This is a genomic window from Anoxybacillus sp. LAT27 (genome assembly GCF_022030075.1).
GTDB classification, from domain to species: Bacteria; Bacillota; Bacilli; order Bacillales; family Anoxybacillaceae; genus Anoxybacillus; species Anoxybacillus kestanbolensis.
On sequence record NZ_JAIWYK010000445.1, the window covers coordinates 113,502 to 171,172 of the forward strand.

Sequence of the window (57,671 nt, forward strand, 5' to 3'; positions counted from 1 at the left end):
GGAATATGCTGCTTTTGGATCATCAGATTGGCCGGTAATTGGTTTGCCATCATATGAACTAGGTCCTTTTGTATATGTTGCAGTATCCCCGTCTGGATCTTTTACTGTCTCTAAATAGCCCTCGTTTTCTAAATAAGCAAGTGGAAGAACTGTATATTTACCATCAGCTGGAATTAAATCTTTATCCGCCGTTACAGCAATTTTTGCTGCGTTAATCATTTGTTGTGCGTTTGCTACATGAGCATCTTTTTTCGAGTTGTCAATTAATCCCCCAATACTCGGAATCGCGATGGCAGCGATAATTCCTAAAATAACGATAACTGCCAGCAATTCAATTAACGTTAAACCTTTTTCGTTACGAATAAATCGTTTTAACATAATTCCTCTCCTTTGCATTTTTTTGTTTTCTTTTATCATTTTACACGATAAACTATCTAGTTGAAAAGTACTAGTTTTATTGTTGAATATGATTAAATATATCAAACATTGGGACTAAAATGGATGTGACGATTGTCCCGACGACGCTAGCGAGCAATACGATCATGAGCGGTTCAATTAACGATTTTAGTCGATCGGTCGCCGCTTCAACTTCTGCTTCGTAAAAATCGGCAACTTTTGCAAGCATCGCATCAAGTGAACCCGTTTGCTCTCCGATCGCAATCATTTGCGTCACGAGCGGTGGAAACGCCCAATGTCGTTTCATCGGTTCCGTCAATGATTCCCCCCGCTCAAGTGCATCACGCGATGTGCGAATGACGCGAGCGACGACTTCATTTTCAACGACTGCTTCAACGATCGCAAGCGCCTGTAAAATCGGGACAGCGCTTGAAAAAAGGGAACTTAATGTGCGCGTCATACGAGCAAGCACCGCTTTTTGCATCATGCTGCCAAAAATCGGCATACGTAATACGATCACATCTAAATAATATTTCGTCTTTTTTTGCTTTTTTAACAATAGAAGTAAGCCGTACATGATCAACATAAGTAAAATGACGCCCCACCAATACGTTTGCATCACTTCACTTGCACGTAGCACAAACTTCGTAATCGCTGGCAAATCAGCACCGAAATCAGCAAACATCGAAACGAATGTCGGAACGACTTGAACGAGCAAAAAGATGACGACGATGACCGCAATGATGCCAACAACAACAGGATAAGCCAAAGCGGAAACAATTTTTTGTCGCGTTCGATGCACTTTTTCAAAATGATCAGCAAGCCTCTCAAGCGTTTCATCCATACTTCCGCTCGCTTCCCCTGCGCGAATCATATTGATGACGAGCGGTGGAAAAATGTTCGGATGATCAGTCATTGCTGTAGATAGCGGTTGACCGCTTCTTAATTGTTCCTCAATGTGAACAAGCGCTTTTTTTAACGCTTTACTTTCCGTTTGTTCCGCTAAAATGCGCGTAGCATCTACAATCGTCACTCCCGCTTTTAAAAGCGTCGCAAATTGACGTAAATAAATAACGAAATGTTGCAGTTTGACGGGGTTACCGAATGTAATTTCTTTCGTTAATAACGTTTGTGGCACTTCGCGTACGTCGATCACTTTCAACCGTTGTTCACGAAGTTTCATCATCACATCGCGACGTGACGAAGCAACAATCGTCCCTTTTTTTACTCGTCCGCGCATATCACGCGCTTCATAGCGAAATTGCGCCATTTGTCATCATCCTTCCTGCAAGTACGGCTCAACCGTTTCTCTTGCAATCAGTCCTTGTTGAACAAGCTCTTTAATGTTTGCCTCAAGTGTATGCATGCCAAGCGCGCGATTCGTTTGCATAACGCTCGGAATTTGATGAATTTTCCCGTTGCGAATTAAATTCGCAACGGCTGCATTGTTAATTAAAATCTCGGTCGCTGCAATTCTTCCATTTTTTTGCGCGCGCGGAAATAGTCGTTGTGAAATAATCGCAACTAAAACTGTCGCCAACTGAATGCGAATTTGTGCCTGTTGTTCTGGTTGAAATACATCAATAATTCGGTCAATCGTCGCAGGGGCACTTGACGTATGAAGCGTCCCGAAAACAAGATGTCCTGTTTCTGCGGCGGTAATTGCCGTTTGAATCGTTTCTAAATCGCGCATTTCACCAACTAAAATGACGTCCGGATCTTGACGAAGCGCCGCCCGCAAACCGTTTGCGAAATTGTTTGTATCTGTTCCAACTTCGCGCTGATCAATGACACATCCCCCGTGTTTATGCACGTATTCAATCGGATCTTCAAGCGTAATAATATGTTTGCGCATCGTTTTATTCATATAATCAATCATCGCAGCTAACGTTGTCGATTTTCCGCTCCCCGTCGGTCCTGTCACGAGAATGAGGCCTTGAGGTTTTGTGACCATCTTTTTTAATACATCTGGTAGTTGCAATTCTTCAAGCGATGGAATTTTTGTCGGCACGATACGAATAGCAAGCGATATGCAACCACGTTGTTTAAACACGTTGACACGAAAGCGTGACACGCCTGAAAGACTATATGACAAATCTAATTCGCCGTCTGTTTCAAAGCGCGTCCACATATGCTCTGGAACGATCGCTTTTGCCATTTGTTCTGTATCGGTTGGCGACAATACATCTTGCCCATATCGTTTCAAATCTCCGTTCACGCGAAAAATCGGAGGAATACCGACCGTTAAATGAATATCAGATGCTTTTAATTCAAATGCAGCACGCAACATCGCATCTACTTTTTGTTTCATCTTCATCACCTTATAAAATGCTTACACGCAACACTTCTTCTGTTGTCGTCAGCCCTTGTTTGACTTTTAATAGCCCATCATCAATTAAAAAAATCATTTTATTTTTGATCGCAATTTCACGCAATTTCGAAAGCGGTTCACCGTTTAAAATCACTTTTCGCATATCATCAGACATAACCATTAATTCATGTAGCGCGATACGCCCTTTATATCCAGTCATATTACACGTTGGACAACCGCGACCACGCATCACTTTTTCAATTTTCAAACCACGACGTGCAAAAATATCGATTTCCCGCTTTGTCGGTTCGTGTTCTTCTTGACAATCGCGACAAACGCGGCGCACGAGACGTTGGGAAACGACTCCTGAAAGCGATGTCGCAACTAAAAACGGCTCGACGCCCATATCAATTAAACGCGCGACCGTGCTTAATGCGTCGTTCGTATGTAACGTACTTAACACAAGATGCCCTGTTAAAGACGCACGAATCGCTACTTCCGCTGTTTCACGGTCACGAATTTCCCCAACCATAATAATGTTTGGGTCTTGTCGCAAAATGGAACGCAATCCTTCTGCAAACGTCATTCCGACGTTTGGATTAACTTGGATTTGGTTCACCCCTTCAAGCTGATATTCGACAGGGTCTTCAATTGTAATAATATTCACATGTTCGCCGTTCAATCGATTTAACGCGGCATAAAGTGTCGACGATTTTCCCGAACCAGTCGGTCCTGTAATTAACACGATGCCTGTTGGTTGTTCAATGAGTTGAATAAATCGCTGTAAGTTTATTTTATTAAAACCGAGCTTATTTAAATCATTTAACGCTGCTCCTAAATCAAGCACGCGCATAACGATTTTTTCGCCGTAAATCGTCGGTAACGTCGATACGCGCAAATCAATCGGATGAAAATCGATGTTCATTTTAATACGTCCATCTTGCGGAACACGGTGTTCTGTAATGTCCATATTCGCTAAAATTTTAATGCGCGCCGTTAACATTCCTTGCATATGTTTTGGCAACGCTCGCTCCGTCCGTAAAATTCCGTCAATGCGATAACGAATAACGACTTTCGTCTCATGTGGGTCAATATGAATATCACTAGCTCGCTGTTCAACTGCCATTTGTAAAATTTGATTGACAAGCTTTACGATCGGCGAGTCATCTTCAACAAGCTTCTCTTGCTCACGCACCTCTTGTTGAGGAGCGATGTTTAAAAACTCTTCAACCGTGTCGTCAATATCATAATACTTATTAATGGCTCGTAAAATATCGTCCTTTGAGGCAATCGCCACTTCGATATGAAAACCTGTCGACAGGCGCAAATCATCGATCGCAAAAAAATCCATCGGATCTGCCATCGCAACAAATAAACGATCTCCTTCTTGCTTTAAAGGAATAAGCATATTTCGTTTCGCAAATTCTTTCGGCACAAGGTTCATTAATTTCGGATCAATTGGATAACGATATAAGCTGACATGTGGAATACCGAGTTGAAACTCTAATACTTCGATTAATTGTTGTTCTGTAATATAGCCACGTTGCAACAACGCATCGCCTAATTTTTGCCCAGGGGCTTTTTCTTTTAACGTTTCTTCAAGCTGTTCTTTCGTAATGAGCCCTGCTTCAATTAACAAATCACCTAATCGTTTTCGCTCTTGCTTTTTCATGAGGTCTCATCCTCATTTCCTTTGATTTGCTCGTTTTCATTTCCCCATATGTCATCTTGTTGTGGTGGCTGCTCTGAAGGTGTGTCACTTGGGGGTAGCATTTCACTCGCTCCGTTATTAGCTCCCGCTTGTAATCCGCGCAATTCAACGCGATGAACAGGCGGATAAAAATCTTCCGAAACGAGCACCGTTTCGACTAATGTGCGGTTTCGATCGTACACTTCTTTATACAAACGAATAAGCATCCCTTTTTTTCCTTCTTCTTTTATTCGCTTTTCATTCGGCTTCAACAATGCACTATATTGCACAATCGTTTTCGGATCATAATACTCGATCGGGTCTGTTTTTAGCGCGTATTGATAAATAAAAGGTGGACCGATCAAAGTCACTTGCATTCGATCGCCTTCCATTTTCCATTCGAACGTGTACGCTCGATCGTTTGGATTAAAAAAAATAAAGTCCTTTTTATTTTGTTCAACAGCCGCTTCAAATCCTGCTTTCACTCCGTTTGGCAATACAGCGCTCGTATGCCGTTCAACAATTTCAAAATTTGTCGGTATTATCGCTTCATATAGTGCAGATGCAAATAGCGTCATCGCTTCTTTAGATATACCTAAACCTTGTTTTTTGAAAAAGTCCAAAACAGAAAATACTTGCTTTGGCTCGATTGTCATTGTTGTTTGCGATATTGCACGAAGCTCTTCATGCAATGGAATCGTGGCTTGCGATAAAACCGTTTCTTGTTGCATATCCTCCCGAACGTATTGCTGAAGCGATAGTTGAGCAGATGTAAGCGAAGCCGCTGTTTGTTCTAATTGATTTTTTACCTTCTCCACATCAATCCAATCACTTGATGCACCAATAGAAGAAATGGCTTCTTCCAACGCTTGTCCATCAACAGAAACGAGGAGAGGGGTGCGCTTTCCGCTTACCGCCTGTTTCATGCTCTCCTCGATATGAAATGAAAAATAATCCGTTTGTACCGTGGCTTCTTTTTTCTCTAGTACGAGTTTGATCGTTGCGGATTGCTTCCACTCAGTCACTTTTTCATTCATTCGTTCATACGCTTCTTCCCGTGAACGATTCGATAAATCAACAGGACCGATCATCGTTCCTTCAGCAAATGTGTCATGACTGATAAACGACTCGTACGCCCATGTTGCCACTTTTGTAGTTGTCAGTAAATATGAAACGGTCAAAAGCAACGTAAAAAACAACTTTAGCGAAACGGTTTGGCGCATGACATACGCCTCCTTACTCGACATTCATCGATAGCTCGATCACAACATCTGGCCCTTCTTCTTGTGCGCGAATAATATGTTCTTTCGTTAAAATTGTATCTTTTGAAATGAGCACTTGACCATTGACATCAACAATATCTTTTAATACTCGTTTTCCTTTTAACATATCGATTTGTTTTTGACGCAGTTCATCAAGTTCGTTATCAACTGTTTTTGGGACGATTTGTTCGATAAGAGGTTCCACTTGTGTCCCTTTTAATGTCACTAACTCATCAACGTTTGAAACGAGCGTCTGTTGTGCATCTTCATGAACAATCAACAAATCTTTTCCATACGTAATGACATGATCAGCGCGAACGATGCGCAACTCGTTTCCAATTTGCACTTCGATTCCTGTGATGTGTCCTGTTTCTTCGTCCATATAAAATTCCGTTGCTTCCCCAAGCAATTGTCCTTTTCTTGTCATAACTTTCGCTTGTTTAATCGTAATTTTTTTATTAACAAGCTCATTCGCAATCGGAATGACGTTTAAATCAAGGACAGCTCGCTCTTCTTCAACTGTTACGGCAAATTCCCCAATTCCGATCACATGTCGAAACGGAATCGCTTTCATACTAATTTCCCAATTTTCTTGATCAACGATTAGAAAATCAATCGTTCCTTTTTCTGGATTTACCACAAGAGACTTTACTTGTCCGAGTTGTACTCCGTTTTGAATACTAATGACTGGAAGACCGATAACTTGTGCGCTACTTTTCATTTTTTCCACCCCATTTTTTGTTCAGCATAATGTATCATATGTGCTAATTGTTGTTGAATAATTGGGTAACCATCATATTGCTCATACAGCTGTTTCGCAACGTGATATAATTTTTCATGTTGCTTTGAAGCAATATAATGCTCCATTAAAATATTCGCAAATGTGTAATAATCTTGTTCGTGTAAGCGAGGATGTAAATGTTTATGAATAAGCTGTTCATATTGTTCGTCCGACAACAATGGACGCATCGCGTATAAAGAAGCAAGTAAATTTTTCATGAACGGTCTCGGGAGCATATGCACCTCTTCATTGTTTTCTTCTACTGTTACAAATTCATCATCGGCCGTTCCTTGTTCTTCTTCGCTCACTTGCTCTACTGCTTCCTCAACGCTTTGAATACTTTCTTGTTCTTCTACCATATCAGCACTCGCTTCCGTATGTATATCATCGTTTTCTACAATCGGCTCGATGTTATACCATTCATCGCTCACATGCTCGCTCGTTTCTTCGACGACAGCAATCGTTTCGATGTCGAGTAGCTGACTATCTTTTTCTTCCTTCATTTCATTTTGATCATGTATAATCTCCATATTTTCTTCACTGAGCAAATCAAGCCACTGTTGTTCTGCCACGTCTTCGGTTGTTTCGTTTACACTTGTATCGTCACTGTCTACCATATGTAACGGCTCAATGACGTCATCTACACTTTCTATCGGCTCAATCATATGATCAAAGTCATTTTCACGGAGCGGTTCAATAGAGGCTTGTTGTTCAATTTCTTCAGGCCATTCCCTTTGAAACCATTCCTCATCGATGTTTTCGGTTTCTTCTTGTCGAATCTTCTCATTTTGTTGCTCGACCACCTCTTCTATAGCAGACGGTAGTTCGTCTTTTCGCTCGTCTTTTTCGTCGCCTTCAACAATTAAATCATGTTCATATATGCGCGCATAAAATAAGTGACCGAGCTTTTGTTCAAGTAAATATGTGCTTGTAACAACTAAAAGAAAAAGAAATAATGCGGCTTGCCAAAGCGGAAATTGCTCGATCGCAATCATGCCAAAAACGCTTAATAAACAAGCGACCGTTAATAAAAGTGCAATCCCTTTTTTTGTCCATCCAAAAGGCAACCGAGTATAGATGGGGATTAATATGAGAAAAAAGATCACGAAAAATAAATACGGCAAATCGCTCCCCCCATTCAACATGATACAACACTTAACTCTAACATATTGTATAATAAAGTTATGTATTTTAAAAGAAGGGGAAGGAAAATGTGTCAAAAGAAAATGAATATTTTTTATGACAAACGTGCTTTTACGTTAATTGAAGTACTATTATCGATTGTTATTTTATCTTTTGTTGTGAGCGGCATGTTTATGTTTTTTACAAATGCGATGACATACACCGCGTATAATCAATCAAAAACGGTTGCTGTCAATATCGCTCGGGGTGTTATTCATTATATGGAGCGACTTGACTTTCAAACGATGAAAGCATATGTCGATGATCATATCACCGAACAAACACCTTTTGTCCATTTCGATGCTTCAGCATGTTCCAATACATCGTTATTTCCCGACGAAAACGTATGTAAAGCTATTTTTTCACCAACAATTAACAATGTGACATATAATGAGGAAGATGTACAAGCTTGGTTAATTCCATACGATCAAGCGATATGGTCACAAATAAAAAACAACCCACCAAGTGAATTTCCTGATCGTTTAAAACAAACGATCCAACAAGAAAAAGAGATGGCCGAAGACGTGAGCAACTATTTACTTCGTTTGTATGTCACCGTCCGTTCAAATAACGAACTGATCGTCTTAAAAGGAGTGATCGCCAATGAAAGTATTCGCTAATGAACGTGGACTTACGCTTATTGAACTACTTGTCGGCTTAGCGATCACATCGATTATTGCCGCTTCTGCATACGGTGTATTTACAGCGGGAACGAAGGCGTATAAACGGATTGGCATTGAAAATCAGCTACGAAGCGAAGCTGATATATTGATGACAACGATTTTTAACGAACTATATGCCCTTGCTCCAGACGGATTAAAAATAGACGAATCAAACGATGATACACTAACATTTGTGAATGAAATAAAAAAAGAGATTGATACAAATACAGGGCTTGTGGAAGACAAAGAACAAACTGGTCAAACGTTACAAGTCATGATAGATAAAACAAACGAGACATTACTTATAAATGGGAAACAAGTCACACCTTCAAATTTACGGATTGTTTCAGACCAATCAAAGCTTACTTATACGTGTGTACGGTCGCAACAAAACGTATGTAAAAGCGGCGTCATTTCGATTCGCTTATCCGTTCAAGATAACGACCATCGCAATCCGGACGATCCGTTATATATTGAACCGTTTACGTTGCAATCACAATTCGGCTTCTAAGGGGGGGGAGAGAGGTGAACGAAAAAGGGTACAGTCTCGTACTCGTTATGTTAACGGTCACTGTCTTTTTTATCATTGGACTTACGATTTTATCTGTCAGCATATATCAAGCGAATTTTACACAAGTACGCGTCGAGGATGTCACATCGCTCCATGACGCTGTAAAAGCGGTAGAGGAAACCGTCGCCGAGTTAAAAGTAAAAGTTGAACAGTTGTCGTTATCAACCCCATTGCAACTCGATCTTGATTTAGGAAATGCACAAACTGGCTTTTTGAGCGAGCTAATCAATCGCCATCATGTTACCATTGAAGATGTAACAAGTTCAAAAGGAATTGACCGCAATAAATTGTTTACACGTGTTTTCCGTATCTCTGCCCCATACGGAAACAAAACGGTCACACGTGAAGTCATTATTACGAACGCACCGAGCTTTTTAAAATATGCGATTGGCTCGCGTAAAAACGTGACATTGAACGGCGGTTCTTATATTGACGGCAATATATACGCAGGAAATGATATATACGTTACGAACATCGCGAACTATATTTATAACTCAACGCTTTATTCGGTACAGACAACGTTTCCAACGACAAGTGAAAAAAGTATATTGTTTGTAGAAGGCAACCGTTATACGTGCGACCACGGAAATGGGGCAAAGAGCTGTTATAGCATATCCACACAGTTTACAAAAAACATAAACGATTTTTCCTTAGGTTCACTGTCGTTTCAACAGCAAGGACCAAGCGTTCAAAAAGAACAAGATGAGTTTATTGATGTCAATTTTGATTTTACGTTAAAGGATAAACTGTTATCAGCGGCTGGCATTGATGGATTCGACCCAAGCAAGCAAGCGCAATATCAAAGCCTTATTTCTTTGCCATTATCCGAGCTTATCGAACAAATAAAATCGTCGTTTGTCCCTGTTGTCGTTAATGATTCTATCGATTTACCAACTGCGTTAGAAGGGGCAATTGCTAGCGGAAAATCCATTTTTCTTGATACAAGTACCGTCCCATATTTCGATGTTACTTCATTAACGTTAAATGATGGGCAATGGCTTATTGTAAACGGTGATTTTGTATTAGAAAACGCTGGAGAAAATCCGCTACAAATAAAAGGAAATATCATTGTGCTTGGCGATTTAACGATTACAGGACAAGTGGCATTCGACTCTACCGTTTATGTCGATGGAGATACATCTATTTACAATACGACAATTAGCGGACTAAACGGAAAAGAAGTTGTGTTATTGACTAAAGGAGAGTTAGAAATCGCCCGTGTAAACGAGTTTGCAAACAATTTTTCCTTAACAACGCCAAACTTAAAAGGATTTTTCTATACAGACAGCAATGCCGTGATTTATGCTGTCGGATCATATATAAATATTGAAGGTGGGCTATTTGCGCGAGGAAACAGCTCCATTATTCCGTACACAGATGAAAACGGGTTGATTGTGAATACGTATCGCGGCGAAACAAGCGATGCCGGAACAAATCTTTCATTTCAAACACCTATCTCATCAGAAGAAGAACAAAAACAATATGCTCGTTTTGTCGTGAAACATAATAAAGATGTGTTTATTAACCGCGGGCTTGGTTTACCGCTTGTTAAGCAGCTTGCCGTTATTGTCGATGAAATACGCGTACAATAAAGAAAAGGAGCTAGCTACTTAGCTCCTTTTTCCTTTAGTTGCTTTATAATGTTTTCATGTTTCCAATATTGTGCGAGAGAAAGAGCGGTGTTGCCGGTATCATCTTTTACATGCACATCGGCACCGTAACGAAGTAAAAGTGTTACTAATTCATCATAACCGTACTCTGCTGCAACCATTAATGGTGTTTTCTTAATGTTCGTTTTTGTATTGACATCGGCACCTTTTTCTAATAAATATGTGGCTACATCAATAAAGTTTCGTTCCACCGCTTTATATAGCGGCGTTTCCCCCGCTTCATTTGCGATCTCTACATTTGCCCCTCGCTCATATAAAAAGCGAACAACATCGACATTTCCCGCTTGCACCGCAAGCAATAACGGCGTTTCGCCATGTTTATTTACCGCATTGACGTCCACATTGTATTGGCAAACAAGCTGTACAAGATCAACATTCCCGCTCCCTGCTGCAATATGCAAGGGAGTATTATTTTCTTTATCTTTCTCTCGCACCGTCTGTTCATTTACTATTTGTTTTACGATTTCTATATTTTCTTCATTTCCTTGCGCTAAAGATGAAGCAAGTGCGAAATGTAGGGGAGGAAGCGGCATAACAGCCGACTTTCCTCCAGCTTTTAATAGTTGTGCTGCAATATCGTGCTGCCCGGTGCGCATCGCCACATCAAGCGGTGTTTCATTTTTTATTTTGAAGTTAATATTTTTTTCCTTCTTCATATAGTCGCGTACCGCTTGAATGTTTCCTTGCTCAATCGCTTGTATAAATCGTTGCTGTTTTTCTTCTTTCGATGAAAAACATCCGCTTAGCAAGCTGATGATGACAAATAGCGTCATCACTTTTTTCATACATGTTCACATCCTTCGTTAGTACAACCAGCCGTCTTTATTTCCGCCTTTCGTCGGATCTGTCGCATGTTCAACGACACGAATGACCGTTGATGCCGTCCACGTTTTTCCGTTTTCATCGATCAATTTTACCGTTAACGGCGTTTCACCGAGACGTTTCGCAGTCACCTCTCCATTTTCGTCAACAACAGCATAATAACTGTTTTCGATCGTAAATGAACGGCTCACAATTTTTGTCGTCGCATTTGCTGGAATTGGTGCAATGTACGGTAATACATTGATCGTTTTTCCTTTTTGTACAACTAACGTTTCTGGAAGCGAAATACCTGTTAACGGTGATCCGACATGAACGATGGCTGTTCCAATCACACCGTTATGCGCTTGCGCGGTAATCGTCACTTGTCCGGTACTCAATCCTGTAACCTTTCCATTTTCATCAACCGAAGCGATATTCGGATTCGATGATCGCCATGTAATTGTCTTATACGTTGCATCGTTTGGTGCAACTGTTGCGGTGAGCGTAGTTGTTTCACCGATATTTATATTCACAACTGTTGGCGATACGACAACGGCAGTTACTGGGATCGCTTGAACGGTTACTGTAACCGTTTTTTCAATTAGTTCGTCATTTTTGTTAAATGCTTGAACCGTTAACGTCGTTACGCCTTCTTTTAGTCCCGTAATCGTTCCGTTTGCTCCATTTATTTCGGCATACAAACTATTTCCTAGTGAATAAGAGACTGCTTTTTTCGCATCTGCTGGTGATACGGTAATCGGAATCGAGATCGTTTCACCGACGTGAACAGTAAAATCGTTGATTGTGATCGATTCGACCGGGATGCGTACGATGACCGTCATCGTTGTTGTTTTTACGTTACCGAACATATCTTTTACTTTTGCTGTCACTTGTGCAGTTCCTTCTTTTACTGCGGTAATGATACCATTTCGGTCGATAGAAATAATTTGTCCGTTGCTATTTTCACTCCACTCTACTGAGGCGATCGTTGCTTCTTGCGGCAAGATGTTTAACAATAACCGCGCATTTTTCGGCACGCCACGGTTCACGAAAATGGTGCTTGGTAGCGTAACATCTGTAATTTTGTAATCGGAAACAAACGACAAAGTGTTAAAGGATAAGTTGACAAGTTGTGCATTTATATCTTTGTACGTCAGTTTTGCTTGCGATAACGAAAACGTTCCTTTTTTTGTCGGCTTCACTTGAATGGCGAACGTTTGTGGTTCAGCGATATACGTCTTTCCTGATTTTACAAATGAAATGTCTGGTAGCGTTCCTTTGATTGTATATCCTTCTGTTACTGTTCCTTGTTTTGTAAATCCACTCGGCAAAGAAACGACTTCAATGCCTGCTGGTAATTTTTCTTCAAACGCAATGTTTGTCACTTTTAATAGCGTATTCGTCAATAACGATAATGGTTTCGGTGTGATTGTATACTGCATCGTAATCGATTCATCGACTGGAGCGAGCGTTTTTGAAATCGTTCGATTCACTTCCATGTTTGCCGAAACTTTTTCAATGACGACTTGAAATTCTTTCGTTACTTTCGCTCCACGTGCGTCGGTCGCTTCAATTTTCATTTTCGCTGTTCCACCGTTTGGCATATTGTGCGGAAGCGATTGAATAATCGTTGTGCCGTTTGGCACATCGTTTTGCGCGTACACTTCTTGATCGTTTATCCACACTTTCGTAGAAAACGTTCGATCGACTAAATCTAAATCTTCCACTTTATATGATAGTTCAATTGGCTGATTGCTCGGAATCGTTTCGTTTTCTTTCGGTGAGATAACCGTTAATTGCGGTGCATGGTTCGATCCAAAAAACGCACGATACATCGTATTGACAAATAGCTTTTGTTCTTCTTCTGGGAAACCAATCGTATGACCTGTTCCAGAATAAGTGACATTTCCTTTGGAATATGTGTAATAATGGTTCCAGCTATCATATACGTCACGTGGAGAACCATCAATGTTGTACCACGCAATTACATTTTCATCCTCTAAATCGAGCGTATAGTATTGGTTATGCGTTGTTGCGATCGTAATGCTATCATCTAGTTCAAATGGGTAATTTGTCATAAGCCCATTATTTACTTGTTTCGTACTCGTTGATCGGTTTGGCGCACCGTTTCCTAAATCCGTCTGCGGCTGAATTTGCCCAACAATCGGACCAAATTCGTTTACCCATACGTTATTTGCTCCAAACATCACATCATGTGTAAACATCACGCTTTGACCAGAAGCAATAAAACTTTTAATTGATTGAACAGCATTTGGATTTAAAGAAATGATCTTACTACATCCATTGTAACAATCTGCAAAACCGAAAATAATCATATCGTATTTTCCATTAATCACTTCATGCGAATAATTTGGTTCATATATTTTGCTTTTTTGAAAATCTGTTAATGTTGTTACGTCAATACTGATGCTGTATTCGTTCGCACGAGTTAAAAAGCTCGGGTTCATGTTTTTTGTATTTAATAATGAACTCGCATCGTTCCCTTTACGTATTTGTAATACTTTGATCACCGCTGGCACATCTTGGAACTTCACAAACCCTTTTTCATAATCTTTTAAGGCGCTTGTTTCATCAACAATTTCTACTTTCCAATAACGTGGTCCAGAATAGCCAGCTGGAAGAGTGTACGAAATCGTTCCTGTTGCTCCTTGTACTTGTTTGGATGCAACAATTTCTTCATTTGTATATTTATCGTTAAAATCAGAGTCGATATATAAGTTGACTGTTAGTAATTTATTTTTAAAATGTTGATAGTTAATAATATTATACGTAAACGAAAGCGTGTCACCTTTTTTCATTACTTGCTCGTTCAAAGGAGCGGATGTTAAGAAAAAGCGTGGGCGTGTTTTGTAGCTTTCAAGTGAACCATTTAGTCCAAATTTCGCAAAATCATTTTGCAGTTTATTTCTAAAGAAAATAACGTTATCTTTTTGGTTTTTTAAATATGAAGAAAAGTGTTTATACAACTTACTGTTTGAATATTTTAGAACATCTTGGTCACTTCCACTATTTCTATAAATAAAAATTGGAAGGCCTTTTTCAATGTAAAACTCTTTTATCTCTTCTGCTCTCAAGTCAGTAATATCATTCATTATATTTGTTGTGTTATGAGCTTGAGCATTTCCAGAACTTTTACCAAGCTTTTCCGGGTTATAATCCCCTTGAGAAATCACAATCGCATCATATTTTCCATCAAGCTCGTCACGTAAAGCGACAAAGCGTTTCATCGTCATCGTTGTAATGTTTAAGTTTTTCGTATTGTTTACATAATCGTCAGCTAGAGGTGAACCGGATGAATCATGACTGACAATCTCTAATATTTCATACTTTTCACCTGTCTGTTTATTGCTTGCCGCGTTGCTGTTAACAGCTGGAAATAATAACGATGACCACAAAAGTAGCACAAGAAACATCGAAACAGCTCTTTTCACCTACCTCTCCCCCTTTCGAAAGTCCTATTTTTTATCTATTATACATCAGTTTTCGTCTTACTTATATTTATTTTTTATAAAATTTCGCACATTTGAGATGAAATAAAGTGAACCTGTAATTAAAATAATATCATCTTTTTCAACTTGTTTCCGTTTTTCTTTTAACCATTGTTTCCAGTCGTTTGTCCATTGCACATTCGGATGTGTCGCTTGTTCGGCGAGTTGTTCAGCGGAAAGAGCGCGCGGAAAATCAAATGTTGTAAACGTCATCGTCTCGGCAATCGTTTCTAGCTTTCGAATCATCGCTGTGACTGGTTTGTCGCCTAACGCTGTAAAAAGGACATGCACACGGCGGTTCGGATAATGAGCGTTCATTGTCGAAACGAGACTATCGATTCCTTCTTCGTTATGCGCCCCATCAATAATGATAAGCGGACGTTCATCCATCTTCTCAAATCGCCCGAGCCACGCTGCTTTTCGAATGCCGTTGTACATATGTTCACGCTCAATCAAAAACGAATAATACGTACGTAAATAGTCGGCAACCATCAGCGCAAGCGCTGCGTTTTTCACTTGATGTGCCCCAAGCATCGTTGTCGTTACATCGCGATATGTCGTAAACGGTGTTTGTAAAGAAAAACGTTCTCCGTCCGTCGTTGGTTCGTGAGCAAAAACGGTAAAATCGCGATCGAGCACATATGCTTTTGTGCGTACCGATGTCGCTTTCTCTTCTACTACTTGTAGCGCCTCCGGCTGATCAATCGCTGTCATAACAGGGATTCCTGCCTTAATAATTCCCGCTTTTTCAAACGCAATTTGTTCAAGTGTATTCCCTAATATATGTATATGATCGTAACCGATGTTTGTAATCACCGATAAAAGCGGATAAATAACGTTCGTTGAATCTAAGCGTCCGCCAAGTCCTACTTCAAAAATGACGACGTCTTGCACGTTCATTTTTCCAAAATAATAAAGTGCCATGGCGGTAATAACTTCAAACTCTGTCGGTCCACCTAATTCCGTCTGTTCTAACTCCTCTGCCAAAGGCTGAATGATTTGCACAAGTTTAATCAGATCAACATCGCTAATTGGTTTTCCGTTTATACTAATGCGTTCATTAAATTGTTCAACGTATGGCGATGTAAATGTCCCGACACGATAACCTGCTTCTTGTAAAATGTGACGTAAAAAGCAAACGGTCGATCCTTTTCCGTTCGTTCCACCGACATGAATCGCTTTGATGCGACGCTCTGGATGATCGAGCTTTTCCATCATCCATTCCATTCGTCTTAATCCCGGTTTGACCCCTAACTTTAACCGTCCATGAATCCATTCAACTGCTTCTTTATATGTACGAACCATGAAAAATCCCCCTTCTATTAAAGTGAAAGACGAATCCGAAATGGATTCGTCTTCATCATAAAACTATTGTTTTAATTGTGCAAGACGGGCGCGGACCGCTTCGCGTTTTTCGATGTAGTCGCGTTCTTTTTTCCGCTCCTCCTCGACAACGTGCGCTGGCGCTTTTGCTAAAAAGCCTTCGTTACTTAATTTCTTTTGCACGCGCTCGACTTCTTGATCGAGTTTTTGTAACTCTTTTTCGAGACGTTTTACTTCTTCTTCAATATTAATTAATCCTTCAAGCGGCAAGCTTAGTTCTGCACCTGTCACAACAGCTGTCATTGCTTTCTCAACTGTTGGAATCGTCGTGTCGATGACAAGTTCACTAGGGTTACAGAAGCGCTCAATATATGAGCGATTTTTCTGAAGCGTGCTCGCAATTTGTTCATCTTTTGCTTTAATGTGCAACGTAATTGGCTTGCTTAACGGTGTATTCACTTCTGCGCGAATGTTACGCACCGCGCGAATAATATCGACGAGCAAGCGCATTTGTTCGGCCGCTTCATGATTGCTTAGTTCAGAACGGACTTGCGGCCACGAAGCAACTGTAATTGACTCTCCTTCATGAGGAAGTTGTTGCCAAATTTCTTCCGTCACAAACGGCATAAACGGATGAAGGAGACGCATCGTTTGATCAAGCACATAAGCAAGAACAGAGCGCGTCGTTTTCTTCGCTTGTTCATCGTCGCCGTATAGCGGCAATTTCGCCATTTCGATATACCAATCGCATAAGTCGTCCCAAATGAAGTTATATAATACGCGACCGACTTCACCAAACTCGTATTTATCGGCAAGTTTTGTCACCGTCTCAATCGTTTCGTTTAAGCGCGTTAAAATCCAATGATCAGCAACCGATTTTTCACCATGTAAGTCAATGTCTTCATACGTGAATCCTTCCATATTCATGAGCGCAAAACGAGAAGCGTTCCAAATTTTATTGACGAAGTTCCATGTCGCTTCAACTTTTTCTGTGCTAAATCGCAAGTCTTGACCAGGTGCGCTTCCTGTCGCTAAAAAGTAACGAAGCGAGTCGGCACCGTACTGATCGATCACATCCATCGGATCAACGCCGTTACCGAGCGATTTACTCATTTTTCGTCCTTGTGCATCACGCACTAGTCCGTGAATGAGAACATCTTTAAACGGACGTTTGCCTGTAAATTCAAGCGCTTGGAAAATCATGCGCGATACCCAGAAGAAAATGATGTCATATCCTGTTACAAGCACATCCGTTGGATAATAGCGCTCATAGTCTGCCGATGTTTCATCTGGCCAGCCCATCGTTGAAAACGGCCAAAGCGCAGAGCTAAACCATGTATCTAATACATCTGGATCTTGTTCCCAATTTTCAATATCAGCTGGTGGCTCATGATCGACATACACTTCGCCTGTTTCTTTATGATACCATGCTGGAATGCGATGTCCCCACCAAAGCTGGCGAGAAATGCACCAATCGCGAATGTTTTCCATCCAATGTAAGTACGTTTTTTCAAATCGCTCTGGAACGAAATTTACTTTTCCTTCTGTTTTTTGTAGTTCAATCGCAGCTTCAGCAAGCGGCTTCATTTTAACGAACCATTGTGTCGACAAATATGGTTCTACGACGGCACCGCTACGTTCACTATGACCAACCGAATGCATATGTTCCTCGATTTTAAATAGCACGCCTTGTTCTTGTAAGTCTTTCACGATTTGCTTACGGCATTCGAAGCGATCGAGCCCCTTATATTGAAGAGCGTTGTCGTTCATCGTACCGTCTTCGTTCATGACGAGAATACGCGGCAAGTTATGACGGTTTCCGATTTCAAAGTCGTTTGGATCGTGTGCCGGCGTAATTTTCACCGCCCCAGAACCGAACGACATGTCGACGTACTCATCACCAATAATCGGAATTTCGCGACCAACGATTGGTAAAATGACTGTTTTTCCGATAAGGTGTTTGTAGCGTTCGTCTTCTGGATGAACGGCAACGGCTGTATCGCCAAGCATCGTTTCTGGACGTGTCGTTGCCACTTCGATATAACCTGAGCCGTCCGCAAGCGGATAGCGCATATGATATAGCGCACCTTGCACATCTTTATATACGACTTCAATGTCCGATAATGCTGTTTTTGTCACCGGATCCCAGTTAATAATATATTCGCCGCGATAAATAAGACCTTTTTTATATAACGATACAAACACTTCGCGTACGGCTTTCGATAATCCTTCATCAAGCGTAAAGCGCTCGCGTGTATAATCGAGACCAAGTCCAAGCTTCGCCCATTGAGAACGGATGTGACCTGCATATTCTTCTTTCCACTTCCACGTCTCTTCCACAAACTTTTCTCGCCCTAAATCGTAACGTGTTTTCCCTTCGTTGCGCAGCTTTTCTTCTACTTTTGCTTGCGTAGCAATACCCGCATGGTCCATGCCCGGAAGCCATAAAACGTCGTACCCTTGCATACGCTTCATGCGCGTAATAATGTCTTGTAACGTCGTATCCCACGCATGTCCTAAATGAAGCTTTCCTGTTACATTTGGCGGTGGAATGACAATCGTAAACGGCTTTTTCGTCTCATCGCTTGTTGCTTCAAAAAACTTTCCTTTTAGCCACCATTCATAACGATTTGCCTCAACAGCACGGTGGTCGTACTTCGGCGGTAACATAAAAATCCCTCCTTCACTAAAATAAAAAACTCCTTTCATCCGAAAAGGACGAAAGGAGACTCTTTCGCGGTACCACCTTTTTTCTTAAGCAATGCTTAAGCACTCAAATCGATAACGGCGATGCACCGGCCTCTTCTACTTTCGTTCGAAGAAGCAGCTCCAGGGCGACCTTCCGACGACCACGAACCTAGGAAATCTCGCAGCTACTGATTTCCCTCTCTGCTAGGCGGGTTACGCCGTACTCTTCCCTATCTTCGCTTTTTTCTATTCATACATAATACTATATAAAAATCATATGAATCGTCAATAAGGTTTGCCACATTTTCACTTCTTTATACATATGATAAAAAATAAAAGCTCCAACATGTGGAGCTAATCATTTGAAAAGGAAGTGAGCATATGCGTAAGCGTTACAATCCGTACGCCTGGCCACCGTGGTTACGAAAACTTCGCTTTATTGCTGAACAATGCATCATCCCGATTACCGTCGTTCAGGCGATTCGTACCATTTTATTTCCAACAACCATTGATGTCATTTTACTCGCCATTTTTATTTTGCTTTCCTTCGCTTTACATCACGATTGGATTTGATTCGTTTGTTTTTCCTCTTCCCATTTTCCGATGACATATTCAATATTTTTCATTTGCCAATACGCTCGTTGCCAAGCAGCGGTCAGTTGTCGGTCATGACGTTGTTGTTCGTACCGATGAATGAGACGAACAAACCGATGTGGATCAACAAGTAAATGAAAAAATAATAACCGTTCATCTTCTTCAAGCTCCAATATTTGTTCGTACTGTGCAAGCCATTGTACTGCTTCATCACATGTTATCGGATACGTGCGCAAATATTGGCGAAAAAAGAAAAGTAAATCATGAAACGGTGGGGCCCAGCGTGCTCGTTCGAAACTAATAAAATACGATGTGCCATCTTCTCGTTCCACATAATGTTGAAACGATGGTCGACCGTGAATATAGCAAATACGCACAGTCTTTTTTTCACGCATGCGCTCGCGCCATTCATTTAACGTATGTTCAGAAAACGAAATGGCGCGCATGACATCAAGAAAATGCGTGCAACATTGTAGTTGAAACGGGGACATATACCATTGTTTTTCACATGTCTCGATATAGTGAGTGATCGTTTTTTTCGCCTGTTCAAGAGAATGTTTTCGTTCCTCATAATACCGCTCAATTTCCGCTTCCGTCGTTTCAATGTCTTTTACCGAATGTTTATGCCATCGCGCTAAATCTTGAAAAAACGATGAGGCTGGTTGCGTCTTTTCTTTTAGCCATGGCATTGTGTAATACCATTGGCCGCCCCGTTTTTTCGTTTCATAAATCGGAATGGCAAGCGGTATGCGCAAACGATAAGCTTGCTCAATCGCCTGCCAATGCGCCAATGATTCTATTCGTTTGAGCGCATGTGTCCCGTTCGGTGTTTTCCACTTTTGGACACGCTCACGTTGTTGCATCGTGTTCATTTTCATGCCGCCCTTTTACACTTTAGTTGGCGTTGGAATGTATAGCAACTGTCCTTCGTGTATATCCGCACCGCTTTCTAAGTGATTTGTACGCAATAACTGCTGGACAGATACATCATAGCGCTCGGCAATCTTGTCCAACGAATCACCTTGTTGGACGATACAAATTTTCAAACGTGCAAATGCCTGTTCTTCATTTTTACCGAATAGCTTCGTTAAATATAAGGCGTTTTCATTTCGCTTTTCGTTCGTATCTCTCCCTTTCATTTCGAGCTGAAACGATTGCTGTTCTTCTTTTCGTTCTTCAGCTCGTTCCACTTCATGTTGCTCTTCTACTTGGTCATTTTCTTCATGAAACATATAAAATGGTGGAACGTTAACAATACTCTCTTGTTCTTCTTCCGTCTCTTCTTGTTGATATACTTCTTGTCGGGCAACTGTTTCAAACGGTTCGAACTCGTCTACGTTGTACGGTTCCCACTCGTCATCTTCACGATCATCCATTTGAATGCCATGAATCGCTACTTCTGCGATTAACCGTAGTTCCTGTTGTTTGAAGTCATAGTCAAATGATTCAATCATTACATATACTTGTTCCAAATCATCAATTCGCTCTTTCGGCACAGTGACGTCGATCGGAAATTGATGTAAAAACTCACCAATTTGTTCATCAGTTATACGGACATGTTCAACGTAGCGAGCGGCTTCAAATGGTTGATTGTCCTCTCCATCTTCCTCTCCCTTCGTATATTCCCCTGATAACTCCAGCACACCGCGAATATACACGTAATCTTCTTGTTCCTCAATCGTAATGGTCGGTTGCAGTGAAATTGATAATAACTGATCGACGTGATGCTCACGCCGAAAAGCAATCGCTTCTTCAATTGAAAAACGCAACATGCTCATCTCTCCTTCAACGTCCAAGTCATTTCACATTACTATGATTATGAGGAGAAAAAAAGAAGTATGCATAAAAAAAGCGACGCCTTACAGGCAATCGCTCATTTTCGCAAACGCACGTCGCGCTGCTTCTATTGTTTTTTCGATATCTTCATCGGTATGTGCAGTCGATAAAAACATGCCTTCAAATTGCGATGGCGGTAAGAAAATGCCTTCATTCGCCATTTCTTGATAATAACGAGCAAATAAGTCTAAATTGGACGTTTTTGCTGTTTCGTAGTTTGTGACACGCTCATTTGTAAAGAACATGCCGATCATCGAGCCAGCTTGGTTAATCGTATGTGGAATGTTATATGCTTTAGCTGCTTCACTTAGTCCCTCTGCTAACCGATTTGCTTTTTTCTTAAACGCTTCATACGTTTCTGGCGTCAATTGTCGCAACGTTTCATAACCAGCTGTCATCGCCATCGGATTTCCTGATAACGTACCGGCTTGATAAATCGGACCACTCGGTGCAATTTTCTCCATAATATCAGCCCGACCACCGTATGCCCCGACTGGTAGTCCACCACCGATGACTTTTCCAAGGCACGTTAAATCTGGTGTCACCCCGTAATATCCTTGACCGCTATAATAGTCGACACGGAAACCTGTCATCACTTCATCAAAAATAAGAAGGGCACCGTATTCGTTCGTCACATCGCGCAACCCTTGTAAAAAGCCTGGCTCTGGCGGAACGACTCCCATATTTCCTGCAACAGGTTCAACAATAACCGCTGCAATATCTTCCCCAAACTTTTCAAACGCATAACGTACGCTTTGTAAGTCGTTGTACGGTACAGTAATTGTATGTTGGGCAACCGTTTCTGGTACTCCTGGACTATCAGGCAAACCGAGGGTAGCAACACCCGATCCTGCTTTAATTAAAAGCGAATCGCCATGACCGTGATAACAGCCCTCAAACTTTACAATTTTATTTCGTCCTGTATAGCCGCGTGCTAAACGAAGGGCGCTCATCGTCGCTTCTGTTCCCGAGCTAACCATACGAATGATTTCAATAGACGGCATGCGCTCCATGACGAGTTTGGCGAGTTCGTTTTCAATTAACGTTGGGGCACCAAAACTTGTTCCTGTTTCCGCTACTCGTTTTAATGCTTCAACAACTTGATCGTTCGCATGACCTAAAATAAGCGGTCCCCAAGACAAGACGTAATCAATATACTCATTTCCATCAATGTCGTAAATTTTCGAGCCTTTTCCACGCGCCATAAAAATCGGATCCATTTTTACCGCTTTAAATGCGCGCACCGGACTGTTTACACCGCCAGGCATAAGCTTAACTGCCTCAACATATGCCGCTTTGGAACGTTCATAACTACGCATCATTTCCCCTCCTTTAACCATCGAGCAACATCTTTTGCAAAATACGTTAAAATTAAGTCGGCGCCTGCGCGCTTCATGCTCGTTAACATTTCAAGTACAACAGATTTTTCATCGATCCAGCCGTTTTGCGCAGCAGCTTTCACCATCGCATATTCTCCGCTTACGTTATAAGCGACAATCGGCAAATGAAAATGATTTTTGAGGTCGCGAATAATATCTAAATACGACAGCGCTGGTTTCACCATTAAAAAGTCAGCACCTTGTTCCACATCTGCTTCTGCTTCACGAAACGCTTCTAGACGATTGGCAGGATCCATTTGATACGTTTTACGATCGCCAAACTGCGGGGCGCTATGGGCTGCATCACGAAATGGCCCATAAAATGCTGATGCGTATTTTACAGCATAGGACATAATTGGCACATATGTAAATCCTTCTTCATCTAACGCTTGACGAATCGCTGCGACAAACCCATCCATCATGTTAGATGGCGCGATGATGTCCGCCCCCGCTTTCGCTTGACTGACTGCTGTTTTTGCCAATAATTCAAGCGTATCGTCGTTGACAATCGTTCCGTTTTCTACGATACCACAATGTCCATGGCTCGTATAATGGCATAAACATGTGTCGGCAATCACGACAAGTTCCGGAAATGCATCTTTGATCGCGCGAATGGCACGTTGAACGACACCGTGCTCACAATAGGCTTGCGAAGCGATTTCGTTTTTCTCGTTTGGTACACCAAATACGATAATCGACCGTACACCTAATTGAACAGCCTCTTTTACATCTTCAAGCGCATAATCAAGCGACTGCTGATACACCCCCGGCATGGAAGGTACTTCGTTTTTTATGTTTTCTCCTTCAATCACAAAAATCGGATAAATGAAATCTTCCATATGAAGATGTGTTTCACGCACCATAGCTCGTAAATTTGCTGTTTGGCGCAGACGACGATGACGTGCAAATTGCATATTATTCACTCCTTGTAAAATATTGATTCAGCTCTTCGATCATTGCATCGATCGTATATGTATGTGGGCAAACGTGAACAGGAATGCCTAAATGAAGAGCTGTCTGTTTCGTAATCGGACCGATACATGCGATGGTGACAAAAGATAAATCAACGTTTTTCCCTGCGATCGCTTCAACAAAGCTATGTACTGTCGATGAACTTGTAAACGTAATCACATCGATCATCTGTTGTTGAAGAAGTTCGATTATTTTTGGTTTTGCATCTTCATTGTATGTCGTTTCGTATACGACCCAATCTTTGACGTCTGCAATGTTGCTTAATTGTTCTCGCAACGTATCGCGCGCTAAGTTTCCTTTCACAAGCAACACGCGCGCATGCGTAGAAAGTAACGGTTTTAACGCTTCGACTAAACTTTCAGCGACAAATTCATTTGGAATGAGGTCGACAACAACGTTTCGTTTTTGCAATGCTTTCGCTGTTTTTTCCCCTACTGCAGCCACTTTCGGCCACGTTGGTGGTTTCATTTCGCCAATCAGCTCGAAAAAATATTTAACTCCGTTTTGGCTCGTAAATACAATCCAATCAAACGTATGCCATTTGTGTAATAAGTCTTGACCTACTTGTTTTGCCCGTTCAATGCGAATCAGTGGTAACTCAATCGGAATCGCACCATGTTGTTCTAAAGCTTGCGATAACGCTTTTGCTTGCGATTTTTCGCGCGTCACAAGCACCCGTTTCCCCCGAAGCATTTACTCCAGCTCCTTTAATACTCGTTCAATGAGTTGTTTCGCTCCTCGCTCAATTAGCCGTTTTGCCGCTTCCGTACCCACTTTTTCGGGCTCTGTTCCTTTCACAACTTCTTTCAATACTTCTGTTCCATTCGGTGTTGCAACAAGTGCTGTAAGCACAATCGCATCTTCATCAACGTACGCATAACCGGCAACAGGCACTTGGCAGCCACCTTCAATATGCTGTAAAAATGCTCGTTCTGCGCGAGTGGCTCGTTCCGTTTGCTTATCGGTCAACTTATTTAACCAATGTAAAAGCTCCGCATCATCTTCGCGACATTCAATGGCTAACGCCCCTTGTCCAACGGCTGGGACGCATATGTCGGTCGATAAATATTGTGTGATGACTTCTTTCGCCCATCCCATGCGATGCAATCCAGCAGCTGCCAGTATAATGGCATCGTACGCATCTGTTTGTAATTTCGCCAAACGAGTGTCAATGTTACCGCGAATCCATTGAATTTGTAAATCTGGACGAACGGCTAACAGTTGCGCGGAGCGTCGTAAGCTGCTCGTTCCAACAACCGCTCCGCTTGGTAGTTGTTCAAACGGAATATGCCCTTTGGAAATAAGCACATCGCGATGGTCTTCACGCTTCGGTACGCATCCGATCATTAATCCGTCTGGCAAAACAGCAGGCATATCTTTCATACTATGAACGGCAAAATCAATTTCCCCATCTAACATTGCCTGTTCAATTTCTTTCACGAACAACCCTTTGCCCCCTACTTTCGATAACGTGACATGTAAAATTTGATCGCCTTTTGTGACGATTTCTTTTACTTCAAATTCAAACGGGGCCCCGAGTTGTTTCAGTTGTTCGATGACCCAATTTGTTTGAGTTAGCGCTAACTTGCTACGGCGCGAACCAACAATAATTTTTCTCATTTTTCTTTCCTCCAACAATCGCTAAAAATGAAATTGCGATAACGTACCAAATAAAAAGAAATTAATAAGCAAAATAAGAAACGATCCGACATTCCAAACTGCCATTTCTTTCCCTTGTATCCCTTTGACAGCTCGCTTATATAAATAAAAACTGTATGTTGCCAATACAGTAAACGAGCCGAGCACTTTTGCATCGTATAAAACGAAATGATCTACTTTCATATATGCCCAAACAACACCTAAAATTAAACTCAATAACAAAACCGGAACACCGACACCATTAAGCACGTACGCAAGGTCATCAAACTTGGCTAAATCACCAAGCCGCCATAACCGCTTTCCCCATTTCTTCTTCTTCAATAACTCGTATTGGAGCAAATATAAAAGCGAAAACATAAACGAAATCGAAAATGCCCCGTACGATAAAATAGCCATCGTAATATGAATAAACAACAGTTCAGACATTAGTTGCTCTGCGATGCCAACAGTGTACGGCGTCGGTGCGAACGTATGCAATGAAAGAATAAAAAACGCTAATACATTTGTGAAAAAAACGAGAAAATCAACGCGTAGCCACCTATTAATCGCAAGCGATAACGTAATAAGTAACCACGCGTAAAACGACAGCCCCTCCGCAAGCGTTAAAACAGGGAATTTCCCCGTCTCGACCATTCTCGCAAAAAAGAAAAATGTTTGCATCCCCCAAACAATAGAAAGCAACCCGAAAGCAATGCGGTTTGCCTTCCGGTTGTGATGAAGAAAATCGATAAAATAAAATAAAACGGACGATGCATGTAAAAGAAGCGAGAGTTCATACCATCTCGTCATATCAAACATATGTGATCTTCCTTACGATTGAAAAGATGGTTCTGTCGCTCGCTCGTGAACACAGCTTATCTCTTTTTGTTGCTGCTTCACTTGTTGTTCAATATTGAAAATTTTCATAAACAACTGAAGCGCTTCTTCTGCATTGTCCTCTGCAGCCAATTCTTTTGCGCGCAAAATCGGATCGCGCAACAATTGATTGACGATACTTTTTGTATGTTTGTTTAACACTTTTTTATCGCGTTCCGATAAATGCGGTAATTTTCGCTCTAAACTTTTCATCGTTTCTTCTTGAATAAGCATCGCTTTTTCACGCAAAGCTGCAATAATCGGCACAACTCCAAGCATATGCAACCATTGTTGAAACTCGTCCATTTCCTCAGCAATCATACGTTCAATTTGCTCGGCCGCTTTTTTCCGCTCGGCTAAATTCGCTTCAACAATATCTTGCAAGTCGTCAATATCATATAAAAAGATGCTATCTAACTCAGCAAGCGCAGGATCTAAATCGCGTGGTACGGCAATATCAATCATAAAAAACGGACGACCTTTGCGCATTTTTTCAATGACAGCCATCGTTTCTTTTGTGATGACGTATTGCTTTGCGCCTGTCGAACTAATTAAAATGTCTGCTTCCAACAACGCACATTGCAATTGTGATAACGGCTTGGCATCCCCATGGAATCGTTCGGCAAGTTGCTGCGCCTTTTCAAACGTACGATTCACGACCGTCACGCGTTTGACGCCGCTTCCGTACAAGTTTTGCAGGGCCAATTCTCCCATTTTTCCAGCACCTAATATAAGCACATGTTTATTTTTTAAATCGCCAAAAATTTTTTTCGCCAGTTCCACCGCTGCATAGCTGACAGATACGGCATTGGCGCCGATTTCTGTTTCCGCATGGGCACGCTTCGCTAATGTAATCGCTTGTTTAAATAGTTGTTTAAACACCGTGCCTATTGTGTTTTCTTGTTGCGCTAAAAGAAAACTTGTGCGCACTTGCCCAAGAATTTGCGTTTCACCTAAAATCATCGAATCAAGACCGCAAGCAACGCGGAACAAATGTTCAATCGCCTCACGTTCTTCATAAATGCGTAAATACGGAGCGATTTGTTCTTTATCAAGGCCAAACCAATCCGCTAAAAATGTTTTTATATAATAACGCCCTGTGTTTAATTGATCGACGACCGCATAAATTTCCGTACGATTACACGTCGATACGATGACGTTTTCTAACATACTTTTTTGCTTTTGTAGCGCTTTCATCGCTTCAGCAAGTTCCGTTTGATTAAACGTCAATTTCTCACGAATTTCGACAGGGGCTGTACGATAGTTCACGCTGACAACGACGACATACATTTCCCATCACCCCGAAGTTTAAAGTCATCTCATTTCATTATAGCACGTCTACATTGTTTTTTCCTTATAAACTGTGAATACAATTTGACAACTTTCGATCTTTCTTAAATGGCGCACATTTAGTAAACTAGTGAACAGATGCTGTTTTAAGTGTCGCATGGAATTGGGGGATTTTCAATGAAAAAACGTGGTATTTTTTCTGGCATCATTTTAATCGGTTTTGGGATGTATTTTTTACTTGAGCGATTTTCACTTTTTCCATCTTTCCATACGTGGCCAACGTTGTTGTTCATTACTGGGATCGCTTTTTTAGGTCAAGCGTATATCGGAAAAGACTACTCCGCTATTTTATCCGGTGTTGTGTTCACAGGAATTGGCGTTCATTTTCATCTCGCTTCTCACCTTTCATCATGGCCGGATCATATAAGCATGGTCACCTTTATTATCGCGCTCGGATTGTTGCTACAGTACATAAAAACGAAACAAGCATTGCTTCCTACCGTTTTACTTTTTGTTTTGTCGACCATCTTTTTATTTTCACATCGGCTTCAACAAGTGTTTACATCCGTAACGTTTGATTCACTCATTCACATTTGGCCATTGTCGTTCATCTTGATCGGATTGTACTTATTATTTATAAAAAAAGGATAGCTATACAAAAAATGTGGGTCAATCACCCACATTTTTTACATCCATTTTTGCAATGCTCCCCACGTTTCATCTTTCCCTTGTCCTGTTTCGGCTGAAAAAATAATCAGTTCATCGTCTGGAATAAGACGCAATGTTTCTTTGGCGACTTTCGCATGTTGTTGCCATTTCCCGCGTGGAATTTTATCCGCTTTCGTTGCAATGACGAGTGTCGGAATGTTGTAATGTTTTAAAAACTCATACATCATCACATCATCTTTCGTTGGAGGATGACGCAAATCAACGATCAACAACGCTGCCTTTAGCTGTTCACGTGTCGTAAAATACGTTTCAATCATTTTCCCCCATGCTTCGCGTTCTGTTTTTGATACTTTCGCAAATCCATATCCCGGCACGTCAACAAAATAAAACGCATCGTTAATGCGATAAAAGTTCAATGTTTGTGTCTTTCCAGGTTTTGACGAAGTGCGCGCAAAATTTTTTCGGTTAATCATTTTATTAATAAACGACGATTTTCCGACGTTTGAGCGCCCAGCAAGCGCAAACTCTGGGAGCTGGCCTGCTGGATATTGTTCTTGCTTCACAGCGCTAATGACCATTTCTACGTTTGTAATTTTCATTTTTCTCCACCTACCAAAGCATGTTCAAGTACATCATCAATATGTGAAACGAGAACAAACTGCAATTGTTTTTTTACAACCTCTGGAATATCTTCTAAATCTTTTTCGTTTTCTTTCGGTAAAATGACTTTCTTTAATCCGGCGCGATGGGCGCTTAACACTTTTTCTTTCACACCACCAATCGCAAGCACACGACCGCGCAATGTAATTTCCCCTGTCATGCCGACAAAGCGACTGACTGGTTTTCCCGTCAATGCAGAAATAAGTGCTGTCGCCATCGTAATCCCTGCTGATGGACCGTCTTTTGGTACCGCTCCTTCTGGCACATGAATATGAATATCTAGTTTTTCATGAAACTCCGGATCAATGCCAAGTTCTTTTGCTTTCGAGCGAATGTATGTAAATGCTGCGTGAGCAGATTCTTTCATCACATCGCCTAATTGACCCGTCAACGTCAATTTTCCTTTTCCAGGAGCAATGGACACTTCAATCGCTAGCGTATCTCCACCAGCTGTAGTATATGCAAGACCTGTTGCTACCCCGACTTGATCTTCGTTCTCTGCCTGCCCGTAATGATATTTCGGTTTTCCTAAAAATTCACTTACATTTTTTTCTGTGACTACGATGCGCTTTCGTCCTTCTGACACGATCGTTTTTGCGGCTTTGCGACAAATCGATGCAAGTTGGCGCTCTAAGTTGCGCACACCTGCTTCGCGCGTGTAATAGCGAATCACTTGCATGATCGCATCATCGCGCATATGAAGCATGCGCTTTTGCAAACCGTGTGCTTCCATTTGTTTCGGTAATAAATGTTCTTTTGCAATGTGCAATTTTTCAATTTCTGTATAACTCGGAATCGTGATAACTTCCATTCGATCGAGCAGCGGACGCGGAATTGTCGCGAGCGTATTCGCTGTCGCAATAAACATCACTTTAGATAAGTCATATGGCTCCTCAATATAATGATCGCTAAAGGAATGGTTTTGTTCCGGATCTAACACTTCCAATAGTGCAGCAGAAGGGTCACCGCGAAAATCACTTGACATTTTATCAATTTCATCAAGCAAAAATACAGGATTAATCGTTCCGGCTTTTTTCATTCCTTGAATAATGCGTCCCGGTAAAGCCCCGACGTACGTGCGGCGATGTCCACGAATTTCCGATTCATCTCGCACCCCACCGAGCGAAATACGAACGAAATGTCGATTTAACGTTTTTGCAATCGAACGAGCGAGCGATGTTTTTCCAACTCCCGGCGGACCAACTAAACAAAGAATTGGACCTCGCAACGAGTTCGTCAGTTGTTGCACAGCTAAATATTCAAGAACGCGCTCTTTTACCGTTTCAAGTCCGTAATGCTCTTCGTTTAAAATTTTTTCTGCCCGATGAATATCGTGAATATCTTCTGTTTGTTTCGTCCATGGCAAGGCAAGCAACCAATCCAAATAGTTGCGAATGACCCCGCTTTCTGCCGAAGCAGCAGGTACTTTTTCATAGCGATCTAATTCTTTTAACGCCGTAGCTTTAACATGCTCGGGCATTCCTGCTTGTTCAATTTTTTCACGCAACAACTCAATCTCGCCAGCTTTTCCTTCTTTTTCGCCGAGCTCTTTTTGAATGGCCTTCATTTGTTCACGTAAATAATATTCTTTTTGTGTTCGCTCCATCGACTGTTTCACGCGCTGGCTAATTCGTTTCTCTAAATGTAAAATTTCTTTTTCATTATGAAGAATTTGAATGATTTGATGCACACGCTCTTTCACATCGACCGCTTCAAGCAATCGTTGTTTTTCTTCAAGCTTTAACGGCAAATGGGAAGCGATAATATCCGCCATCCGTCCCGCTTGCTGAATGTCCATCACAGATGTATAAATATCTGCAGACAATTTTTTCGATAGTTTTATGTATTGCTCAAAATATTCAAGCATCGTACGACGTAACGCTTCAAATTCAATGTCTTCGTTTTCTTGATCAGCGAACGGTTCTACTTGAACGACGTAGCACGGCTCTTCACTTACCCACTTCACTACTTTTCCGCGTGAGATCCCTTCAACGAGCACACGAAACGTTCCGTTCGGTAACTTTAACAATTGCTTCACACGTGCGATCGTGCCCATTTCATATAAATCCTCAAGCTCCGGATCATCAATTTGTACGTCTTTTTGCGACGTTAATAACACTAGATTTTCTTCAACCATCGCTTTTTCTAACGCTTGTACCGATTTTTCCCGTCCAACGTCTAAATGCAATACGGTCGTCGGAAACACAAGTAGCCCTCTTAACGGCAAGAGTGGAATGACTTTATTTTTCTTTCTCGCCACAACCCCGCACCTCCATCATACTTCTATTGCCCTATTGTATAGTACATTATAGCGTTTGTAAAATCTTTCATCGTAAAAAATCGACTTCAACGCTCCGTTGAAGCCGATCGCTTTCACATCCGCTCTGTTTTTGGTAAATGATGACGCATCGGAACAGAACGAACATGTTCGTGAAATAAGAAAGAAAGAACATCGCCAATATGGTCAACTGGAACAATTTCAATGCCCGTTACTTGCCTTAAAATTGACTGCATATTCTCCCGTGGAATGATGACCGTTTTTGCACCAGCTTGTTTCGCTGCCTTCACTTTTGGAAAAATACCTCCAACTGGCTTCACGTTGCCATGTACACCAATTTCTCCTGTCATTGCTATTGTTGGATGAACAGGTAAGCGATAAATCGCAGAGTAAATCCCAATCGCCATCGCTACACCAGCAGAAGGTCCGTCTATCGGGACACCACCTGGAAAGTTCACATGAATATCATATTGATCTGCCGGAACACCGAGTGAACGTAAAACGGTAACGACATTCTCGATCGAGCCACGCGCCATACTTTTGCGCCGAATCGACTTGCCCTGGCCACCAATTTGTTCTTCCTCGACAATGCCCGTCATATTGATCGTCCCTTTTTCTTTTGTCGGCAACACCGCCACTTCGATCTCAAGCAATGCTCCGCTATTTGGGCCATAAACCGCTAATCCATTCACTAATCCAACTTTCGCTTCTTGTCCCACTTTTTTCTCATAGCGTGGCGATAATTGACTTGATTGAATAACCCATTCAATATCTTGGCGTAAAATTTTAGAACGTTTCTCAGAAATGACGATTCCAGCTGCGATTTGTAACGTATTGACCGCTTCTCGTCCGTTGCGAGCATACATCGCAAGCTCATGAACCGCTTGTTCTTCAATCGGGAGGTTTACTTTTCCCGCTGCTTTTTTCACAATTTGAGCAATTTCTTCTTGTTCTAACTCCCTAAAAAACACTTCCATACAGCGTGAGCGAATAGCTGGCGGGATTTCGTTCGGTGTTCGCGTCGTGGCACCAACAAGTCGGAAATCAGCTGGCAACCCATTTTGGAAAATGTCATGAATATGGTTTGGAATATTCGGGTTTTCTTCGCTATAATATGCACTTTCGAAAAACACTTTTCGGTCTTCTAACACTTTCAACAACTTGTTCATTTGAATCGGATGCAATTCACCAATTTCATCAATAAACAATACGCCACCGTGGGCATTCGTTACTGCCCCTTGTTTCGGCTGCGGGATCCCTGCTTGTCCCATCGCCCCCGCTCCTTGATAAATTGGATCATGTACAGAACCGATGAGCGGATCCGCAATGCCGCGTTCATCAAAGCGGGCAGTCGTTGCATCTAACTCAACGAATACCGCATCTTTTCGAAAGGGGGACAGAGGATTTTTTTTCGCTTCTTCTAATACGAGACGGGCGGCCGCTGTTTTTCCAACACCTGGTGGCCCGTAAATGATGACGTGTTGCGGATTCGGTCCACATAATGCAGCTTTTAATGCTTTTATGCCATCTTCTTGACCAACAATATCATCAAACGTCTTTGGACGCACTTTTTCAGCAAGCGGCTCCGTGAGCGAAATCGAACGCATTTTCCGAAGTTGTTCCATCTCTTTTCGTGCTTCTTTGTCAATCGAAATTTTTTGCGTCCGTTGGCTTTTCAATAGATTCAAAAAGTATAGGCCGATAATAATCCCGAAAAACAACTGAATAAGCAGCGCAATATTTGTCCAATTCATGGCCGTTCCTCCTGCATATGTACTGTACGCATAGTATCTCCGAGCGAAGAAAGAAATAAACAAAAAAAGATCGACTTTCCGATTCGGAAAATCGATCTTTTTCTATTTACGCTGATGTTTTTCTTTCGTATTCGATAATCGTTCCATCGTGTAAAATGAGGAGTGGTGCTTTTTCCCCACGTACGGTCTCTGCTGTGATGATACACTTTTGCACATCTTCACGTGATGGCAATTCAAACATAACATCAAGCATAATGCCTTCAATAATGGAACGTAAACCACGCGCTCCTGTTTTTCGCTCAATCGCACGTCTCGCGATTTCACGAAGTGCCTCTTCTTCAAATTCAAGTTCAACATCGTCAAGCTCAAGCATTTTTTCATATTGCTTCACAAGCGCATTTTTCGGCTTGACTAAAATATCAACAAGCGCATCTTCATCGAGCGGTTGCAAGCTCGTAATGACCGGAAGACGTCCAACAAATTCTGGAATTAATCCGAATTTTAATAAGTCTTCTGGCAACACTTTCGACAACAAGTCCTTTTCTTCAACTTCCGCTTGTGCATCCGAACTAAATCCGATCACTTTTTTACCGAGACGGCGTTTAATAATTGGCTCTAAACCATCAAACGCCCCACCGCAAATGAATAAAATGTTTGTCGTGTCAATTTGAATGAATTCTTGGTGTGGATGTTTCCGTCCGCCTTGCGGTGGTACGCTCGCAATCGTACCTTCTAAAATTTTTAATAGCGCTTGTTGCACACCTTCACCCGATACGTCACGCGTAATGGAAGGGTTTTCTGATTTACGTGCAATTTTATCGATTTCATCGATATAAATAATCCCTTTTTCTGCCCGTTCAATATCGTAATCGGCCGCTTGAATGAGCTTTAATAAAATATTTTCTACGTCTTCACCGACATACCCTGCTTCTGTCAACGATGTTGCGTCCGCAATCGCAAACGGTACGTTTAAAATGCGCGCAAGCGTTTGAGCGAGCAACGTTTTTCCGCTTCCTGTCGGTCCGATCATTAAAATATTACTTTTCGCTAATTCGACATCGTCAATTTTGCTGTTTGAATTAATGCGCTTGTAGTGGTTGTATACTGCCACAGAAAGCGCTTTTTTCGCCTCGTCTTGTCCGATGACGTATTCATCTAAAATGTCGCGAATTTCCTTTGGTTTCGGTACATCTTTAAATTCTACTTCTTCTTCCGATCCAAGCTCCTCTTGCACAATTTCTGTACACAACTCAATACATTCATCGCATATGTATACACCTGGGCCAGCAACAAGCTTACGCACTTGCTCTTGCGTTTTACCGCAAAACGAACATTTCAACTGCCCTTTTTCATCATTAAATTTAAACATGTTTTCACCCCTTATTCCTCTACGATCATATGTACATAAAAATGAAAAACGTTATGTATTCGTCATTTTATCATAAATCTTTGAAAGTATGCCAACAAAAATACAAATGTGTGTGAAAAGTTAGAAAACTTTTGTATGTTACTATATGTGGAAAGAACAAGGCACGTGAGGCACCTTGTTCTTTCTCTTTTCATTATGCAACAACTTTGCTGTTTTCAACAAGGAAATCGATTGCTTTGCGCATTTTTAAGTCTTCTTTTAAGCCATCTAATGTGCCTAGAAGCTCTTTTAACTTATCAACAGATAAGTTGTAAATACTTGCCATTTCTTGCAATTCTTTCTCTACTTCTTCTTCTGTAACATCGATGTTTTCTGCTTTCACAATCGCTTCAAGCGTCAACGTTACACGAACGCGTTTTTCTGCTTCTTCTTTCATTTGTTCGCGAAGTGCTGCTTCATCTTGTCCAGAGAATTGATAGTATAAGTCAAGGTTTAATCCTTGCATTTGTAAACGTTGTTCAAACTCGCGAATCATGCGATCTGTTTCATTTTTCACCATCACTTCTGGAATGTCCATTTGTGCATTTTCTGTCGCCTTTTGAACAACCGCGTCGCGAAGTGCTGCTTCTGCTTCTTCTTTTTTCTCGTTTGTTAAGCGCTCTTTAATTTTTTCTTTCAATGCATCTAACGTTTCGACTTCTTCATCTACGTCTTTGGCAAATTCGTCGTCAAGTGCTGGAAGTTGTTTTGTTTTAATTTCATGCAATTTAATTTTGAACACCGCTGGTTTACCAGCTAATTGCTCTGCATGATATTCTTCTGGGAATGTTACTTCAATATCTTTTTCTTCTCCAGCAGCCATGCCAATTAATTGTTCTTCAAATCCTGGGATAAATGTGCCTGAACCGATGACAAGTGAATAGTTTTCCGCTTTACCGCCTTCAAACGCTTCACCATCAACAAATCCTTCAAAATCGATGACGACTGTATCACCGTTTTCTACCGTTCCTTCTTCTTTCACAACAAGCTCAGCATGACGCTCTTGCAGGCGTTTTAATTCTTGCTCCACATCTTCGTCTGTTACAGTATCGTCCAATTTTTCAACTTCAAGACCTTTATATTGGCCAAGTGTAACCTCTGGCTTCACAGTTACTTTTGCAGTGAAAATTAAGCTTTTTCCTTTTTCCATTTGCTCGACGTCGATTTCTGGACGATCAACTGGCTCAATACCTGTTTCTTCGACAGCTTTTGCGTATGCCTCTGGCAATAAAATATCTAACGCATCTGCGTATAATGACTCAACGCCGAAACGTTTTTCAAATAGAGAGCGAGGAATTTTTCCTTTACGAAATCCTGGAATTTGTACTTTTTTCACTACTTTTTTAAACGCTTCATCTAATCCTTCATTCACTTTTTCAGCGTCTACTTCTACTGTAAGAACGCCTTGGTTGCCTTCGAGTTTTTCCCATTTCGCCGACATGCTTCTTTCCCTCCAACTTCAAAAATAAAAATTCATGTAAATGAACTACATATATGTAGGCATACACGGTTTTATGTGTAATACAACCACTATATTATACCATACAATCATATACTTTCAACAGAGAGCCATAATTTTTCTACTTCATAAAGTTTGGAAACGAGCGGACTTGTCGATATCGTCTGTCCCATTTCACATTGCTCGATATATGTGTATAGCGCATTCACCCATTGTTGTACCGATTCTGTTGGGAGAAATGGATACATCACAAACATGTAACGAAGCCATATTTGTTTGCCCCATTCATACATTGTCGGGTTTTGTTTCGCCCACGTTTGTTCGACAATATCAAGCACTTGTTCAATCCAATCGTTTTGTTTTTGCTCATCAAGCTCGGCTGGAACAACGGTCATCGTTTGACCAAATTTTTTTACGGTTATCGGCTCTGTCACTTGTTCTTTCTTTAATATGTGCAACATGGTCGTCTTTACAATCGGGTGTTTTGTTTCATCACACAAATAGCGAGCAAATATCGGAACAATGCGCAAAACGATGGGCGAATCTAATTGGTGAAGAATGCGCAATTGTTTTGACCATTGTTCGCTTTCAAAAATGGCTTCATATTGTTTTGCTTGTTGTTCGTACTGTGAACGAATCATTTTTTCACTAAACTGTAAAAGCGGTAAAAATGGAGTGCAATCGATTCCTTTTCGTTGAATTTTGTGAATAACTGCAACCACCTCGTCGTATTGTTGTAAATGGACGAGCATCGAAATGTATACGGCCCAATCCCCGCTGCCGCGCTCTAACAGTTGTTCACATCTTTCTTTCGCTTCTTCGATCTGTCCCATTTCAAATAAACAAACAACAAGCGCCATTTGTACATCATCATCATGCCATTGAAGTTGTTCTAACTGCACGAAATACGTATACGCTTCTTTATATCGCTTTCCTTTTAACGCTTCCATCCCTTCTGCCAACAATCGCTCTTTTAAATAAGGATGTGGAACGATTTTTCGATTTTTCACATATACTCACCTTCGTTCACATTTGCCTTTCAGTTTAGCAATGTTTGCGAATAAATTCAACGAAAAACGCCCTCGACAAAATGTCAAGAGCGTGCTTTTTCGTAGGCGATAATATATGGTTCATACACGAACGTTAAATCAATTTCGTCCCAACCTTTTAAAAGGAGCTGTTTTCGATAAGGATCGATGTCGAACGAGCTTGTAAACCCTTCATCATCAAAAACGACTTGTTGTTCAAGCGAAATCGTTAGTTCGTAATCTGCCCGTTCCGCTTGTTTTAACAAATAAGCGACGTCTTCTTTTGGAAGTTTAATAGGAAGTAAACTATTTTTCAAACAGTTGTTGTAAAAAATATCAGCAAATGAAGGAGCAATAATGGCACGAAATCCGTAATCCGCAAGCGCCCAAGGAGCGTGTTCGCGCGATGAACCACATCCGAAATTTTCATTTGCGACTAAAATGGTCGCGCCTTCGTTTTCAGGACGGTTTAACTCAAAATGTGGGTTTGGTGTTCCGTCCGACAAATAACGCCAATCGTAAAAAAGAAATTGACCAAATCCGGTGCGTTCAATTCGTTTTAAAAATTGTTTCGGAATAATTTGATCCGTATCGATATTTGCTCGATCTAAGCCAGCCACTTTTCCTTTATGAACGACGAATGGTTCCAACTTTTTCCCTCCTATCTTACCACTTCTTTATACAATGTACGCACATCGACAAAATGCCCGTAAATCGCAGCCGCGGCTGCCATTGCTGGACTCACGAGATGCGTGCGCGCTCCTTTTCCTTGTCTCCCTTCGAAATTGCGGTTTGACGTTGAGGCGCAATGTTCCCCTGCTGGAACAGTATCTGGATTCATTCCAAGACACATGCTACAGCCAGAATCGCGCCATTCAAAGCCTGTGTCAATAAACGTTTGAGCAATTCCTTCTTCTTCTGCCTGCTTTTTTACTTGTTGTGAGCCCGGAACGACGAGCGCTCTGACGCCCGGTGCGACTTTTTTTCCTTTTACAATTTGCGCTGCTTCCCGTAAGTCGCTTATGCGCGAGTTTGTGCATGATCCGATAAACACATGTTGCACCGCAATATCCGTCATTTTCGTTCCTGGCTTTAATCCCATATATTGCAACGCTAACTGTACAGCTTTTCTCTCTGTTTCTGTCGCAAATTCGTTCGGATCTGGAACAGTTCCATCGATCGGAGAGCTCATTGCTGGCGTTGTGCCCCATGTCACTGTTGGAGCAATTTCACTTCCATCAATATGAACGACACGATCATATACCGCTCCTTCATCTGTGCATAACTGCTTCCACTTTTCAACTGCCTGTTCAAACGCTTCTCCTTTCGGTGCATATTTTCTCTCTTTTAAATATGCAAACGTCACATCATCTGGGGCAATTAACCCAGCTCGTGCCCCTGCTTCAATCGACATATTGCAAATTGTCATCCGCTCTTCCATCGACATCCGACGAATAACATCGCCTGTAAACTCAAGCACGTAGCCTGTGCCAAAATCAACTCCAAACTTGCCAATGATCGCTAAAATGACGTCTTTTGCTGATACGCCTGGTGCTAACGATCCCGTAACGTTCACTTGCATCGTCTTTGGACGATGTTGCCATAACGTTTGCGTCGCTAATACGTGTTCGACTTCGCTCGTTCCGATCCCGAACGCTAATGCCCCAAAAGCGCCATGTGTAGACGTATGGCTATCTCCACACACAATGGTTTTCCCAGGCTGTGTCAACCCGAGTTCTGGACCGATGACATGAACAATCCCTTGTTCTGGACTGTTTAAGTCGGCAAGCGGAACGCCGAACTCACGACAGTTCCGCTCCAATGCTGTCATTTGATTTTTCGCCACTTCATCTTCAACAACGGACCGATTAATCGTTGGAACGTTATGATCCATCGTCGCAAATGTTAAATCTGGGCGACGCACTTTTCTTCCTTTTTGTCGCAATCCTTCAAACGCTTGCGGCGATGTCACTTCATGAACGAGATGTAAATCAATATATAATAAATCGGGTTTCCCATCTTCACGATAAACGACGTGTTCATCCCAAATTTTCTCAATAATCGTCTTTGGCGCCAATTCAACCCCTCCTACACATACACTTGCATAATTCGTTCAATAGCTACATCATCTAAAATGGCATCTTTTACTTTTTCGACCATTTCTGTCGTTGATAATACAAAATCTCCATGTTGGGCGATGTCTGCTGTACGATACCCAGCATTTAACACTTGTTTCACCACTTGTTCGATGACATCCGCCTCTTCTGTCAGACCGAATGATAGACGAAGCATCATCGCTGCTGACAAAATCGTTGCAAGTGGATTCGCTTTGTTTTTTCCTGCAATATCTGGAGCCGAACCGTGAATCGGCTCATACAACGCTGGGCCGTCAACGGATAAGCTAGCCGATGGAAGCATGCCAAGTGAACCAGTTAACATCGATGCTTCATCGCTTAAAATATCACCGAACATATTTTCAGTTACGATGACATCAAACTGTTTTGGCGAGCGGACGAGCTGCATCGCAGCATTATCGACGAGCATATGTTCAAGTTGAACGTCTGGAAAACGTTTAGCCACTTGCTCGGCTACTTCTCGCCACATGCGGCTTGATTCTAACACGTTCGCTTTATCCACCGATGTTACTTTTTTCTTTCGTTTTTGCGCAAGCGTAAAAGCAAACGTAATAATCCGCTCGATTTCTGCGCGTTTATAAAACAACGTGTCAACAACCGCTTCTTCGCCTTTTTCAACGTGGCGTTCACTCGGTTTCCCGAAATATAAGCCTCCGGTTAACTCACGTACGATCACAAAATCTGCTCCTTCAATGACATGCGGTTTAAGCGGTGAAGACGCTGCTAAACTTTCATAAAACGTAACAGGACGAACATTAGCAAACAAATTCATTTCTTTCCGAATTTGCAATAATCCTTTTTCAGGACGAACATGCGGCGGATTTTTGTCCCATTTCGGTCCTCCGACCGCACCGAGCAATACCGCATCGCTTTGTTTGCACATGTGAAGCGTTTGTTCTGGAAGCGGCGTTCCTTCACGGTCAATCGCTTCTCCGCCAATCAAACCGTATGAGAACTGAAACGTATGACCGAAACGATCACTAATTGCTTGCAATACTTTTACCGCTCCTCTTGTCACTTCTTTTCCAATGCCATCCCCTGGTAACACAGCGATACGATACATAAAAATATCCCCCTTTGTTATTGCGCGGCAAGCGCTTGTTCTTCTTTCATCTTTTCAATAACAAACATGCGATTAACCGCATGAATATATGCTTTTGCTGATGCTTCTAGCACATCTTGTGCCGTTCCCCGACCGCTCGCTTCTTTCCTATCGAGCGATACTTTCACATATACTTGCGCTAACGCATCACGTCCACTCCCAACCGATTCAATGCGATAATCGAGCAACGTCACCGGTATTTGCAACGCTTTTTCTAAAGCGTTATACAGCGCTTCAACGCTACCAGCCCCTGTCGCTGCTTCTTGGATGTCGTTTCCTTCTCCATCTTTCAATACAACAACTGCCGTTGGGATTTGATTTGTTCCGTATTGCACTTGAATCGAACATAATTGATAAAAGTTTTTATACATGTCTAGCTTTTCATCTAAAATGAGTGCAATTAAATCATCATCGGTAATGTCTTTCTTTTTATCTGCTAAATCTTTAAAGCGAGCGAATAAACGGTTCACTTCTTCTTCTGTCAACGAATAACCAAGTTCTTGAATGCGCGTACGAAACGCATGGCGTCCGGAATGTTTTCCAAGTACCATCGAGTTTGATTGCACCCCAACGAGCTGTGGAGAAATAATTTCGTACGTTGTTTTCTCCTTTAACACACCATCTTGATGAATGCCCGATTCATGAGCAAAAGCGTTTTTGCCGACGATCGCCTTATTTGGCGGAACAATCATTCCTGTTAACTTGCTGACTAAACTGCTCGTGCGTTTAATTTCTTGCAAGTTCAAGCGCGTCTCTGCTTGATAGTAATCTTTTCGTATATAAAGCGCGACCGCCACCTCTTCAATGGCCGCATTGCCTGCTCGTTCCCCAATGCCGTTAATCGTTCCTTCAATTTGTGTCGCCCCTGCTTCAATGGCCGCAAGCGAGTTCGCGACCGCCATACCTAAATCATCATGGCAATGTGCAGATAAACTAATTTTTTCAATATTACGAACATTTTTCTTTAAAAAAGAGAATATGTCACCATATTGTTTTGGGGTAATATAACCGACCGTATCTGGAATATTAATGACGTTTGCGCCAGCTTCAATGACTTTCTCAACAATCGTTGCAAGGAACGGAAGATCGCTTCGACATGCATCTTCTGCTGACCATTGCACAATCGGAAAATATTTTTTCGCATAACGAACAGATTCGACAGCTGTTTCAACGACTTGTTCGGGTGTCATTCGCAATTTATATTGCATATGAATAGGTGACGTTGCAATAAATACGTGTAAACGTGGCTCTGCTCCGTCCTTTAACGCTTCCCATGCCGCATCAATATCGGATTGAACCGAGCGTGAAAGACCTGTGACTGAACAGTTACGAACCGTTTGTGCGATCGCTTGAACAGCTTGAAAATCACCTTTTGATGCGGCAGGAAATCCCGCCTCGATGATATCAACACCGAGGCGCTCTAGCTGCCGAGCAATTTCTAGCTTTTCATGCAAGTTTAAATTGACGCCAGCCGACTGCTCACCATCACGCAACGTCGTATCAAAAATGTTAATTTTTCGCACCGACCGTCACCACATCTTTCTGTTTAGCGTTGACAAACGGCATCATTTTTCGTAATTCGCGCCCAACAACTTCAATTAAATGTTCGTTTTCCCGACGGTTGATCGCGTTAAACTCTGGACGATTCGCTTCGTTTTCTAAAATCCACCCTTTCGCAAACTTGCCCGTTTGAATATCTTCAAGCACTTTTTTCATTTCCGCTTTTACTGCATCGTTAATGATGCGTGGCCCTGTCACAAAGTCGCCCCATTGTGCTGTATCAGAGATTGAATAACGCATGCCTGCCAAGCCACCTTCATACATTAAATCAACGATCAGCTTTAACTCGTGTAAACATTCAAAATATGCAATTTCTGGTTGATATCCTGCTTCAACAAGCGTTTCAAATCCTGCTTTGACAAGGGCAGTTAATCCACCGCAAAGAACCGCTTGTTCACCAAATAAATCCGTTTCTGTTTCTTCTTTAAACGTTGTTTCAATCACACCTGCCCGAGCGGAACCGATCGCTTTCGCATACGCAAGCGCTGTTTCTTTTGCTTCACCAGTCACATCTTGATAAATGGCAATTAATGCCGGCACACCAGCCCCTTCTGTATATGTGCGACGCACTAAATGCCCAGGACCCTTTGGTGCAACTAAAAAGACGTCAACATCGCTTGGCGGAACGATTTGATTGAAGTGAATATTAAATCCGTGCGCAAACACGAGCGCATTGCCTGGCTGTAAGTTTGGTGCAATTTCTTCTTTATATACTTTCGGTTGATGTTCATCTGGAAGTAAAATCATCACAACGTCAGCTTGTTTTGTCGCTTCACTGACAGGCAAGACGACAAAGCCATCTTGCTCTGCTTTTTCCCAAGACTTCCCTTTTCGTAGCCCGATAATCACCTCAACACCGCTATCACGTAAGTTTTGTGCATGCGCATGGCCTTGAGAACCGTATCCGATAATTGCTACTTTTTTCCCTTGAATGTAAGCTTCGTTTGCGTCGCCATTGTAATATACTTTTACCATAATAAAATCCTCTCCTTTTAAATAATAAATAGTGATTTATTTGTTGATGATGCGCGTTGTGAACCGCGCGGAAACGCTGTTGTTCCTGTTCTTGCGACTTCCTTTAATCCGTATGGCTTTAATAAGTCGATAAGCGCGTCAATTTTTTCTGGTTCACCTGTCACTTGAACGACGAGACTATCGCGTGCTACATCGACAATCGTTGCACGAAACGGTTCAATGAGCGTATAAATTTCGCCGCGCGTCGCTGGGGTAACCGCCACTTTAATTAAAGCAAGCTCTCGAACAATAATCGCTTGATCAGTAATATCAACCACTTTTAATACGTCAATCTGTTTGTTCAGTTGTTTTGTAATTTGTTCGGCAATGCGTTCATCCTCTACATTGACGACAAACGTCATACGTGAAATGCCTTCTGATTCGGTATGACCAACTGTAATACTTTCAATGTTGTAATGTCGCTTTGTAAATAAACCTGTAATACGATTTAACACGCCCGGACGATTATTTACCGTCATTGTAATAATGCGCTTCACCATTTCACCCCCACCATCTCATGTAATCCTTTTCCAGGCGCAACCATCGGATATACGTTTTCACCTGGACAAACGTGAAAATCAAGTAAAACTGGCGCATTTGTCGCAAGCGCTTCTTTCAATACGTATTCCGCCTCTTCTTCGGTCGTTGCACGCATCGCTTTCATCCCATATGCTTCTGCTAAGCGAACGAAATCTGGTTGATTCGGAATGAGGGAATGAGAATATCGTTTTTCGTAAAAAATTTCTTGCCATTGACGAACCATACCGAGCGCCTGATTGTTGACAATGACAATTTTAATCGGCAAATTTAGCTCTTGAATGACAGATAGCTCTTGTAACGTCATTTGGAACCCACCGTCACCAACGATCGATACGACCGTTGCCTCTGGCTGTGCCAATTGCGCTCCGATTGCCGCTGGCAATCCAAATCCCATCGTTCCTAACCCACCGGATGTCACCCAGCGATGCGGCTGTTTAAATTTATAATATTGAGCCACCCACATTTGATGTTGACCAACATCCGTTGTGACAACGGCTTCACCGTTTGTATATTCATGAATCATTTCAATGAGCCGTTGCGGTTTTAATACACCTGGTTCACGTTTATACATAAGTGGATATTCCCGTTTCCATTCGTTCAACTGTTTAAGCCAATCCGATACATCTGGTCGTTTTCCATTTTGTTCAATAAGTTGAATAAGCGCTTCTTTCGCATCGCCAACAATTGGAATTTTTGTCGATACATTTTTTCCGATTTCTGCTGGATCAATGTCAATATGGGCAACTGTCGCTTTCGGTGCAAAATGTGCTAAATTGCCAGTGACCCGATCATCAAATCGCGCGCCGACATTAATGAGCAAATCACATTCGTATAGCGCCATGTTTGCTGTGTACGTCCCATGCATTCCCGCCATTCCAAGAAATAATGGATGATCAGCAGGAAATCCACCAAGCCCTAAGAGCGTGTGAATTACTGGAATATGTTGTTGTTCAGCGTATTGTTTTAACTGTTCATGAGCATTCGCATGAAGAACACCTGCTCCGGCTAAAATGACCGGTCGTTTCGCTTGACTGACCGCCTCGACAAGTTTGCGAATTTGTAAATGATTCGGTTTTGTAGTTGGCTGATAACCTGGCAACTGCACATCTTGTTCATAGTCAAACTCTGCTTCTGCAACAGCCATATCTTTTGGAATATCGATTAATACAGGTCCCGGACGTCCAGTCGTTGCGATATGAAACGCTTCTTTAATGATTTTTGGCAGCTCGTGTACATCGCGTACTTGGTAACTATGTTTTGTAATTGGCATGGTAATGCCGAGCACATCCGCTTCTTGAAAGGCATCCGAACCGATGACGCTTGATGCGACTTGCCCTGTGAAAACGACGAGCGGAATGGAGTCCATCATCGCATCCGTTAAACCTGTCACAATATTTGTCGCACCCGGTCCCGATGTCGCAATAACGACACCTGGTTTTCCAGAGATGCGCGCATATCCTTCTGCCGCATGAATCGCACCTTGTTCGTGACGCGTGAGCACATGAAACACACCCGACTCATACAATTTGTCGTAAATTGGTAATACAGCTCCTCCTGGATAACCGAAAATCACCTTCACATTCTCTGCCTTGAGCGCCTCGATCAACATAAGTGCTCCACATAACGTTTGTTTTTTTGCCACTCTTTCTTTCACTTTCATATTCGCTGCCATTTTTTCACCCCTAAAAGAAATGTGAAATAAGAAAAGCCTTCTCACCCCTCCATCAGTCCGTGCGGACCAAAGGGGCGAAAAGGCTTGCATCCTTCCCGCGGTACCACCCTTCTTCGTGGCAAAGCCACCTCAGGAGCGCGCGACGATCGTCGCATCGCTCGTTTTAATAACGAGTGACGTGCACCCGTCCGTCCCTACTAGAGTCGATCGTTCAGGACGGCGCTCCGAGGGGAGTTCACAAACGGAGACATCACCGGTTTTCAGCTACCCCGGCTCTCTGTGGATGCCTAACCCGTCAGCTACTTATCCTCTTCAACGCTTTTTCTTTATTGATTTGTTACCCAGCATTGACATTTTGTGAAGCATATACTTTTACACCTTCAGAAACAACACGCTTACGAAACTCTTCTAACAATCGTTTCGTATGTTCGCCTGGCACTCCGTCACCGATAACACGACCATCGACCTTAACGACCGCAATCACTTCTGCTGCGGTTCCCGTTAAAAACACTTCATCTGCTGTGTACACATCGTGACGAGTAAACGGTTCTTCTTTGACGACATAGCCGAGATCTTTAGCGATGTCGATAATCGCATCGCGCGTAATGCCTTCAAGCGCCCCGACATATCCTGGTGGTGTATATAACACGCCATTTTTAACGATGAACACGTTGTCAGCTGACCCTTCAGCCACATATCCTTGGTCATTGAGCATGAGCGCTTCGCTGACGTTTGCTAAGTGTGCTTCAATTCGGACTAATACGTTATTTAAGTAGTTTAAAGATTTTACTTTTGGGCTTAGTACATCTGGACGATTCCGTCTTGTCGCTACAGTAATTACTTCAATGCCTGTTTCATACAAATGTTTTGGGAAGATCGCGAGCGGTTCAACGATAACAACAACTTGCGGCTTCGGACATTTGTACGGATCGAGTCCAAGATCACCAACACCACGCGACACAATGACACGAATATACGCATCTTCAAAGCCGTTTTTTTGCACCGTCTCAACGATAATATTTGTTAATTCTTCTTTTGTGTAGGGAATGTTTAACAAAATGGATTTCGCTGAATTGTATAAACGGTCAATATGCTCTTTCATACGAAACACATTACCGCTATATACACGAATGCCTTCAAACACCCCATCCCCATAAAGAAAACCGTGATCGTATACAGAGATTTTTGCATTTTCTTTTGTCACAAATTCATCGTTTAGAAAAATCCACTGTTCACTCAATGCTTTTCCCCTCTTCCCCTGTTCGCCGTCTCTTGCCTCTTCTGTTGATTACGACTTTTGTTAGATTTATTTGAAAATTATCATACGCTCATTTACGAGAACAGTCAATACTATTTCATTGAATTTTTTGATTATTTAGATTAGTCAAAACGTTATGTATACGCTTACATAATTGATATATCAAGGAAAAGAAAGGATATAAAAAATTTGAACATTTTTTGACTAAACAAAAAAATCCCCTTGCCCATGCAAGAGGATCTTTAGCGTCCCAGGAGAGATTCGAACTCCCGACCGACGGCTTAGAAGGCTTTGTCGTCCCGCACTCAGCTTGCTTATTCATGATGCAGCTCGTGCGGTACGCTGATGTTTATTCGATGAAGCTCAATCAGACGTGCTCTATCCAGCTGAGCGTGTAAAATAAAAATCCCCTTGCCCATGCAAGAGGATCTTTAGCGTCCCAGGAGAGATTCGAACTCCCGACCGACGGCTTAGAAGGCCGTTGCTCTATCCAGCTGAGCTACTGGGACATATATAGACATATCACAAACATATCATCGTGGTTTGGACAATTGTTATTGTAATGATGTTTATGAAAAAAGTCAATAGGGGCGATGGAATTTTCTTGCCCCTATTTTGTTGTATATGTCGTTGTTAAATCATGGAGCGGTTTGCCGTCGATATTGTAAAAATGTACGGTTGTAGTTGTTTCGTCTATATGAAGTATGGCATATGTTTTTTCGCGACGCAGGCGCGGTAAATAAACGCTTCCTGGATTGATGAAAAGAACATCATCGATTTGTTCACATCCTGCAATGTGCGAGTGACCAAAGCAAACGATGCGTGCCCCGACTTCTTTCGCTTTATAATATAAATTCATGAGCGTCATTTTGACGTTGTACAAATGACCATGTGTAATGAAAAAGCGAACGCCGTTTACTTCTTCAACAAGATCGGTTGGAAAACGACGTTCGTTGTCGCAATTTCCTCGCACAACAAGCATACCTTGCAACGCTTCGTGGTCGCTTGTTAACTCAGAGTCACCGCAATGAATGATTGCATCAACATGTTGTTTGTGACGTGAAACGATCGTCTGTAATTCTTTGGTTAATCCGTGGCTATCGCTTACAATTAATACGTTCACGACTCATTCTCCTTTTCAAACAGTTTGTCCCATATATGTAAAAGATGTTGTAGCGCTTTTGCCCGATGGCTAATTTCATTTTTCTCTTCTTTCGTTAATTGGGCCATCGTTCGTTGTTTTTCAGGAACAAAAAAAATCGGATCGTACCCAAAACCGTTTTCACCAACCGGTTCTTCTGTTATATATCCTTCACATACGCCATCTACTGTCGTCACATCTCCGTTTGGTTTGGCGACAGCGAGCGTACAATGAAAACGGGCGGTTCGTTGTTCAAAAGGCACACCTTGTAACTTTGTAAGCACTTTTTCAATGTTTGCTTGATCATTTTTTCCTTCGCCGGCGTAGCGAGCCGAGTATACGCCCGGCTCGCCGTTTAGCGCGTCAACGATTAATCCTGAGTCATCTGCAATGACCGTTTCATGAAGCATATTCGCAATTGTCGTTGCTTTTAATATCGCGTTTTCTGCAAACGTCGTTCCCGTTTCTTCAACATCTGGTATGTCATCATAGGCAAGGAGGGAGAGCACGTCGATCCCTTTTTTTGAAAACAATTGCTGAAATTCTGCTACTTTCCCTTTGTTTTTTGTGGCAATGATTATTCGTTTCATTTCGCTTCTTCCCCTTCCGAACCATGTTGCATAATTTGTTCCGCAAGAGAACCGAGTGCCTCTTTTTGCCGAGCGATAAGTTCGTGAATACCTTTTTCAGCAACGGTTAATAAATCGAGCAGTTGCTCATATGAGAACGTCGCTTCTTCCCCTGTTCCTTGAATTTCGACAAAACGTCCCGATCCCGTCATTACAATATTCATATCGACTTGTGCTTTTGAATCTTCAATATAGTTTAAATCCAAAATAATACCATGTTCTTCATCAATTCCGACAGATGTGGCGGCTAAAAAATCTGTAATCGGTAGTGCCGGTATTTTTTTATCTTCAACCATTTTTCCGAGCGCCAATGTCATAGCGACGAACGCCCCTGTAATTGACGCTGTGCGCGTTCCACCGTCCGCTTGAATGACATCACAATCGATCCAAACGGTTTTCTCACCTAACTTTTGCAAATCAACAACAGAACGAAGCGCACGACCGATTAATCGTTGAATTTCCATCGTTCTTCCTGATAACTTTCCTTTACTTGCTTCGCGAATATTTCGTTGTTCAGTCGCACGTGGAATCATCGCATACTCCGCAGTAATCCATCCTTTCCCCCCTCCACGCATAAACGGTGGGACTTTATCTTCGATGCTTGCTGTACAAATCACTTTCGTATCACCAATCGAAATAAGCACAGACCCTTCCGGATGTTTTAAATAGTTCGGTTCAATATGTACAGGACGAAGTTCGTCATTTGTTCTACCATCTACTCTCACACAAAATCCTCCTCAATATATGTTCACGAAATAAGAGGCAGGGATGCTGCCTCTCGACGATGAATCTTTATATAGTATAGCAAAAAATTGGTTTCAAAAACTACCCGTGTTCACATTTTGCGGTCTTGTGACAGGTTCTGATAGCGGTTTTCCGCTCTCATCGACCAATTCTGCTTTTCCGTTTACTGTAATCGCGACGCTCTCTACCCCTGGCTGTTCTGTTAAAGATAAAACTAAACAATTAAGCACATGTGTCGACACAACATTTTTCTCCACACTACCATAAATCGCTTCGTTAAAGTTTAACGTTACTTTTCCATTCTCATATTTTGGTGCTTCTAACAATTTCGCATCTGCTTGAAAATCGCTTAACAAGCCCGAACCGTAACTCGGTCCTTTAATTAGTTCATTTACGACTGCAGCTAATTCATCTTGTTCGCTATTCGGTACACGGCGTGTTACTGGGACATAATATGTTTGTTTCCCATCTTGCGCTAAAAAGTAAACGATAACAGGATGTGTGTTCGTAATATCCACAACACCGTTCGTTTCAATGTTAATTCCATCATCTCTGCTTAACTCGTTGCTAATTGGTGTTCCGTTAACCGGCATCACATTTTGATCATGTCCGTTCATGCGAATTTTCACACGTTTCACATTATCAAATTGCGTTACCGTCCATGTAATTGCTTGTAAAATACGTTTTTCGTCTTCTGGTCGATAGTTCGCAAACTCTTTAGAAAAATCAATGACAAGCGTGCCATCTTGTTTTAAATTGACGCTTAACACTTGTGTGTCAGCTGGGAGAACCGCACGAAATCCGTTCGGCAATAGTTCAGAAATCGGACCGTTTTCTACTAAATATTCAAGTACTTGCTTTGCGGCTGCATTTGTTTTTGGTAAGGCAAACGTTTGTGGGACGACGAATCCATTTTTATCAATTAAATACAATTCACGTTGCACCGTTTCTGTCGCTGTTTCATTTTCTGCTACTTCTTTTTCTTGCAGTGCTTGTTCATCTTCTACATATGTTACATCTTTTGGCGGATCAATTTCTTTCGTAGCTTTTTCACCTCCGAACAGCCCACATCCTGAAAGAATAAATATAAGCATTGTGGCAATAACCCATACGCGACGCATGGACTCCCCTCCTCATACAGTTTGTACTACTATGTATACGAGCCGTCCCCAAAAATAGAACAAAAAAAATCCTTCGGCGAATGCGAAGGATTTTAAGATAATTGAATCGTTTCGACATGTGCAATCGGGTGACCGAACCATTTGGAAGCAATTTGTTGGAACGTTTCTTTCGGTCCAGTCGTGAAAAATATATGTTCGCGGCGTTTATTCCCCGTATAGAGCAAACCGCTATGATGTAAAATTGTACTCACTTCACGCGCTGTTTCATCGCCAGAACAAATGAGCTTCACGTGCTCCCCCATGTATTGTTGAATGAGCGGGCTTAAAAGTGGATAGTGCGTACACCCTAAAATAAGCGTATCAATTGGTCGGTCTTTTAATGGTTCAAGAGATTCAGCAACAATTTGCTTTGCTTCTTCTCCTTCAAATTGTCCGCTTTCCACTAAAGGAACAAACTTTGGACAAGCTAAACTTTCTACTTTCACATCGCTATTGATCGATTTTAATGCTTGCTCATAAGCACCACTTTTCACCGTTCCAACCGTGCCGATAACACCGATATGATAGTTTTTTGTAATTTTCAATGCGGTGCGTGCACCAGGATGAACGACACCAATCACAGGAATGTTGAGCGTATCACGAATTTCTTCTAAAGCGACAGCTGTGGCAGTATTACATGCAATGACGAGCATTTTTATATCATATCCAAGTAAATAGTTCGTCATTTCCCATGTAAATTGTCGAATTTCTTCTCGTGACCTCGGTCCGTATGGACAACGTGCCGTATCTCCTAAATAGACAATTTGTTCTTTTGGTAGCTGGCGCATAATTTCCTTTGCGACCGTTAATCCACCAACACCTGAATCAATTACTCCAATAGGTCTTTCCAATGTATTCGCCTCATTCTTTGTTGATGTATGACAAAACATTTTTTATTATATCATACATCAAATCAATAGAGAACCGGCTGCCTAAAACGAAAAGGCGAGCCGGTTCTCTCTATAGTTCAAGTTCCCCCATTCGAAGCAATTCAACAACAGCTTGTGAGCGCCCCTTTACTCCAAGCTTTTGCATCGCATTCGAAATGTGGTTGCGAACTGTTTTTTCGCTAATGAAGAGCTCACTAGCAATCTCTTTCGTCGTCTTGTCTTGGAGCAACAGTTCGAATACTTCCCTTTCTCTTTTTGTGAGCAGCGGCTTCTGATTCAAGTGAATAACCCTCCTTGCTTTTACCAGACCGAAACGGATGGGTATATATTTAGTCAACATATCGTATGCAAGAAGGGCGTGAACGGTTACATGTTTTCTATTAATCGCGCACGAGCGTTTTCGTCCCATGCGACCCCTTTTCCTGTCGTTTTAGACATTTGCACCATCGTTCCCCGACCTGTAAATGCAATCGCTCCATTTTGTTTTTTTCCTACATAATGTAAATCAACAGAAGAGTTGCCGATATGTGCGACTTTTACACCGATTTGTAACTGTTCACCGAAATATACTTGTTGTAAAAAATCGCATTGTAGATTAGCAACGACTGGGATCGCATCGTGTTCTCTTCCTAACCAGTCATTCATAAAACCGAGATGTTCGAAAAATGCGATGCGCGCTTCTTCAAAATATACAAAAGGTACCGTGTTGTTCAAATGACCAAACATATCCGTTTCTGAAAAACGAACGCGCACCCGATGAAAAAAAGAAAAACGTTGTTCCCATTCTTTTATGTCATCAATATAAGATACTTTCAATTTTCCTCTCCCCCTCTATAAAGCGATCTAGCATCATAGATGAAATGTAAGGCCGACTCTTGAAGAGCCGACCTTTTTGTTACACTTCATCGCTACCAAAGAAATTGCGGAACATTTGAATCGTTGCTGCGCGGTTCAATGCCGCAATCGATGTTGTAAGCGGAATGCCTTTCGGACAAGATTGCACACAGTTTTGTGAATTTCCGCAATTCGCTAATCCACCATCACCCATAATCGCTTCGAGACGCTCTGCTTTATGCATCGCTCCTGTTGGATGTGCATTAAATAAACGTACTTGCGATAGCGGCGCTGGACCGATAAAGTTTGACTTACTATTGACGTTTGGACAAGCTTCTAAACATACCCCGCACGTCATACATTTTGATAGCTCATATGCCCATTGTCGTTTACGCTCTGGCATGCGCGGTCCCGGACCTAAATCGTACGTTCCATCGATTGGGATCCATGCTTTCACTTTTTTCAACGAATCAAACATGCGACTACGATCCACTTGTAAGTCACGAATGACAGGGAATGTGCGCATCGGCTCTAAACGAATCGGTTGCTCGAGCTGATCGATCAGTGCGGTACACGATTGGCGTGGCTTGCCGTTAATGACCATTGAACAAGCGCCACACACTTCTTCCAAACAGTTCATTTCCCAAGCAACAGGCGTCGTTTTTTCCCCTTTCGCATTGACCGGATTGCGCCGAATTTCCATGAGCGCCGAAATGATGTTCATATTCGGACGATACGGAATGACAAACTCTTCTTCATAAGGGGCTGTATCCGGACGGTCTTGTCTTGTGACGATAATCCGAATCGTTTTATTTTCGCTCATGATTTCACTTCCCCTTTCTTTTTCGTGTAATCGCGTTTGCGTGGCTTAATAAGCGATGTATCCACTTCACGATAATGGAACGATGGACCATCCGGTGTAAAGCTTGCCATCGTTGTTTTTAACCATTCTTCGTCGTTTCGCTCAGGAAACTCTGGCTTATAATGCGCTCCACGGCTTTCGTTACGGTTGTAAGCACCAAGCGTAATGACGCGAGCAAGTTGCAACATGTTGTAAAGTTGGCGTGTAAACGACGCACCTTGGTTGCTCCATTTCGCTGTGTCGTTAATGTTAATATTTTTATAACGCTCAAGTAATTCTTGAATTTTCTCATCCGTCTTTAATAATTTATCGTTATAACGAACGACTGTGACGTTATCCGTCATCCATTCACCGAGCTCTTTATGCAAAACGTAGGCGTTTTCTGTACCATCCATCGCCATAATTTGCGCCCATTTTTCTTCTTCTTGTTTTAAATAGCGGTCGTATAAAGAAGAAGGCATCGCATCGGCAGATTTCTCAAGTCCTTTCATATATTCAACAGCTTTTGGACCTGCTACCATTCCGCCGTAAATCGCAGATAATAACGAGTTCGCACCGAGACGGTTTGCACCGTGCATCGAGAAGTCGCACTCGCCCGCTGCAAACAACCCTTTAATGTTTGTCATTTGATCGTAGTCCACCCATAATCCACCCATTGAGTAGTGAACAGCTGGGAAGATCTTCATCGGCACTTTTCTTGGGTCTTCACCCATAAACTTTTCATAAATTTCAATAATACCGCCTAACTTAATATCCAGCTCTTTCGGATCTTTGTGCGACAAATCTAAATAAACCATGTTTTCGCCGTTAATGCCGAGCTTTAAGTCTACGCAAACATGGAAAATTTCACGCGTTGCAATATCGCGCGGAACAAGGTTTCCGTAAGCCGGATATTTTTCCTCTAAGAAATACCAAGGCTTTCCGTCTTTATACGTCCAAACTCGTCCACCTTCTCCGCGTGCTGATTCACTCATTAAGCGGAGTTTATCATCGCCTGGAATGGCTGTCGGGTGAATTTGAATAAATTCTCCGTTTGCATAATACGCACCTTGTTGATAGACGATCGATGCTGCTGATCCTGTGTTAATGATAGAGTTTGTTGATTTTCCGAAAATGATCCCAGGACCACCTGTGGCCATGATGACAGCATCAGCCGGGAATGCTTTAATCTCCATTGTTGTTAAGTTTTGCGCGACAATTCCGCGACATACTTGTTCGTCATCTAAAACAACACCTAAAAATTCCCAACCTTCATATTTTGTCACAAGTCCAGCGACTTCGTGACGGCGCACTTGTTCATCAAGCGCGTAAAGAAGCTGTTGGCCTGTTGTCGCCCCTGCGTATGCAGTACGGTGATGTTGTGTTCCACCAAAGCGACGGAAATCAAGCAATCCCTCCGGCGTACGGTTGAACATGACGCCCATGCGATCAAGCAAATGAATAATTCCCGGAGCAGCTTCACACATCGCTTTTACCGGAGGTTGGTCAGCTAAAAAGTCTCCTCCGTACACTGTATCATCGAAATGCTCCCACGGAGAATCTCCTTCTCCCTTTGTGTTAACTGCACCGTTAATGCCACCTTGTGCACAAACAGAGTGAGATCGCTTCACCGGAACTAACGAAAACAAATCTACTTTTACGCCTGCTTCGGCAATCTTAATCGTTGCCATTAAGCCGGCAAGACCTCCACCAACAACAATAATTTTTCCTTTACTCATGTCTCCTCACTCCTCCTTGTGGATTAAACGAATGCTAAAATCGCGCGTATACCAACGATCGAAAGCGCGACAAAAATCCCCATTGTCACGTATGTAGAAATTTGTTGTGAACGAGGAGTTACTGTAATTCCCCAGCTAACAAAAAACGACCATAGCCCGTTCGCAAAGTGAAACACCGCCGAAACGATTCCAACAATATAAAATGCAAGCATAAACGGGTTCGCAACGATGTTCGCCATCATGTCATAGTTTACTTCTGCACCAAACGCAGCTTGAACGCGCGTCTCCCATACGTGCCAGACGACGAAAATGAGCGTAATAATCCCCGTTAAGCGTTGCAACATAAACATCCAGTTACGGAAATACCCGTATCGACTTACATTATTTTGCGCTGTAAACGCAATGTACAGTCCGTAGATGGCATGGAACAATAGCGGAAGAAAAATAACGAAAATTTCCAAAAAATACCGAAACGGTAGCTGCTCCATAAAAGCTGCCGCCTTGTTAAATGCATCTGCTCCTCTTGTTGCAAAATGGTTAACAACTAGATGCTGCGTTAAAAACAGCCCGACTGGAATAACTCCAAGCAATGAATGGAGTCGACGATAAAAAAACTCGCGATTTTGTGCCATACATAACCCCCCTTAAATTTGTCATCTTCCTTTTCTATGTGCTCCCATCCACATCTACTAGACTATGACCAACAGAAGTGTAAACACTTCCATTTCCATCGGTCATTGTCACATTCATTGTACTCCCAGAATGTAGGAGCGTCAAGAAAAGGTGTTCACGAAATGTTCAATCATTTCAAAATTTAAAATAACTACACTTCTAGTGAAGTCCGAAATGAGAGAAAAGTCAATACTGTTTTTCACATTGTTGTTCGTTATAATGAAAAATAGAGAGGGGATTTGATCGTGAGCGGATACGAACAATGGAAACAAACGAGCATTTCTGCTTTTAGCGACTTTTTATTTCGGCAAGAACTACTACCAAATTTATTTGGAAAAGAAACTCCATTTATTTTATATTGGGCAGGAAAAGATTTAGCGAGAAAATACCCACTAGCTACAATCGACGATGTCATTTCTTTTTTCGAACAAGCTGGTTGGGGAAACTTATCGGTACTTGAAGAGAAAAAAGATGAATGTGAACTTCAATTAGAAGGGTCACTTGTTGCGATGCGGTTCGATTATGGTGGGGAGTGCACGTTTCAACTTGAAGCAGGCTTTCTAGCCCAACAGTTTGAGCAACAAAAAGGATATGTCACAGAAGCGTTTGAACAGCAAAAACGGCGCGCCAAAACCGTTTTGTTCACAGTCAAATGGGATCGAAAAGATGAAGCTGACCGATGATGGTCAGCTTTCGTACGTTTGAAGCGCTTCGTAAACTTTTTGGGCGATGTGTTTTGGAATATTTGCTTCTTGTATTTGTTCAACGGTCGCTTCTTTCATTTTTTTTATCGATCCGAAATGTTGTAATAACGCTTGTTTTCTTTTTGTACCAACCCCTGGAATTTGATCGAGTATGGAATGGAATGCAGATTTTGAACGAACTTGACGATGAAATGTAATCGCAAAACGATGCACTTCTTCTTGCATGCGCTGTAGCAAATAAAACTCTTGACTATTTTTTTCTAACGAAATGACGCTTGGCGGATCGCCGAACAATAAATGTGATGTGCGATGTTTATCATCTTTCACTAAACCAGCGATTGGAATCGATAATCCAAGCTCGCATTCTAACACTTCTTTTGCGGCTTGTATTTGCCCCTTTCCTCCGTCGACAACAATGAGATCAGGAAGCGGTAACCGTTCGCGCAACACGCGCGTATATCGCCGCCGAATCACCTCGCGCATCGACTCATAATCGTCCGCTCCTTGCACCGTTTTTATTTTATATTTACGATATTCTTTTTTTTCCGGCCTTCCATCAATAAATACAACCATAGCAGCAACAGCATCTGTTCCTTGAATGTTGGAATTGTCAAACACCTCGATACGATGAGGCGTTGAAATCCCGAGCGCTCCGCCTAGCCGTTCGACGGCACGAATGGTTCGTTCTTCATCACGTTCAATTAAAAAGAACTTTTCTTGCAGTGCAATTTGTGCATTTTTACATGCTAAATCAACGAGTTCTTTCTTTTTCCCGCTCTTTGGCTGCGTGACGCTCACCTCAAGCAATTTCATCGCCATTTCACCATCGATTTCTCGAGGTAATACGATTTCACGTGGCTTTAAATGGTAATGTTTACTGTAAAATTGGCCTAAAAATGTTAAAAATTCTTCTTCTGGTTCTTGATATAGTGGAAACATTGATACATTTCGTTCGATGAGCTTTCCTTGCCGGATGAAAAAAACTTGTACGCACATCCATCCTTTATCGTACGCATACCCAAAAATGTCTCGGTCAACAAAGTCGTGTAAAATCATTTTTTGTTTTTCCATCAATGCCTCAATGTACGCAATTTGGTCACGATATTCTTTCGCCCGCTCAAACTGTAACTGTTCGGCTGCTTCCATCATTTTTTCTGTTAATGCCTCTTTTACTTCTTTATACCCACCGTTTAAAAAACGCGTAATTTGTTCAACAATTTGTTTATTTTCTTCCTCTGACACTTTATATTCGCACGGTCCTAAACATTGTCCCATATGATAATATAAACAAACTTTTTTTGGCATTTTCTCACATTTTCTTAATGGATATAAACGATCAAGCAATTTTTTCGTTTCATGGGCCGCTTGGGCATTTGGATACGGACCGAAATATTTCCCCTTATCTTTTTTTACCGTTCGCGTAATGATGAGACGCGGGTGCGTTTCCCCTGTAATTTTAATAAACGGATAGCTTTTGTCGTCTTTTAACATGACGTTATATTTCGGATCGTATTTTTTAATTAAATTCATTTCTAAAATAAGCGCTTCTAAATCCGAGGACGTCACAATGTATTCAAAATCAGCAATTTCATTCACTAATCTGAGCGTTTTTCCATCATGTGTGCCGGTAAAATAAGATCGAACACGATTTTTCAGCACCTTCGCCTTTCCGACATAAATGACTGTGCCATGAGCGTCTTTCATTAAATAACATCCCGGTTGATCAGGTAAAATGGCCAACTTTTGTTTTAATTGTTCATTCACGTTTTTCCTCCTCTCTCCATTCATATACGGTGATGCGCCCATACACAGGGTCAGATAATAAACTCGATTCATACGTTCGAACAAAATGAATATATGGACGAACGTCTATGCCTTGCGCTTGAAACCCTTTAACGACATGATCGGTAACATACACTTTCGCATGTGGAAATGTCGCTTTTTCACGTTGAAAAACATCAAAAGAGAATACACGTTCATGCGGAAAAGAAACACGTAAATATTCAAGCACGCGCGTTTCCTCCCATGTAAGTAAAATAAAAGGCTTTTCTTTCTGTTCAAAATCATACGCCAACTGATATGTCGCTGGCAACTGTGTCGCTTGACGCTTAACCCCTTGTATGCCGATAATCGTTTGTGAGAGAAGTAAAATAAGCATAACAGTCAATCGAAAACGTGATGACGATTGAAGGACACTGACAAACAAAAAGAATGAAACAATGACGACAATCGGCAATATATGTCTTGGCTTTTCAATGTTTTGCGCAAACAACGCCCATAAAAAATATGTCAATAAAAATAAACGATACAAAGGTGGAAGCGTTATTCGTTTCCAAGTCATAACCAACA

General features: G+C 41.8%; 51 protein-coding genes, 1 tRNA gene and 2 other annotated features (2 of these 54 cut by a window edge). Of the genes, 6 read left to right on the forward strand and 46 right to left on the reverse strand.

Annotation, left to right across the window (positions count from 1 at the left end):
- From LD028_RS16225 to LD028_RS16255, 7 genes are all read right to left on the reverse strand, one after another.
- Window positions 1-378, reverse strand: partial view of a prepilin-type N-terminal cleavage/methylation domain-containing protein gene (locus tag LD028_RS16225; protein ID WP_237812579.1) — the 5' portion only. 150 nt of this gene lie to the left of the window's left edge; 378 of the gene's 528 nt are visible here — the first part of the coding sequence; it begins with the start codon at window positions 376-378; its stop codon lies beyond the left edge, outside the window.
- A 76-nt stretch (window positions 379-454) separates the two neighbouring features.
- The gene (locus LD028_RS16230) at window positions 455-1,666 is read right to left on the reverse strand and encodes a type II secretion system F family protein (RefSeq protein WP_237812369.1); all 1,212 of its coding nucleotides are present in this window, start codon (window positions 1,664-1,666) and stop codon (window positions 455-457) included.
- 6 nt (window positions 1,667-1,672) lie between these two features.
- On the reverse strand, window positions 1,673-2,707 hold the full coding sequence (locus LD028_RS16235; RefSeq protein ID WP_237812370.1) for a type IV pilus twitching motility protein PilT: 1,035 nt from the start codon (window positions 2,705-2,707) through the stop codon (window positions 1,673-1,675).
- 10 nt (window positions 2,708-2,717) lie between these two features.
- On the reverse strand, window positions 2,718-4,379 hold the full coding sequence (locus LD028_RS16240) for a GspE/PulE family protein (protein ID WP_237812371.1): 1,662 nt from the start codon (window positions 4,377-4,379) through the stop codon (window positions 2,718-2,720).
- A complete protein-coding gene (locus LD028_RS16245) occupies window positions 4,376-5,620 on the reverse strand; it encodes a VanW family protein (protein ID WP_237812372.1) in 1,245 nt (414 codons plus the stop codon). The genes LD028_RS16240 and LD028_RS16245 overlap by 4 nt, the downstream gene beginning before the upstream one ends.
- 13 nt (window positions 5,621-5,633) lie before the next feature.
- Complete coding sequence (locus tag LD028_RS16250) at window positions 5,634-6,380, reverse strand: PRC-barrel domain-containing protein (RefSeq protein WP_237812373.1); 747 nt, start codon at window positions 6,378-6,380, stop codon at window positions 5,634-5,636.
- The gene (locus LD028_RS16255) at window positions 6,377-7,564 is read right to left on the reverse strand and encodes a hypothetical protein (RefSeq protein WP_237812374.1); all 1,188 of its coding nucleotides are present in this window, start codon (window positions 7,562-7,564) and stop codon (window positions 6,377-6,379) included. Before LD028_RS16255 ends, LD028_RS16250 begins: the two co-directional genes overlap by 4 nt.
- 87 nt (window positions 7,565-7,651) lie before the next feature.
- Between LD028_RS16255 and LD028_RS16260 the strand changes: the two genes are divergently transcribed.
- Genes LD028_RS16260 through LD028_RS16270 form a run of 3 tightly spaced genes read left to right on the forward strand, consistent with a single transcriptional unit; the run spans window position 7,652 to window position 10,447 of the window.
- Window positions 7,652-8,242 carry a prepilin-type N-terminal cleavage/methylation domain-containing protein gene (locus LD028_RS16260; protein WP_237812375.1) on the forward strand — a complete coding sequence of 197 codons (591 nt, stop codon included), beginning with the start codon at window positions 7,652-7,654 and terminating at the stop codon, window positions 8,240-8,242.
- A complete protein-coding gene (locus tag LD028_RS16265) occupies window positions 8,226-8,795 on the forward strand; it encodes a PulJ/GspJ family protein (RefSeq protein ID WP_006320404.1) in 570 nt (189 codons plus the stop codon). The genes LD028_RS16260 and LD028_RS16265 overlap by 17 nt, the downstream gene beginning before the upstream one ends.
- A 14-nt stretch (window positions 8,796-8,809) precedes the next feature.
- Window positions 8,810-10,447, forward strand: a complete 1,638-nt coding sequence (locus LD028_RS16270; RefSeq protein ID WP_237812376.1) for a hypothetical protein — start codon at window positions 8,810-8,812, stop codon at window positions 10,445-10,447.
- A gap of 14 nt (window positions 10,448-10,461) precedes the next feature.
- Here the strand turns inward: LD028_RS16270 and LD028_RS16275 are convergent, their stop codons facing one another.
- From LD028_RS16275 to LD028_RS16290, 4 genes are all read right to left on the reverse strand, one after another.
- Window positions 10,462-11,310, reverse strand: coding sequence for an ankyrin repeat domain-containing protein (locus tag LD028_RS16275; RefSeq protein ID WP_237812377.1), 849 nt, complete (start codon window positions 11,308-11,310; stop codon window positions 10,462-10,464).
- Window positions 11,311-11,328: 18 nt separating this feature from the next.
- Entirely contained in the window at window positions 11,329-14,778 is a 3,450-nt protein-coding gene (locus tag LD028_RS16280) for an Ig-like domain-containing protein (RefSeq protein ID WP_237812378.1), read from the reverse strand.
- A 57-nt stretch (window positions 14,779-14,835) separates the two neighbouring features.
- Window positions 14,836-16,140 (reverse strand): bifunctional folylpolyglutamate synthase/dihydrofolate synthase, encoded by a 1,305-nt coding sequence (locus LD028_RS16285; protein ID WP_237812379.1) that lies wholly within the window; start codon window positions 16,138-16,140, stop codon window positions 14,836-14,838.
- Between the two features lie 63 nt (window positions 16,141-16,203).
- On the reverse strand, window positions 16,204-18,828 hold the full coding sequence (locus LD028_RS16290; protein ID WP_237812380.1) for a valine--tRNA ligase: 2,625 nt from the start codon (window positions 18,826-18,828) through the stop codon (window positions 16,204-16,206).
- A gap of 41 nt (window positions 18,829-18,869) precedes the next feature.
- Window positions 18,870-19,092 (reverse strand) — a binding site (T-box leader).
- A gap of 135 nt (window positions 19,093-19,227) precedes the next feature.
- On the opposite strand from LD028_RS16290, the gene LD028_RS16295 reads away from it, so the two are divergent.
- A complete protein-coding gene (locus LD028_RS16295; RefSeq protein ID WP_006320393.1) occupies window positions 19,228-19,419 on the forward strand; it encodes a hypothetical protein in 192 nt (63 codons plus the stop codon).
- Here the strand turns inward: LD028_RS16295 and LD028_RS16300 are convergent.
- From LD028_RS16300 to hemA, 8 genes are all read right to left on the reverse strand, one after another.
- Window positions 19,404-20,312 (reverse strand): protein kinase family protein, encoded by a 909-nt coding sequence (locus tag LD028_RS16300; RefSeq protein WP_237812381.1) that lies wholly within the window; start codon window positions 20,310-20,312, stop codon window positions 19,404-19,406. The two genes, LD028_RS16295 and LD028_RS16300, sit on opposite strands and share 16 nt — an antisense overlap.
- Window positions 20,313-20,327: 15 nt before the next feature.
- Window positions 20,328-21,212: a LysM peptidoglycan-binding domain-containing protein gene (locus LD028_RS16305; RefSeq protein ID WP_237812382.1), complete on the reverse strand. Its 885-nt coding sequence runs from the start codon at window positions 21,210-21,212 to the stop codon at window positions 20,328-20,330.
- Window positions 21,213-21,299: 87 nt separating this feature from the next.
- Window positions 21,300-22,595, reverse strand: coding sequence for a glutamate-1-semialdehyde 2,1-aminomutase (gene hemL / locus LD028_RS16310; RefSeq protein ID WP_237812383.1), 1,296 nt, complete (start codon window positions 22,593-22,595; stop codon window positions 21,300-21,302).
- Window positions 22,595-23,569: a porphobilinogen synthase gene (gene hemB / locus LD028_RS16315; RefSeq protein ID WP_012574296.1), complete on the reverse strand. Its 975-nt coding sequence runs from the start codon at window positions 23,567-23,569 to the stop codon at window positions 22,595-22,597. The genes hemL and hemB overlap by 1 nt, the downstream gene beginning before the upstream one ends.
- A 1-nt stretch (window position 23,570) precedes the next feature.
- On the reverse strand, window positions 23,571-24,320 hold the full coding sequence (locus LD028_RS16320) for a uroporphyrinogen-III synthase (protein WP_237812385.1): 750 nt from the start codon (window positions 24,318-24,320) through the stop codon (window positions 23,571-23,573).
- Window positions 24,321-25,247, reverse strand: coding sequence for a hydroxymethylbilane synthase (gene hemC / locus LD028_RS16325; RefSeq protein ID WP_237812386.1), 927 nt, complete (start codon window positions 25,245-25,247; stop codon window positions 24,321-24,323).
- 21 nt (window positions 25,248-25,268) lie between these two features.
- Window positions 25,269-26,084, reverse strand: a complete 816-nt coding sequence (locus LD028_RS16330; protein ID WP_237812387.1) for a cytochrome C assembly family protein — start codon at window positions 26,082-26,084, stop codon at window positions 25,269-25,271.
- A gap of 12 nt (window positions 26,085-26,096) precedes the next feature.
- Window positions 26,097-27,431 (reverse strand): glutamyl-tRNA reductase, encoded by a 1,335-nt coding sequence (gene hemA / locus LD028_RS16335; protein ID WP_006320373.1) that lies wholly within the window; start codon window positions 27,429-27,431, stop codon window positions 26,097-26,099.
- A gap of 177 nt (window positions 27,432-27,608) precedes the next feature.
- Between hemA and LD028_RS16340 the strand changes: the two genes are divergently transcribed.
- On the forward strand, window positions 27,609-28,082 hold the full coding sequence (locus LD028_RS16340; protein WP_237812388.1) for a LiaI-LiaF-like domain-containing protein: 474 nt from the start codon (window positions 27,609-27,611) through the stop codon (window positions 28,080-28,082).
- Between the two features lie 35 nt (window positions 28,083-28,117).
- Here the strand turns inward: LD028_RS16340 and yihA are convergent, their stop codons facing one another.
- From yihA to LD028_RS16465, 25 genes are all read right to left on the reverse strand, one after another.
- Complete coding sequence (gene yihA / locus LD028_RS16345) at window positions 28,118-28,699, reverse strand: ribosome biogenesis GTP-binding protein YihA/YsxC (protein ID WP_237812389.1); 582 nt, start codon at window positions 28,697-28,699, stop codon at window positions 28,118-28,120.
- Complete coding sequence (gene lon / locus LD028_RS16350; protein ID WP_237812390.1) at window positions 28,696-31,020, reverse strand: endopeptidase La; 2,325 nt, start codon at window positions 31,018-31,020, stop codon at window positions 28,696-28,698. Before lon ends, yihA begins: the two co-directional genes overlap by 4 nt.
- 113 nt (window positions 31,021-31,133) lie before the next feature.
- Window positions 31,134-32,792 carry an ATP-dependent protease LonB gene (lonB, locus tag LD028_RS16355; RefSeq protein WP_237812391.1) on the reverse strand — a complete coding sequence of 553 codons (1,659 nt, stop codon included), beginning with the start codon at window positions 32,790-32,792 and terminating at the stop codon, window positions 31,134-31,136.
- Window positions 32,793-32,898: 106 nt separating this feature from the next.
- Entirely contained in the window at window positions 32,899-34,161 is a 1,263-nt protein-coding gene (gene clpX / locus LD028_RS16360) for an ATP-dependent protease ATP-binding subunit ClpX (RefSeq protein WP_237812392.1), read from the reverse strand.
- 193 nt (window positions 34,162-34,354) lie between these two features.
- Window positions 34,355-35,641 carry a trigger factor gene (gene tig, locus LD028_RS16365; RefSeq protein WP_237812393.1) on the reverse strand — a complete coding sequence of 429 codons (1,287 nt, stop codon included), beginning with the start codon at window positions 35,639-35,641 and terminating at the stop codon, window positions 34,355-34,357.
- Window positions 35,642-35,748: 107 nt separating this feature from the next.
- Window positions 35,749-36,669 carry a DUF3196 family protein gene (locus LD028_RS16370; protein ID WP_237812394.1) on the reverse strand — a complete coding sequence of 307 codons (921 nt, stop codon included), beginning with the start codon at window positions 36,667-36,669 and terminating at the stop codon, window positions 35,749-35,751.
- A gap of 83 nt (window positions 36,670-36,752) precedes the next feature.
- On the reverse strand, window positions 36,753-37,337 hold the full coding sequence (leuD, locus tag LD028_RS16375) for a 3-isopropylmalate dehydratase small subunit (RefSeq protein ID WP_006320363.1): 585 nt from the start codon (window positions 37,335-37,337) through the stop codon (window positions 36,753-36,755).
- 11 nt (window positions 37,338-37,348) lie between these two features.
- On the reverse strand, window positions 37,349-38,764 hold the full coding sequence (leuC, locus tag LD028_RS16380) for a 3-isopropylmalate dehydratase large subunit (RefSeq protein ID WP_237812395.1): 1,416 nt from the start codon (window positions 38,762-38,764) through the stop codon (window positions 37,349-37,351).
- An 11-nt stretch (window positions 38,765-38,775) separates the two neighbouring features.
- Window positions 38,776-39,885, reverse strand: a complete 1,110-nt coding sequence (gene leuB, locus LD028_RS16385) for a 3-isopropylmalate dehydrogenase (RefSeq protein ID WP_237812396.1) — start codon at window positions 39,883-39,885, stop codon at window positions 38,776-38,778.
- 17 nt (window positions 39,886-39,902) lie between these two features.
- Complete coding sequence (locus LD028_RS16390; RefSeq protein WP_077427957.1) at window positions 39,903-41,447, reverse strand: 2-isopropylmalate synthase; 1,545 nt, start codon at window positions 41,445-41,447, stop codon at window positions 39,903-39,905.
- Window positions 41,434-42,459 (reverse strand): ketol-acid reductoisomerase, encoded by a 1,026-nt coding sequence (ilvC, locus tag LD028_RS16395; RefSeq protein ID WP_171700478.1) that lies wholly within the window; start codon window positions 42,457-42,459, stop codon window positions 41,434-41,436. Before ilvC ends, LD028_RS16390 begins: the two co-directional genes overlap by 14 nt.
- 17 nt (window positions 42,460-42,476) lie before the next feature.
- Window positions 42,477-42,995, reverse strand: coding sequence for an acetolactate synthase small subunit (gene ilvN, locus LD028_RS16400; protein ID WP_237812397.1), 519 nt, complete (start codon window positions 42,993-42,995; stop codon window positions 42,477-42,479).
- Window positions 42,992-44,710, reverse strand: a complete 1,719-nt coding sequence (ilvB, locus tag LD028_RS16405) for an acetolactate synthase large subunit (RefSeq protein ID WP_237812398.1) — start codon at window positions 44,708-44,710, stop codon at window positions 42,992-42,994. The genes ilvN and ilvB overlap by 4 nt, the downstream gene beginning before the upstream one ends.
- Window positions 44,711-44,777: 67 nt before the next feature.
- Window positions 44,778-45,035 (reverse strand) — a binding site (T-box leader).
- Between the two features lie 12 nt (window positions 45,036-45,047).
- On the reverse strand, window positions 45,048-45,950 hold the full coding sequence (gene ilvE, locus LD028_RS16410; RefSeq protein ID WP_004889176.1) for a branched-chain-amino-acid transaminase: 903 nt from the start codon (window positions 45,948-45,950) through the stop codon (window positions 45,048-45,050).
- 453 nt (window positions 45,951-46,403) lie between these two features.
- Window positions 46,404-46,477 (reverse strand) — tRNA-Arg (locus LD028_RS16415).
- 101 nt (window positions 46,478-46,578) lie between these two features.
- Window positions 46,579-47,091: a metallophosphoesterase family protein gene (locus LD028_RS16420; RefSeq protein WP_237812399.1), complete on the reverse strand. Its 513-nt coding sequence runs from the start codon at window positions 47,089-47,091 to the stop codon at window positions 46,579-46,581.
- Entirely contained in the window at window positions 47,088-47,699 is a 612-nt protein-coding gene (locus LD028_RS16425; RefSeq protein WP_006320345.1) for an XTP/dITP diphosphatase, read from the reverse strand. Before LD028_RS16425 ends, LD028_RS16420 begins: the two co-directional genes overlap by 4 nt.
- Window positions 47,696-48,463, reverse strand: a complete 768-nt coding sequence (rph, locus tag LD028_RS16430; protein WP_237812400.1) for a ribonuclease PH — start codon at window positions 48,461-48,463, stop codon at window positions 47,696-47,698. Before rph ends, LD028_RS16425 begins: the two co-directional genes overlap by 4 nt.
- Window positions 48,464-48,556: 93 nt before the next feature.
- Window positions 48,557-49,603: a GerMN domain-containing protein gene (locus LD028_RS16435; RefSeq protein WP_237812401.1), complete on the reverse strand. Its 1,047-nt coding sequence runs from the start codon at window positions 49,601-49,603 to the stop codon at window positions 48,557-48,559.
- A gap of 92 nt (window positions 49,604-49,695) precedes the next feature.
- Window positions 49,696-50,493 (reverse strand): glutamate racemase, encoded by a 798-nt coding sequence (racE, locus tag LD028_RS16440; protein ID WP_275125073.1) that lies wholly within the window; start codon window positions 50,491-50,493, stop codon window positions 49,696-49,698.
- A gap of 109 nt (window positions 50,494-50,602) precedes the next feature.
- Window positions 50,603-50,818 (reverse strand): helix-turn-helix domain-containing protein, encoded by a 216-nt coding sequence (locus tag LD028_RS16445; protein ID WP_032100525.1) that lies wholly within the window; start codon window positions 50,816-50,818, stop codon window positions 50,603-50,605.
- A gap of 80 nt (window positions 50,819-50,898) precedes the next feature.
- Window positions 50,899-51,348: an acyl-CoA thioesterase gene (locus tag LD028_RS16450; protein ID WP_237812403.1), complete on the reverse strand. Its 450-nt coding sequence runs from the start codon at window positions 51,346-51,348 to the stop codon at window positions 50,899-50,901.
- A 79-nt stretch (window positions 51,349-51,427) separates the two neighbouring features.
- On the reverse strand, window positions 51,428-52,189 hold the full coding sequence (gene sdhB, locus LD028_RS16455; protein ID WP_003396476.1) for a succinate dehydrogenase iron-sulfur subunit: 762 nt from the start codon (window positions 52,187-52,189) through the stop codon (window positions 51,428-51,430).
- A complete protein-coding gene (gene sdhA / locus LD028_RS16460; protein ID WP_192949064.1) occupies window positions 52,186-53,946 on the reverse strand; it encodes a succinate dehydrogenase flavoprotein subunit in 1,761 nt (586 codons plus the stop codon). The genes sdhB and sdhA overlap by 4 nt, the downstream gene beginning before the upstream one ends.
- A gap of 23 nt (window positions 53,947-53,969) precedes the next feature.
- A complete protein-coding gene (locus LD028_RS16465; protein WP_006320322.1) occupies window positions 53,970-54,578 on the reverse strand; it encodes a succinate dehydrogenase cytochrome b558 subunit in 609 nt (202 codons plus the stop codon).
- A gap of 285 nt (window positions 54,579-54,863) precedes the next feature.
- Here LD028_RS16465 and LD028_RS16470 point away from each other — a divergent pair, with 285 nt between their 5' ends.
- The gene (locus tag LD028_RS16470) at window positions 54,864-55,301 is read left to right on the forward strand and encodes a DUF2507 domain-containing protein (RefSeq protein WP_237812404.1); all 438 of its coding nucleotides are present in this window, start codon (window positions 54,864-54,866) and stop codon (window positions 55,299-55,301) included.
- 3 nt (window positions 55,302-55,304) lie between these two features.
- On the opposite strand, the gene uvrC is transcribed toward LD028_RS16470, so the two are convergent.
- Together uvrC and LD028_RS16480 are read right to left on the reverse strand one after the other, a co-directional pair.
- Entirely contained in the window at window positions 55,305-57,086 is a 1,782-nt protein-coding gene (gene uvrC, locus LD028_RS16475) for an excinuclease ABC subunit UvrC (RefSeq protein ID WP_237812405.1), read from the reverse strand.
- Window positions 57,079-57,671, reverse strand: the final stretch of a protein-coding gene (locus LD028_RS16480; RefSeq protein ID WP_237812406.1) for a nucleoporin-interacting protein. It continues 808 nt past the right edge of the window; 593 of the gene's 1,401 nt are visible here — the last part of the coding sequence; its start codon lies off the right edge, out of view; it ends in the stop codon at window positions 57,079-57,081. The genes uvrC and LD028_RS16480 overlap by 8 nt, the downstream gene beginning before the upstream one ends.

Excerpts from the sequence above, each read along its gene's own strand:
- LD028_RS16285 (WP_237812379.1), bottom strand. The coding sequence starts at position 16,140 with ATGGTTCGTACATATAAAGAAGCAGTTGAATGGATTCATGGACGGTTA.
- LD028_RS16290 (WP_237812380.1), bottom strand. The coding sequence starts at position 18,828 with ATGTTACCGCCGAAGTACGACCACCGTGCTGTTGAGGCAAATCGTTAT.
- hemB (WP_012574296.1), bottom strand. The coding sequence starts at position 23,569 with ATGCAATTTGCACGTCATCGTCGTCTGCGCCAAACAGCAAATTTACGA.
- sdhA (WP_192949064.1), bottom strand. The coding sequence starts at position 53,946 with ATGAGTAAAGGAAAAATTATTGTTGTTGGTGGAGGTCTTGCCGGCTTA.
- LD028_RS16245 (WP_237812372.1), bottom strand. The coding sequence starts at position 5,620 with ATGCGCCAAACCGTTTCGCTAAAGTTGTTTTTTACGTTGCTTTTGACC.
- LD028_RS16305 (WP_237812382.1), bottom strand. The coding sequence starts at position 21,212 with ATGTTGCGTTTTTCAATTGAAGAAGCGATTGCTTTTCGGCGTGAGCAT.
- lonB (WP_237812391.1), bottom strand. The coding sequence starts at position 32,792 with ATGAATTGGACAAATATTGCGCTGCTTATTCAGTTGTTTTTCGGGATT.
- LD028_RS16330 (WP_237812387.1), bottom strand. The coding sequence starts at position 26,084 with ATGTTTGATATGACGAGATGGTATGAACTCTCGCTTCTTTTACATGCA.
- LD028_RS16235 (WP_237812370.1), bottom strand. The coding sequence starts at position 2,707 with ATGAAACAAAAAGTAGATGCGATGTTGCGTGCTGCATTTGAATTAAAA.
- leuB (WP_237812396.1), bottom strand. The coding sequence starts at position 39,885 with ATGTATCGTATCGCTGTGTTACCAGGGGATGGCATTGGAAAAGAAGTG.
- LD028_RS16465 (WP_006320322.1), bottom strand. The coding sequence starts at position 54,578 with ATGGCACAAAATCGCGAGTTTTTTTATCGTCGACTCCATTCATTGCTT.
- LD028_RS16250 (WP_237812373.1), bottom strand. The coding sequence starts at position 6,380 with ATGAAAAGTAGCGCACAAGTTATCGGTCTTCCAGTCATTAGTATTCAA.
- ilvC (WP_171700478.1), bottom strand. The coding sequence starts at position 42,459 with ATGGTAAAAGTATATTACAATGGCGACGCAAACGAAGCTTACATTCAA.
- yihA (WP_237812389.1), bottom strand. The coding sequence starts at position 28,699 with ATGAAAATTACAAACGTAGAAATGGTCATTAGCGCTGTGAAGCAAGAA.
- LD028_RS16230 (WP_237812369.1), bottom strand. The coding sequence starts at position 1,666 with ATGGCGCAATTTCGCTATGAAGCGCGTGATATGCGCGGACGAGTAAAA.
- sdhB (WP_003396476.1), bottom strand. The coding sequence starts at position 52,189 with ATGAGCGAAAATAAAACGATTCGGATTATCGTCACAAGACAAGACCGT.
- ilvB (WP_237812398.1), bottom strand. The coding sequence starts at position 44,710 with ATGGCAGCGAATATGAAAGTGAAAGAAAGAGTGGCAAAAAAACAAACG.
- LD028_RS16265 (WP_006320404.1), top strand. The coding sequence starts at position 8,226 with ATGAAAGTATTCGCTAATGAACGTGGACTTACGCTTATTGAACTACTT.
- hemA (WP_006320373.1), bottom strand. The coding sequence starts at position 27,431 with ATGTATGTCGTCGTTGTCAGCGTGAACTATCGTACAGCCCCTGTCGAA.
- clpX (WP_237812392.1), bottom strand. The coding sequence starts at position 34,161 with ATGTTTAAATTTAATGATGAAAAAGGGCAGTTGAAATGTTCGTTTTGC.
- LD028_RS16320 (WP_237812385.1), bottom strand. The coding sequence starts at position 24,320 with ATGCTTCGGGGGAAACGGGTGCTTGTGACGCGCGAAAAATCGCAAGCA.
- hemC (WP_237812386.1), bottom strand. The coding sequence starts at position 25,247 with ATGAGAAAAATTATTGTTGGTTCGCGCCGTAGCAAGTTAGCGCTAACT.
- LD028_RS16240 (WP_237812371.1), bottom strand. The coding sequence starts at position 4,379 with ATGAAAAAGCAAGAGCGAAAACGATTAGGTGATTTGTTAATTGAAGCA.
- hemL (WP_237812383.1), bottom strand. The coding sequence starts at position 22,595 with ATGCGTAGTTATGAACGTTCCAAAGCGGCATATGTTGAGGCAGTTAAG.
- LD028_RS16275 (WP_237812377.1), bottom strand. The coding sequence starts at position 11,310 with ATGAAAAAAGTGATGACGCTATTTGTCATCATCAGCTTGCTAAGCGGA.
- LD028_RS16425 (WP_006320345.1), bottom strand. The coding sequence starts at position 47,699 with ATGAAACGAATAATCATTGCCACAAAAAACAAAGGGAAAGTAGCAGAA.
- tig (WP_237812393.1), bottom strand. The coding sequence starts at position 35,641 with ATGTCGGCGAAATGGGAAAAACTCGAAGGCAACCAAGGCGTTCTTACA.
- LD028_RS16260 (WP_237812375.1), top strand. The coding sequence starts at position 7,652 with ATGTGTCAAAAGAAAATGAATATTTTTTATGACAAACGTGCTTTTACG.
- LD028_RS16300 (WP_237812381.1), bottom strand. The coding sequence starts at position 20,312 with ATGAACACGATGCAACAACGTGAGCGTGTCCAAAAGTGGAAAACACCG.
- LD028_RS16340 (WP_237812388.1), top strand. The coding sequence starts at position 27,609 with ATGAAAAAACGTGGTATTTTTTCTGGCATCATTTTAATCGGTTTTGGG.
- LD028_RS16435 (WP_237812401.1), bottom strand. The coding sequence starts at position 49,603 with ATGCGTCGCGTATGGGTTATTGCCACAATGCTTATATTTATTCTTTCA.
- LD028_RS16295 (WP_006320393.1), top strand. The coding sequence starts at position 19,228 with ATGCGTAAGCGTTACAATCCGTACGCCTGGCCACCGTGGTTACGAAAA.